Annotated in this window: 56 protein-coding genes and 2 tRNA genes (1 of these 58 cut by a window edge); 28 read left to right on the forward strand and 30 right to left on the reverse strand. The window is 61.0% G+C overall.

Annotated features, from left to right (window positions below; translation table 11 throughout):
• The 8 genes in view from moaC to LCM24_RS12705 are tightly spaced (at most 59 nt apart) and all read right to left on the reverse strand, a layout consistent with a single transcriptional unit that may run on beyond the window.
• Positions 1-186, reverse strand: the 5' end (the start) of a protein-coding gene (moaC, locus tag LCM24_RS12670) for a cyclic pyranopterin monophosphate synthase MoaC (protein WP_224804836.1). 288 nt of this gene lie to the left of the window's left edge; only the first 186 of its 474 coding nucleotides appear in the window; its start codon is at positions 184-186; the stop codon falls past the left edge of the window.
• Positions 183-986: an indole-3-glycerol phosphate synthase TrpC gene (trpC, locus tag LCM24_RS12675; RefSeq protein ID WP_224804837.1), complete on the reverse strand. Its 804-nt coding sequence runs from the start codon at positions 984-986 to the stop codon at positions 183-185. Before trpC ends, moaC begins: the two co-directional genes overlap by 4 nt.
• Complete coding sequence (trpD, locus tag LCM24_RS12680; RefSeq protein ID WP_224804839.1) at positions 983-1,975, reverse strand: anthranilate phosphoribosyltransferase; 993 nt, start codon at positions 1,973-1,975, stop codon at positions 983-985. The genes trpC and trpD overlap by 4 nt, the downstream gene beginning before the upstream one ends.
• Entirely contained in the window at positions 1,972-2,586 is a 615-nt protein-coding gene (locus LCM24_RS12685; RefSeq protein WP_224804841.1) for an anthranilate synthase component II, read from the reverse strand. Before LCM24_RS12685 ends, trpD begins: the two co-directional genes overlap by 4 nt.
• Positions 2,587-2,645: 59 nt before the next feature.
• On the reverse strand, positions 2,646-3,608 hold the full coding sequence (gene pip, locus LCM24_RS12690) for a prolyl aminopeptidase (RefSeq protein ID WP_224804843.1): 963 nt from the start codon (positions 3,606-3,608) through the stop codon (positions 2,646-2,648).
• The gene (locus LCM24_RS12695; RefSeq protein ID WP_224804845.1) at positions 3,598-4,449 is read right to left on the reverse strand and encodes a phosphodiester glycosidase family protein; all 852 of its coding nucleotides are present in this window, start codon (positions 4,447-4,449) and stop codon (positions 3,598-3,600) included. Before LCM24_RS12695 ends, pip begins: the two co-directional genes overlap by 11 nt.
• Complete coding sequence (gene trpE / locus LCM24_RS12700; protein ID WP_224804846.1) at positions 4,446-5,960, reverse strand: anthranilate synthase component I; 1,515 nt, start codon at positions 5,958-5,960, stop codon at positions 4,446-4,448. The genes LCM24_RS12695 and trpE overlap by 4 nt, the downstream gene beginning before the upstream one ends.
• 8 nt (positions 5,961-5,968) lie before the next feature.
• The gene (locus LCM24_RS12705) at positions 5,969-7,906 is read right to left on the reverse strand and encodes a peptidylprolyl isomerase (protein WP_224804848.1); all 1,938 of its coding nucleotides are present in this window, start codon (positions 7,904-7,906) and stop codon (positions 5,969-5,971) included.
• Between the two features lie 214 nt (positions 7,907-8,120).
• On the opposite strand from LCM24_RS12705, the gene tpiA reads away from it, so the two are divergent.
• The 3 genes from tpiA (at position 8,121) to LCM24_RS12720 (ending at position 11,053) form a co-directional block, all read left to right on the forward strand.
• A complete protein-coding gene (gene tpiA / locus LCM24_RS12710; protein WP_090479257.1) occupies positions 8,121-8,882 on the forward strand; it encodes a triose-phosphate isomerase in 762 nt (253 codons plus the stop codon).
• Between the two features lie 76 nt (positions 8,883-8,958).
• Positions 8,959-9,318 (forward strand): preprotein translocase subunit SecG, encoded by a 360-nt coding sequence (gene secG / locus LCM24_RS12715; protein ID WP_090479255.1) that lies wholly within the window; start codon positions 8,959-8,961, stop codon positions 9,316-9,318.
• A gap of 100 nt (positions 9,319-9,418) precedes the next feature.
• Positions 9,419-11,053, forward strand: coding sequence for a CTP synthase (locus tag LCM24_RS12720; protein WP_090479252.1), 1,635 nt, complete (start codon positions 9,419-9,421; stop codon positions 11,051-11,053).
• A 330-nt stretch (positions 11,054-11,383) separates the two neighbouring features.
• Here the strand turns inward: LCM24_RS12720 and LCM24_RS12725 are convergent, their stop codons facing one another.
• Positions 11,384-11,851, reverse strand: coding sequence for an Hsp20 family protein (locus tag LCM24_RS12725; RefSeq protein WP_090479249.1), 468 nt, complete (start codon positions 11,849-11,851; stop codon positions 11,384-11,386).
• A gap of 170 nt (positions 11,852-12,021) precedes the next feature.
• Here LCM24_RS12725 and grxC point away from each other — a divergent pair, with 170 nt between their 5' ends.
• The 4 genes from grxC to LCM24_RS12745 all read left to right on the forward strand — a co-directional run bounded on the left by grxC (position 12,022) and on the right by LCM24_RS12745 (position 13,698).
• The gene (gene grxC / locus LCM24_RS12730; protein ID WP_090479245.1) at positions 12,022-12,288 is read left to right on the forward strand and encodes a glutaredoxin 3; all 267 of its coding nucleotides are present in this window, start codon (positions 12,022-12,024) and stop codon (positions 12,286-12,288) included.
• Complete coding sequence (locus LCM24_RS12735; protein ID WP_224804850.1) at positions 12,285-13,100, forward strand: carbon-nitrogen hydrolase family protein; 816 nt, start codon at positions 12,285-12,287, stop codon at positions 13,098-13,100. Before grxC ends, LCM24_RS12735 begins: the two co-directional genes overlap by 4 nt.
• A 6-nt stretch (positions 13,101-13,106) precedes the next feature.
• Complete coding sequence (locus LCM24_RS12740) at positions 13,107-13,583, forward strand: DUF1178 family protein (protein WP_224804852.1); 477 nt, start codon at positions 13,107-13,109, stop codon at positions 13,581-13,583.
• A gap of 38 nt (positions 13,584-13,621) precedes the next feature.
• Positions 13,622-13,698, forward strand: a tRNA-Arg gene (locus tag LCM24_RS12745).
• A 128-nt stretch (positions 13,699-13,826) separates the two neighbouring features.
• Here the strand turns inward: LCM24_RS12745 and LCM24_RS12750 are convergent.
• From LCM24_RS12750 to hppD, 5 genes are all read right to left on the reverse strand, one after another.
• Positions 13,827-14,984, reverse strand: coding sequence for an MFS transporter (locus LCM24_RS12750; RefSeq protein WP_224804854.1), 1,158 nt, complete (start codon positions 14,982-14,984; stop codon positions 13,827-13,829).
• 14 nt (positions 14,985-14,998) lie between these two features.
• On the reverse strand, positions 14,999-15,913 hold the full coding sequence (locus LCM24_RS12755) for a haloalkane dehalogenase (protein WP_224804856.1): 915 nt from the start codon (positions 15,911-15,913) through the stop codon (positions 14,999-15,001).
• Positions 15,914-15,974: 61 nt separating this feature from the next.
• Positions 15,975-16,853 (reverse strand): mechanosensitive ion channel family protein, encoded by an 879-nt coding sequence (locus LCM24_RS12760; protein WP_090479226.1) that lies wholly within the window; start codon positions 16,851-16,853, stop codon positions 15,975-15,977.
• Between the two features lie 84 nt (positions 16,854-16,937).
• The gene (locus LCM24_RS12765; protein WP_224804858.1) at positions 16,938-17,510 is read right to left on the reverse strand and encodes a VOC family protein; all 573 of its coding nucleotides are present in this window, start codon (positions 17,508-17,510) and stop codon (positions 16,938-16,940) included.
• Entirely contained in the window at positions 17,507-18,628 is a 1,122-nt protein-coding gene (hppD, locus tag LCM24_RS12770) for a 4-hydroxyphenylpyruvate dioxygenase (RefSeq protein WP_224804860.1), read from the reverse strand. The genes LCM24_RS12765 and hppD overlap by 4 nt, the downstream gene beginning before the upstream one ends.
• A 140-nt stretch (positions 18,629-18,768) precedes the next feature.
• Here hppD and LCM24_RS12775 point away from each other — a divergent pair, with 140 nt between their 5' ends.
• The 9 genes from LCM24_RS12775 (at position 18,769) to LCM24_RS12815 (ending at position 26,445) form a co-directional block, all read left to right on the forward strand.
• Positions 18,769-19,923 (forward strand): acyl-CoA dehydrogenase family protein, encoded by a 1,155-nt coding sequence (locus tag LCM24_RS12775; RefSeq protein WP_224804862.1) that lies wholly within the window; start codon positions 18,769-18,771, stop codon positions 19,921-19,923.
• Between the two features lie 54 nt (positions 19,924-19,977).
• Positions 19,978-20,292, forward strand: coding sequence for an FtsB family cell division protein (locus LCM24_RS12780; protein WP_221565715.1), 315 nt, complete (start codon positions 19,978-19,980; stop codon positions 20,290-20,292).
• Positions 20,293-20,418: 126 nt separating this feature from the next.
• The gene (pdhA, locus tag LCM24_RS12785) at positions 20,419-21,501 is read left to right on the forward strand and encodes a pyruvate dehydrogenase (acetyl-transferring) E1 component subunit alpha (protein ID WP_224804863.1); all 1,083 of its coding nucleotides are present in this window, start codon (positions 20,419-20,421) and stop codon (positions 21,499-21,501) included.
• A 3-nt stretch (positions 21,502-21,504) separates the two neighbouring features.
• Entirely contained in the window at positions 21,505-22,887 is a 1,383-nt protein-coding gene (locus LCM24_RS12790; RefSeq protein WP_224804865.1) for a pyruvate dehydrogenase complex E1 component subunit beta, read from the forward strand.
• A gap of 214 nt (positions 22,888-23,101) precedes the next feature.
• The gene (locus LCM24_RS12795; protein ID WP_224804867.1) at positions 23,102-24,343 is read left to right on the forward strand and encodes a pilus assembly protein TadG-related protein; all 1,242 of its coding nucleotides are present in this window, start codon (positions 23,102-23,104) and stop codon (positions 24,341-24,343) included.
• Positions 24,340-24,798 carry a TadE/TadG family type IV pilus assembly protein gene (locus tag LCM24_RS12800; protein WP_224804869.1) on the forward strand — a complete coding sequence of 153 codons (459 nt, stop codon included), beginning with the start codon at positions 24,340-24,342 and terminating at the stop codon, positions 24,796-24,798. Before LCM24_RS12795 ends, LCM24_RS12800 begins: the two co-directional genes overlap by 4 nt.
• Entirely contained in the window at positions 24,798-25,202 is a 405-nt protein-coding gene (locus LCM24_RS12805) for a TadE/TadG family type IV pilus assembly protein (protein WP_160594923.1), read from the forward strand. Before LCM24_RS12800 ends, LCM24_RS12805 begins: the two co-directional genes overlap by 1 nt.
• A gap of 166 nt (positions 25,203-25,368) precedes the next feature.
• Complete coding sequence (locus LCM24_RS12810; RefSeq protein WP_224804871.1) at positions 25,369-25,941, forward strand: hypothetical protein; 573 nt, start codon at positions 25,369-25,371, stop codon at positions 25,939-25,941.
• 33 nt (positions 25,942-25,974) lie between these two features.
• Positions 25,975-26,445, forward strand: a complete 471-nt coding sequence (locus tag LCM24_RS12815; protein ID WP_224804873.1) for an EF-hand domain-containing protein — start codon at positions 25,975-25,977, stop codon at positions 26,443-26,445.
• On the opposite strand, the gene trmFO is transcribed toward LCM24_RS12815, so the two are convergent.
• Positions 26,446-27,813: a methylenetetrahydrofolate--tRNA-(uracil(54)-C(5))-methyltransferase (FADH(2)-oxidizing) TrmFO gene (trmFO, locus tag LCM24_RS12820; RefSeq protein ID WP_224804875.1), complete on the reverse strand. Its 1,368-nt coding sequence runs from the start codon at positions 27,811-27,813 to the stop codon at positions 26,446-26,448.
• Positions 27,814-27,881: 68 nt separating this feature from the next.
• Here trmFO and LCM24_RS12825 point away from each other — a divergent pair, with 68 nt between their 5' ends.
• Positions 27,882-28,553 carry a lysoplasmalogenase gene (locus LCM24_RS12825; RefSeq protein ID WP_224804877.1) on the forward strand — a complete coding sequence of 224 codons (672 nt, stop codon included), beginning with the start codon at positions 27,882-27,884 and terminating at the stop codon, positions 28,551-28,553.
• On the opposite strand, the gene LCM24_RS12830 is transcribed toward LCM24_RS12825, so the two are convergent.
• Both LCM24_RS12830 and gyrA read right to left on the reverse strand, forming a co-directional pair.
• Complete coding sequence (locus LCM24_RS12830) at positions 28,550-29,392, reverse strand: TauD/TfdA dioxygenase family protein (RefSeq protein ID WP_224804879.1); 843 nt, start codon at positions 29,390-29,392, stop codon at positions 28,550-28,552. The genes LCM24_RS12825 and LCM24_RS12830 overlap by 4 nt on opposite strands.
• A complete protein-coding gene (gene gyrA, locus LCM24_RS12835; protein ID WP_224804881.1) occupies positions 29,389-32,223 on the reverse strand; it encodes a DNA gyrase subunit A in 2,835 nt (944 codons plus the stop codon). Before gyrA ends, LCM24_RS12830 begins: the two co-directional genes overlap by 4 nt.
• A gap of 302 nt (positions 32,224-32,525) precedes the next feature.
• On the opposite strand from gyrA, the gene LCM24_RS12840 reads away from it, so the two are divergent.
• Positions 32,526-33,818: a hypothetical protein gene (locus LCM24_RS12840; RefSeq protein ID WP_224804883.1), complete on the forward strand. Its 1,293-nt coding sequence runs from the start codon at positions 32,526-32,528 to the stop codon at positions 33,816-33,818.
• A 63-nt stretch (positions 33,819-33,881) separates the two neighbouring features.
• On the opposite strand, the gene LCM24_RS12845 is transcribed toward LCM24_RS12840, so the two are convergent.
• Positions 33,882-34,607, reverse strand: coding sequence for an NYN domain-containing protein (locus LCM24_RS12845; RefSeq protein WP_090479185.1), 726 nt, complete (start codon positions 34,605-34,607; stop codon positions 33,882-33,884).
• 35 nt (positions 34,608-34,642) lie between these two features.
• The gene (locus LCM24_RS12850; protein WP_224804885.1) at positions 34,643-35,281 is read right to left on the reverse strand and encodes a carbonic anhydrase; all 639 of its coding nucleotides are present in this window, start codon (positions 35,279-35,281) and stop codon (positions 34,643-34,645) included.
• 112 nt (positions 35,282-35,393) lie between these two features.
• On the opposite strand from LCM24_RS12850, the gene lipA reads away from it, so the two are divergent.
• The gene (gene lipA / locus LCM24_RS12855) at positions 35,394-36,347 is read left to right on the forward strand and encodes a lipoyl synthase (protein WP_224804887.1); all 954 of its coding nucleotides are present in this window, start codon (positions 35,394-35,396) and stop codon (positions 36,345-36,347) included.
• Complete coding sequence (locus LCM24_RS12860) at positions 36,347-36,802, forward strand: type II toxin-antitoxin system RatA family toxin (protein ID WP_090479179.1); 456 nt, start codon at positions 36,347-36,349, stop codon at positions 36,800-36,802. Before lipA ends, LCM24_RS12860 begins: the two co-directional genes overlap by 1 nt.
• Here the strand turns inward: LCM24_RS12860 and LCM24_RS12865 are convergent.
• Together LCM24_RS12865 and LCM24_RS12870 are read right to left on the reverse strand one after the other, a co-directional pair.
• Positions 36,799-37,302, reverse strand: a complete 504-nt coding sequence (locus LCM24_RS12865; RefSeq protein WP_224804889.1) for a CinA family protein — start codon at positions 37,300-37,302, stop codon at positions 36,799-36,801. The two genes, LCM24_RS12860 and LCM24_RS12865, sit on opposite strands and share 4 nt — an antisense overlap.
• 2 nt (positions 37,303-37,304) lie before the next feature.
• A complete protein-coding gene (locus tag LCM24_RS12870; RefSeq protein ID WP_224804891.1) occupies positions 37,305-38,456 on the reverse strand; it encodes a bifunctional 2-C-methyl-D-erythritol 4-phosphate cytidylyltransferase/2-C-methyl-D-erythritol 2,4-cyclodiphosphate synthase in 1,152 nt (383 codons plus the stop codon).
• Positions 38,457-38,535: 79 nt separating this feature from the next.
• On the opposite strand from LCM24_RS12870, the gene dusB reads away from it, so the two are divergent.
• The 7 genes from dusB (at position 38,536) to hflX (ending at position 47,741) form a co-directional block, all read left to right on the forward strand.
• Positions 38,536-39,555, forward strand: coding sequence for a tRNA dihydrouridine synthase DusB (dusB, locus tag LCM24_RS12875; RefSeq protein ID WP_224804893.1), 1,020 nt, complete (start codon positions 38,536-38,538; stop codon positions 39,553-39,555).
• Positions 39,552-40,613 (forward strand): two-component system sensor histidine kinase NtrB, encoded by a 1,062-nt coding sequence (locus LCM24_RS12880; protein WP_224804896.1) that lies wholly within the window; start codon positions 39,552-39,554, stop codon positions 40,611-40,613. The genes dusB and LCM24_RS12880 overlap by 4 nt, the downstream gene beginning before the upstream one ends.
• 3 nt (positions 40,614-40,616) lie before the next feature.
• The gene (ntrC, locus tag LCM24_RS12885; RefSeq protein ID WP_224804898.1) at positions 40,617-42,029 is read left to right on the forward strand and encodes a nitrogen regulation protein NR(I); all 1,413 of its coding nucleotides are present in this window, start codon (positions 40,617-40,619) and stop codon (positions 42,027-42,029) included.
• Between the two features lie 61 nt (positions 42,030-42,090).
• Positions 42,091-44,331 (forward strand): ATP-binding protein, encoded by a 2,241-nt coding sequence (locus LCM24_RS12890; RefSeq protein ID WP_090479167.1) that lies wholly within the window; start codon positions 42,091-42,093, stop codon positions 44,329-44,331.
• A 1-nt stretch (position 44,332) separates the two neighbouring features.
• Positions 44,333-45,715: a sigma-54-dependent transcriptional regulator gene (locus LCM24_RS12895; protein WP_224804900.1), complete on the forward strand. Its 1,383-nt coding sequence runs from the start codon at positions 44,333-44,335 to the stop codon at positions 45,713-45,715.
• A gap of 170 nt (positions 45,716-45,885) precedes the next feature.
• Entirely contained in the window at positions 45,886-46,422 is a 537-nt protein-coding gene (gene hfq / locus LCM24_RS12900) for an RNA chaperone Hfq (protein WP_224804902.1), read from the forward strand.
• 17 nt (positions 46,423-46,439) lie between these two features.
• Entirely contained in the window at positions 46,440-47,741 is a 1,302-nt protein-coding gene (gene hflX, locus LCM24_RS12905) for a GTPase HflX (protein ID WP_224804904.1), read from the forward strand.
• On the opposite strand, the gene mazG is transcribed toward hflX, so the two are convergent.
• The 9 genes from mazG to LCM24_RS12950 form a co-directional block, all read right to left on the reverse strand.
• Positions 47,742-48,497: a nucleoside triphosphate pyrophosphohydrolase gene (gene mazG / locus LCM24_RS12910; protein WP_224804906.1), complete on the reverse strand. Its 756-nt coding sequence runs from the start codon at positions 48,495-48,497 to the stop codon at positions 47,742-47,744. It abuts the gene before it with no gap.
• A 118-nt stretch (positions 48,498-48,615) separates the two neighbouring features.
• Complete coding sequence (locus LCM24_RS12915) at positions 48,616-48,792, reverse strand: hypothetical protein (protein WP_160594946.1); 177 nt, start codon at positions 48,790-48,792, stop codon at positions 48,616-48,618.
• Positions 48,789-49,556 carry an MBL fold metallo-hydrolase gene (locus LCM24_RS12920; RefSeq protein WP_224804908.1) on the reverse strand — a complete coding sequence of 256 codons (768 nt, stop codon included), beginning with the start codon at positions 49,554-49,556 and terminating at the stop codon, positions 48,789-48,791. The genes LCM24_RS12915 and LCM24_RS12920 overlap by 4 nt, the downstream gene beginning before the upstream one ends.
• Entirely contained in the window at positions 49,553-50,329 is a 777-nt protein-coding gene (locus LCM24_RS12925; RefSeq protein ID WP_224804910.1) for a TatD family hydrolase, read from the reverse strand. Before LCM24_RS12925 ends, LCM24_RS12920 begins: the two co-directional genes overlap by 4 nt.
• Positions 50,329-51,891 (reverse strand): methionine--tRNA ligase, encoded by a 1,563-nt coding sequence (metG, locus tag LCM24_RS12930; protein WP_224804912.1) that lies wholly within the window; start codon positions 51,889-51,891, stop codon positions 50,329-50,331. Before metG ends, LCM24_RS12925 begins: the two co-directional genes overlap by 1 nt.
• Positions 51,884-52,834, reverse strand: a complete 951-nt coding sequence (locus LCM24_RS12935) for a DNA polymerase III subunit (protein WP_224804914.1) — start codon at positions 52,832-52,834, stop codon at positions 51,884-51,886. Before LCM24_RS12935 ends, metG begins: the two co-directional genes overlap by 8 nt.
• Entirely contained in the window at positions 52,831-53,472 is a 642-nt protein-coding gene (tmk, locus tag LCM24_RS12940) for a dTMP kinase (protein ID WP_224804916.1), read from the reverse strand. The genes LCM24_RS12935 and tmk overlap by 4 nt, the downstream gene beginning before the upstream one ends.
• The gene (locus LCM24_RS12945) at positions 53,469-54,641 is read right to left on the reverse strand and encodes a D-alanyl-D-alanine carboxypeptidase family protein (RefSeq protein WP_318247373.1); all 1,173 of its coding nucleotides are present in this window, start codon (positions 54,639-54,641) and stop codon (positions 53,469-53,471) included. The genes tmk and LCM24_RS12945 overlap by 4 nt, the downstream gene beginning before the upstream one ends.
• 118 nt (positions 54,642-54,759) lie before the next feature.
• Entirely contained in the window at positions 54,760-55,779 is a 1,020-nt protein-coding gene (locus LCM24_RS12950) for a lytic murein transglycosylase (protein WP_224804918.1), read from the reverse strand.
• Positions 55,780-55,899: 120 nt separating this feature from the next.
• On the opposite strand from LCM24_RS12950, the gene LCM24_RS12955 reads away from it, so the two are divergent.
• Positions 55,900-55,989, forward strand: a tRNA-Ser gene (locus LCM24_RS12955).
• The last annotated feature ends 298 nt before the right edge of the window (positions 55,990-56,287 follow it).

A 56,287-nucleotide genomic window follows, 5' to 3' on the forward strand; every position in this document is an offset into this window, starting at 1 on the left:
ACCCGCAATGCGGGCGGCGGCGATTGCGTCACCCTTGGGCAGATCGCCTTGCGTGATCGCGGCAAGGACTTCGGTCGTCATGACGATGCGGCCTTCGGCCGTCGCAGAGCGCCGTGTCACCTGCTTGTCCGATACGTCGACCATGTGTGCCGCGCCGTCTTCGTCGAGATGGGTCAGCTTGCTCATGCCTTCGCGGCTTGTTCGCCATGTAACAGGCGCCGCGTTGCCAATTCCACATCGGCTTGCCTCATGAGGCTTTCTCCAACGAGGAAGCTCTTCACGCCCGCTTCGGCGAGACGCAGGCAGTCGTCATGCGTGAAAATGCCGCTTTCACCGACAAGCAAGGCGTCCTGAGGCGCCAGTGACGCTAGCCGCTCGGTGGTCGCGAGATCGGTCTCGAAGGTCTTTAAGTTGCGGTTGTTCACGCCGAGCAGGCGCGACTGGAGGCGAGCGGCGCGGGCGAGCTCTTCCTCGTCATGTACTTCAACCAGAACATCCATGCCGCGCTCGATTGCCGCAGCTTCGATTTCCGCCATCTCGCCGTCTTCCAGCGCGGCCACGATGATGAGGATGGCGTCCGCTCCGAGTGCGCGGGCCTCGGCGACTTGCCACGGGTCGACCATGAAATCCTTGCGCAGCACAGGCAGGTCGCAGGCTGCGCGCGCTTCGATCAGGTAGTCTTCGTGGCCCTGGAAATAGGGCGCATCGGTAAGGACCGACAGGCAGCTTGCCCCGCCGGCGGCGTATGCACGGGCGTGATCCGCAGGAGAAAAATCGGCACGTATCAGGCCCTTGGACGGAGAAGCTTTCTTGATCTCCGCGATCAGGCCGAAGCCGGTTTGCTGCGCCGTTGCGAGAGCTTTCACGAACCCGCGCGGTTCGCTGCGCTCGCCTGCACGCGTGTCCAACTCGTCGAGCGAGGCGGCCCTGCGGCGATCCGCCACCTCCTGTCGCTTGGTCGCGCAGATTTCGTCGAGCTTGTTCATTGGGCGAGCTCGATCCAGTCGGTCAGCAGCTTGCGCGCACGACCGCTGTCGATGGCCTCGGCCGCCATTTCGGCAGCTTCGGTCCAATCGTCCGATTTTCCCGCCACGATCAATGTTGCGGCGGCATTGAAGAGAACCGCGTCGCGATAAGCTCCGGGGGTCCCGAACAGAAGCGCTTCCAGGGCTTTCGCATTATGCAGCGGATCGCCTCCACGGATGGCTTCGACCGGGGCATGGGCGAGGTTGGCCTGAACTGCGACGACGCGGCGCATTTCGAAATCGTGATCGCGCACATCGGCAAGCTCGTTACCGCCGGCCAGCGAGAGTTCGTCGAGGCCTTCGTCGCCGGATACGATAAAGCTGCGCTCCGTTCCGAGAGTGGCCTTGGCGCGCGCATAGATCGGGACATAGGCTGGACGGGCGATGCCGATAAGCTGGCGCTTCACGCCCGCTGGGTTGGACAGCGGCCCCATCAGGTTGAAGATCGTGCGTACGCCCAGCTTCTGGCGGATGGGCTGGATGCGCCCCATGGCCGGGTGGTGGTTCTTCGCGAACAGGAAACAGATGCCGAGTTTCTCAAGCGTCTTCTCGGCGGTGCGGCCGACAGCATCCATGTCGAGGCCGAGCGCTTCCAGCGTATCGGCTGCGCCGGACTTGGAACTGGCCGCACGATTGCCATGCTTGGCGACCGGAACGCCGCAGGACGCGACGACCAGGCTGACTGCAGTCGAAACATTCAGCGTGTGGTGCCCGTCACCGCCGGTGCCGCAGCAATCGACAGTGCCTTCGGGCGCTTCGATCGGGATCAGGCGGGCACGCAACGCAAGGGCCGCGCCCGCAATTTCCTCCGCCGTCTCGCTGCGCGCGGACATATCTACGAGGAAGCGGGCGATCTCATCGTCGCTGGTTTCGCCATCGAGGATCCAGCCGAAAACCTCTTCGGACTGTGCCGCATCGAGATGGGTGTCTGCAGAGGGGAGCTGTTTCATGCCGGAACCTTGGCGGGGATACCGCAAATCTTGAGGAAGTTCGCGAGCAAGGCGTGGCCGTGCTCTGTAGCAATGCTTTCAGGGTGGAACTGGACGCCGTGAATGGGCAGCTCGCGGTGGCGGAAGCCCATGACGCTGATCCCGTCGAGGCCCGGGGTTTCGCTATGCGCATTCGCTAGCAGGGTGTCGGGAATGTCTTCGACCACGAGCGAGTGATAACGGGTCGCGAGGAAGGGCGAGGGCAAACCTTCGAACACGCCTGTGGCGTCGTGCGTTACCGGGCTGGTCTTGCCATGCATCAAGCCGCCGCGAACGACCTTGCCGCCGAAATGCTGACCGATGGCCTGATGCCCGAGGCACACTCCGAGGAGCGGTTTTCCCGCATCGGCCGCAGCAGCGACGAGATCGAGGCTCACACCCGCCTCGTTCGGGGTGCAGGGGCCGGGCGAGATCAGGAAACCGGCAGCGCCGCTATCCAGCGCTTGAGAAGCAGTGATGGCATCATTGCGAACGACTTCGACCTCGGCCCCCAGCTCCATAAGGTAATGGACGAGATTGAAGGTGAAGCTGTCGTAATTGTCGACGACGAGGATAGAGCGGTTTTCGGTCATTCGGCTCGTCAATGGCTGGGCAAGCGACGGGTTTCAAGCAAGCTTTGCGTCGTGCGGCGTCAGCCCTGCTTGCCGGCCAGCTCGTCGGTCGCGCGCACGAGCCCGTCGATGATGCCCGGCTCGCTGGCGCTGTGACCGGCATCGTGGACAATGTGCAGCTTGGCTTCGGGCCACGCTTTCTTCAGTGCCCAGGCGCTGGTCGGCGGGGTGCAGATGTCGTGACGCCCTTGCACGATGATACCTGGTATCCCGGCAATCTTGCCGAGATCGCGCAGCAGCTGCGCTTCTTCGAGGTAGAAGTCATTGAGGAAGTAGCGCGCACAGATACGGGCGAAGGGCAGCGCCTTGGACGCATCGGCAAAGCTTTCCAGCAGGTCTTCGTTGGGAAGCAATGTTGCGACCTGTCCTTCCCAGATCGACCATGCCTTCGCCGCCGTGAGACGGGTTTCTTCGTCTTCGCTGGTCAGGCGCGCGTAATAGGCTTTGACCAGGTCTCCACGATCATCCTCGGGGATAATGGAGATGAAATCGTCCCAGGCTTCCGCCATGATCTGGCTCGCGCCGTAACTGTACAGCCAGCTCTTTTCCTGCGCACGGGCAAGGAAGACACCGCGCAGGACAAGTTCGCTGACCCGCTCGGGATATTTCTGCGCATAGGCGAGCGCGAGCGTAGAACCCCAGCTGCCGCCGAATGCCTGCCATTTCTCGTGGCCGCACATTTCACGCAGGCGCTCGATGTCCTCCACGATCCGCCAGGTGTCGTTGTTCTCGATCTCGGCGAAGGGAAGTGACTTTCCGCAGCCGCGCTGGTCGAACAGCAGGACGTCGTAGAGTTCCGGGTCCCACTGGCGCCGATGGTCGGGACTCATCCCGCCACCCGGTCCACCATGGAGGAATACCGCGGGCTTTGCCCCCGGTGTGCCTACGCGCTCATAATAGAGCGAATGGCCTTCGCCCACGTCGAGCATGCCGGTCTCATAGGGCTCGATCTCGGGATAGAGCGTCCGCAGATCATTCGTCATCGGAAGTATCCTTTCTCTCGACCACGACGATCGGGCCGATCGGCGCGCCGGTATCGAGCCGATCCGTCGCGGGGTTCCACAGGGCCGACACGTTTCCGTCCAGGAACAGCGCGTTGGTTGCGTTGAGTTCGTCCCTGAAGAAGCGGGCCAGCTTCCCGAACGACAGCGGGGCGTTGGAAATCACGAAGTGCGCGCGCCCCCGTTCGTCGACGCCGACGCCATTGCGAACGTAGCGCGACGGACCGTTCTGGGTAATTTCGGGATGGATCTTGCCATCGATGACCAGCATCGGCCCGGATTGGGTGCCGAATTCGGGGCGGTCGGACACATTGGCGAGAAAATCCTCGGTCGTGCGGATTTCCCACTTGTCACCGCTACCGAAGAAGACCCCGTTCGGCTTCATGTGAAAGTTGCCTTCCCCGTCCGCCGTATTGAGGGTCTTGAGACGCTGCGAATTGACGACGAAGTAGCCGATCGGCCTGCCGTCATCGCCAAACATTCCCGCATTCATCGCGAAGGCGAGTCCGTCGGCTCCTCGAGACCGGGAGTAGGCTGTCAGGCTGCGATAAGGCTCCCCACCGTCAGGCCCAAGGGTCATGGCAATCCGGTGACGCGAGGGCACCGCAAGGCAATGCGTAAGTGAGGTGTCTTCGAAGATGATCGAACGGCACGCGCTCTCGACTTCCGATGCAACGGAAGGCGCTTCGGACGGAGAGGCAGTCGCAGCGGGCGATGCTCCGGGCTGACCATCGATACGGGTGCGCGTTACCGGCTCGCCCGCCGGCGGCGGTTCGCAAGAGGAGAGGATTAGGGCTGGAAGTGCGACCAGAAGATATTTCATTGACCGTAACCGGGTTCCTTGGCGAGGCTGATGGCATCGCGTGCTGCTGCAAATAGCGCACCTGCCTTGGCTTCGCATTCTCGTTGTTCGTAGCGGGGATCGCTGTCTGCCACTATTCCCGCGCCAGCCTGGACGTGCATGGTCCCGTCCTGAATGACTGCTGTCCTCAGGACGATACAGCTGTCGAGCGTGCCGTCGGGTGCGAAGTAGCCGACACCGCCGGCATAGGCGCCGCGCTTGGCAGGTTCGAGTTCTGCGATGATTTCGCAGGCACGCACCTTGGGCGCGCCGCTGACCGTTCCGGCGGGAAATCCTGCAAACATGGCGTCGAGCGCGTCGAACTTGCTGTCAAGCTTTCCGGTCACGTTACTGACTATGTGCATGACATGGCTGTAACGCTCGACCGTATAGCTGTCAGTCACCGTCACAGTCCCGCTCTCCGCAACGCGGCCCACATCGTTGCGGCCCAGATCGAGCAGCATAAGGTGTTCGGCCAGTTCTTTCGGATCGGCAAGGAGCGAGGCCTCGGCCTCCCGGTCGAGCGCGGTTGTTGCGCCCCTTGGCCTCGTGCCGGCGATCGGCCGGATCGTAACCTCGTCATCGCGCACGCGTACAAGGATTTCGGGACTTGACCCGACGATCGCGAAGCCCGGCATGTCCAGGAAATAGAGGAACGGCGAAGGGTTCACCCGCCGCAGCGAACGATAAAGTGCAATCGGCGGCAGAGGGAAAGGCGCGGTGAATCGCTGTGACAATACGACCTGGAAGATATCGCCTGCCGCGATGTATTCCTTGGCACGCACAACCATCGCTTCATAATCGTCCGCTGCAATCGTTGACTGCGGTTCGATATCGGGAAGGGCGGATGTATTCTCGCGAAGATGGGTGACGGGCGCACCGAGGCGCGCAAGAGCCGTGTCGATGCGGTCCGCAGCACGGGAGACGAGATCGTCCTCGCCGGTCTGCTCGGGCCACAGGGGCGCGATGCAATAAAGTTGGTCCGATAGATTATCGAAAACAAGGATGAGCGTCGGACGGACGAATAGCATATCCGGCACTTCGAGCGGTGCGGACTTGGGCTGCGGAAGCTTTTCGACGAGACCGATCGTCTCGTAACCGAAGTAGCCGACCAGGCAGGCGAGCGCTGGTGGCAGCTCTCCGGGAACGTCGAAGCGGCATTCGGCCAGCAGGCTGCGTAGCGCATCCAGGGTCGACGCGTCACAATCGTCGAACCTGTTCCGGTCCCGCTTCCAGTCGCGATTGATCGCTGCCTTCGCGCCCTCGGCCCGGAAAACGAGATCGGGGTCGAGGCCGAGCAGGCTGTAGCGCCCGCGGACTTCTCCGCCTTCCACGGATTCAAGGAGGAAGTCGCCGCGACCGTCTTCCATCAGGTTTAGCGCCGCACCGACCGGCGTCACCGTATCGGCAACGACCTTGCGCCAAACCAGCGAGGGTCGCCCGGCCTCGAGTTCAGCGCGAGCGTTTTCGACCCCCTCGAGATGCGTGGCCAAGACCGGCCTCAGTTCGTTTCGCCGAGCAATTGACGGCGCACGGCCGCGATTGCATCGGGATTGCGCTCGACACCGACTTCTGCGCGCATGGCGGCGATCATCTGTTCCGAAAGCTCTGCCGCCCAACCCTGCGAGATCTGGCCTTTAGCCTGCGCGATAAGCGGGTCATTCTCCTCCAGCTCGCCGAGCGAGATGTCATCGAGCGCGACGATATACCAGCCCTGATCCTGGCTGCCTTGCAGCTTCTTCGTGGTGCCCTCTGCCATCGAGAAGAAGAGTGCCAACGGCGCGGGTACACTCGCATTACGCATCTGCGCGATTTCCTGGCGGGTGATGTTGACACCATCCGGATTGGGAAGTGCAACGTCTTCGGCGGAAAGGGCCGCTGCCAGAGTGGCACCATCCTCGATCCGCTTGAGGACGCGGTCTGCCGCAGCACGCGCCCCTTCGTTGCCGCGCACACGGCGCCATTCGGCGATCACATTGTCGCGAATTTCTGCCAGAGGTGCGGTTGCCGAAGGCGTGATCGTGGCAACTTCGTAGACGATGAAATTCTGGCCGTCTGGAAGTGCGGCGATTTCGGGTTCGCCTTCATCGATCTGGAACGCGAAATCGAGAGTCGGAAGCAGTGCTTCAGGCGCGCGCTGCTGCGTTCCGTAAACGAAGCCGGACGCCGTCAGTGCGGGGGTGGACTGGATTTCAAGGTCCAGTTCCTCTGCCACAGCCGTCAGCGAGGCTCCGTCCGCAAGGCGATCCTCGATCGTGGTCGCAAGCTCGGCGATACCGCGCTGACGATTGCGTTCGCGAAGGACGTCCGCGATTTCGCCGCGAACGGAAGCAAGGCTTTTTGCTGGTTCCTGGTTCACGTCGTCCACGCGGGCGATATGCCAGCCGAGTGGGCTGCGCGCAGGGGCGGTCAGACCGCCTTCGGAAGCCGAGAAATACGCGTCCGCCACTGCTGCACTCGCCTGCTCACGGACGGTTTCGCGCTCCTGGTTCTCAAGCTGTGCAGTGCGGAACCCCGCCTCGGCAGCAGCGGCGGCAAAGCTCTGACCCGAGGATACGCGCTGTGCGATCGCCTCTGCTCCCTGCCGGGTGGAGACGATCAGCTGGGTGAAGCTGCGCGTTTCACGGGCGGCGTAGTCTTCCGCATTCTCGCGGAAATACTCCTGAATCTGGGTATCGCTAGGCTCGATGGTCTCGCCAAGCGCATCTGCGCCGAAGCTCGCATAGCGAAGACTGCGACGTTCCGGGCGGACGAACCGCTGGCCGTTTTCGGCATAGAATTCACGAAGCTGCGCGTCGGTCGGGTTGCCGGTCGGCGCAAATGCGGCGGCGGGAATGGCCGCTACGAACCCGCGGCGGCGTTCCTTGAACGTGCGCGCATAGGTTTCGGCGATCGAATCCGGCACGATCGTTCCGTAGGTCGCCGGAATGACCGACTGGCGGAAGAACAGCGACGTGCGGACCTGCTGGCGCAATTGCGCATCGGTCAGGCTCTGCGCGCTGAGAAACGCCTGGTAGGCGCTTTCTTCGAAATTCCCGCTCGGGCCGCGTGCACCCGGGATCTGCCTGATCTCGCTGTTGACCAGGTTTCGCCCTGCACGCAGGCCGTTTTCTTCACCCCATGCGATAAGCACATAGCGGTCGATGAGGCCGCCAAGAACATTGTCGAGGCCGTCGCCTGCCAGCAGGGTCTGGATGGTCGCATCCGGATTTTCCTCTCGCACGCGGCGCAGCGCTTCGCTTGCCGCGTCATTGAGTGCCGCCGTGGAGACTTTCTCGTCACCGACAACTGCAACCCGATCACCGCCTGCAACGCCGCCAAAAGCGCCCGTGCTGGAGACGTCCATACTGGCGAAGGCGAAGCCGATCAGGCCAAGAAAGGCGAGGGCGATGGCGAGGCCGACCTTCGTCTTAAAGAAATTCCGGAAAAAAGTGAGCATGACTTGCGGGAATGCCTCTTCGATGCTTTGGAGCGCGCCGCACCCGACTGGGGCACGAAGCGATACCGTTTCGAGCACGGCGCTTTATCCGCCATGCGACCTCCCCGCAACAGGTGCTGTCCGCTTTTGACGCAATTACAAGCCCGGTCTGGCGATTGCGCGCGCGCTCTCTATATAGCGCCAGCCAGATCTGATGACGTGACAGGAAATTTACATGGCCGATCGGCCCTATATTGTTGGCAATTGGAAAATGAACGGCACGCGTGCCATGCTCAGCGAAGCACGCGCGATCGACCGCGCTGCCCAGCGTTACATGAAGGCGGAAGTCGCCGTCGCACCCCCGTATACTCTAATCCATGCCGTACATCGCGAAGCGGAACAGATCGGCGTGGGCGCCCAGGATTGCCATCCCGGAGCTGAAGGCGCGCACACCGGCGATATCTCCGCCACCATGCTGGCCGATGCCGGTGCGAAATTCGTGATCCTCGGGCACAGCGAACGGCGCGGTGCCCACGGCGAATCGAACGATCTTATCAATGCGAAGATCGAAAGCGCCCTGGATGCAGGTCTGCGGATCATCCTGTGCTGCGGTGAGAGCCTCGAGCTTCGCGATTCGGGCAAGGCTGAAGAATTCGTTCTCGGCCAGCTGCGTGCGAGCCTGCCGAAAATCGAAGATGCTGCAGAACGCGTAACCGTCGCTTACGAACCCATCTGGGCGATCGGCACCGGGCGCACTGCCACCCTGGAAGACATCGCTTCGATGCATGCGGCAATCCGCAAACTGCTGGACGAGACCTATGGGCCGGAGCAGTCGGCAGAGGTCCGCATCCTCTACGGCGGTTCGGTCAATCCCGACAATGCGCGCGACATCCTGTCGACACCGGAAGTCGGCGGCGCCCTTGTCGGTGGGGCAAGCCTTTCGGCCGAAAGTTTCCTTGGCATCGTGGTCGCCGCATCTGAGGCAGAGGACGCCTAAGTCGCAAACCTTGCCGTTTCACGTGCGCACGCCTAGATGCTGCGCGTCAAATTCAATTCGATCGAGATAGATACCCATGTTTCTCTTCCTCACTGTCGTTCAGGCGATCGTCGCGGCAGCGCTCGTTGGCGTAATCCTCATGCAGCGCAGCGAAGGCGGCGGATTGGGTATCGGCGGCAGCCCGTCGGGCATGCTTAGCGCGCGTGGTGCGGCGGACTTCCTTACCCGTTCGACCAAGTGGCTGGCGGTGGCATTCGTCGTACTGTCCATCGCACTGGCCGCCATGGCTGTCGAAGGCGTCGGCGTGGACGGCGTGGAATCGACTCTCGATCGCTCGGTCACACCTGCCGAGACCGTTGATCCGCTGGGCGGCCCGGGCGCGGCACCGGCACCGGACGCTGCACCTGCAGAGCCGGTCGACCCGCTGGCCGACTAAGCCAAAACAACCTATTTCGCTGGCGTCTGTGGACGGCGCGCATTTCTGCGCGTCTTTATCCTTGCGCCGACTCACTCCCCACGCTTAAGGCCCAACTCCCATGGCGCGGTATATTTTCATCACCGGCGGCGTGGTCTCCTCGCTCGGCAAAGGTCTCATGGCTGCGAGCCTCGCAGCGCTTCTCCAGGCGCGCGGGTACAAGGTCCGCATCCGCAAATTCGATCCCTATCTCAATGTCGATCCGGGCACGATGAGCCCGTATCAGCATGGCGAAGTCTATGTGACGGACGACGGGGCCGAGACCGATCTCGATCTCGGTCACTACGAACGCTTCACCGGCGTTTCGGCTCACCAGGGCGATAACATTACCTCGGGCCGGGTGTACCAGCAAATCATCGCCAAGGAACGCCGCGGCGATTACCTCGGCGCGACGGTGCAGGTGGTCCCTCACGTGACCGACGCGATCAAGGAGTTCGCGCTGGCGGGGCAGGACGATCACGACTTCATCCTTTGCGAAATCGGCGGCACGGTCGGGGACATCGAGAGCCTTCCGTTCATGGAAGCGATCCGCCAGTTGCGAAACGAGCTGGAGCCGATGCAATCGCTCAGCGTCCATGTGACGCTGGTTCCCTACATCGCAGCTGCAGGCGAGTTGAAGACGAAGCCTACGCAGCACTCGGTCCGCGAACTCGCCAGCCTCGGTATCAAGCCCGATGTGCTGCTCTGTCGGGCAGAGCATCCTATTCCCGACGGCGAACGCCAGAAGATCGCGAACTTCTGCAACGTACGCAAGGAAGCGGTCATTCCCGCTCTCGACGCGCCGTCGATCTATTCGGTCCCGCTTCAGTATCATGGGGAAGGTCTCGACACGGAAGTCCTGCGCGGCTTCGGCATTACCGATGCACCCGAACCGGACCTGTCCCGCTGGTACGATGTGGTGGACCGTCACTCCAATCCGGAAGGCGAAGTCACGATCGGCGTCGTCGGCAAGTATGTCGGTCTGCAAGACGCCTACAAGTCGCTGAACGAGGCGCTGGTCCATGGTGGGATGGCGCACCGCGTCAAGGTCAACATCAAGTGGATCGACGCCGAGGTGTTCGAACAGGGCGACAGCGATATCGCAGCCCAGCTCGAGCCGATGCACGGTATCCTAGTGCCGGGCGGATTCGGGGAGCGCGGTAGCGAAGGCAAGATTGCAGCCGTACGCTTCGCACGCGAACGCAAGGTTCCGTTCCTGGGCATTTGCCTCGGCATGCAGATGGCCTGCATCGAAGGCGCGCGTTCCGCCGGGTTCGAGAAGGCCAGCTCGACCGAGTTCGGCAGCACGGAAGAACCGGTGGTCGGTATCATTACCGAATGGATGACGCAGGAAGGCCTGGAAAAGCGCGAAGCGGGCGGGGACCTTGGCGGAACCATGCGCCTCGGCGCCTATGACGCGAAACTTGCTGCCAACAGCCACGTTTCGGCGATCTATGGCGGGAAGAACGAAATTTCCGAGCGGCATCGCCATCGCTACGAGGTCAACGGTGCCTATATCGAACCGCTCGAAAAGCAGGGCCTGATATTCTCGGGCATGTCACCAGACGGGTTGCTTCCTGAAATCGTCGAGCGTCCTGACCATCCGTGGTTCGTCGGCGTACAATTCCATCCCGAATTGAAGTCGAAACCCTTTGATCCTCATCCACTTTTTGCCGGATTTATCGGTGCGGCACTGGATCAGGAACGCCTCGTTTAAAAAAAATTTGCGGCCACCATGTGAGCGTAAACACTTGTTTTCTCACACGCCGTTTTTCTACAAATTGTATGGGCACGACACTAAGGCTCCCTCTCTGCCGAGAGGGGGTCTTTATCTTTTGTTGCATTTGATGCAGACCCTACTGAGTACAGAGGTCGCAGACCCTTGAATTTACAGACTAACGCTGCGCCAGCAAGCGGTGGGCTTGCCTCGAGTTCGGTTGTCTTCTGCGACCCGGACAGCCGAATTAGGGGCTCGGCGGCGCTAGACGTCGCGGGGGCGGCACCTTCGGGAGCCGCCCCCTTTCAGTTCAGACGTTAATTCGAAAGATCAGGCAGCAGCGCTGTCGTCGTCATCCTTGACGATTTCGAGCGGCTTCTGCCCGCCGATCGCGATCTTCTTGGGCTTCATCGCCTCCGGGACTTCGCGAACGAGATCGATGACAAGCATGCCGTCCTTTAGATCGGCATTTTCAACGCGCACGTAATCCGCGAGATCGAAACGGCGTTCAAAGCCGCGGTTCGCGATGCCGACGTGCAGCATGTCGCCTTCGGGCTGATCGTCGCGCTTGCGTCCGTGGATGGTCAGCAGGTTCTGTTGCGCGGTGATATCGAGGTCTTCGGGACGAAAGCCCGCGACTGCCAGCGTGATGCGATATTCGTCATCGTCGCGGCGCTCGATATTAAAGGGGGGATAATTATCGCCACCGGCATTGCGAGCCTGGCGTTCCATCAGGTCGAACAGGCGGTCGAAACCGACGGTGGAACGGCGATAGGGTGTGGTATCAAAACGGTTCATCGAAACAAATCCTCTGTTGAGCAATTTGACAGTATGAGGAGCCCGAAACCGGCGCTCCGATATCGCTGCCACGTGCAACGACACAACCAAGATAGTCAGCGACCAAACGCTTTCAAGCCGCCCGCCTGTCAGCTAAGTCGTTCTTCCACACGAACCCCGAAGGACACCCGATGAGCCACCCCAAGATCGACATTTACACCAAGTTCGGCTGTGGCTTCTGTTATCGCGCGAAAAGCCTGCTCGATAGCAAGGGTGCCGAATACGCGGAACACGACATCACGATGGGCGGCCCCAAGCGCGACGAGATGCTCGAGCGCGCGCCCAACGCGCGAACGGTGCCGCAGATCTTCATCGGCGAAACCTACGTCGGCGGATCGGATGAACTTGCCGCGCTCGAGCGGGCGGGCAAGCTGGACGCGCTGCTGGCTGCAGAATGACCCGGGTCGCCCTGTTCCAGTCGACTACTGGTATTGACCCGTCGCGCAATGCTGCGGCGTTGGTCGAGGCGATTGGTTCGGCAACCGGGGGCGGGGCACAGATGCTTTTCACTCCCGAAATGTCGGGGCTGCTCGATCGCGATCGCAAGCGGGCTGCGGGCAATATCGTGCACGAGAGCAGCGATCCGGTCCTCGCCGCTGTCAAGAACGAGGCAGCGAAGCGCGGGCTTTGGGTCCATCTTGGTTCGCTTGCAGTCGACGCGGGCGAGGGCAAGTGGGCCAACCGCAGCTTCGTGATCAATGAGACCGGCGACATCGCGGCGCGTTACGACAAGATGCACATGTTCGATGTCGATCTGGACAGTGGGGAGAGTTGGCGGGAATCGAATGCCTACCAGCCTGGCGACAAGGTCGTCACCGTCGATTGTCCGGTGGGTAAGCTGGGCCTCACCATCTGCTACGATCTTCGCTTCCCCGCACTTTACGAGGCGCTCGGCCGCCTTGGATGCGACGCCATCGCTACTCCTGCAGCGTTCACGGTTCCCACCGGGAAAGCACATTGGCATGTGATGCAGCGCGCACGCGCCATCGAAGCCAGCGCTTTCGTCATCGCCGCGGCACAGTCGGGCAAGCATGAGGACGGTCGCGAGACTTACGGGCACAGCCTCGTGGTGGATCCCTGGGGCGAAGTCATTCTGGACATGGGTGAGGGCAGCGGTGAACTCGGCTTTGCGGAGATCGATCGCAGCCGCATAGAAACCGTGCGTGCACAGGTGCCGAGCCTTGCCAATCGGCGAGAAATCGCCATTTAGGCGCCCATGATCGTATTCGACCTTCATTGCGACAAAGGCCACCGCTTCGAGGGATGGTTCGGGTCTTCTGCCGATTACGACCAGCAGAGGGAACGTGGCCTCCTCGATTGTCCGGAGTGCGGATCGTCCGTGGTGGGCAAAGCCCCCATGGCCCCTGCCGTTCCTGCCAAGGGCAATGCCTCGCAAGCGGCAAAGCCGGTGGAAGAGCCGAAAGCCGAGGCGCAGCTTTCAAACGCACCCATGCCGCCGGAGGTGAAGAAGGCGCTCGAGACGCTGGCGAAAGCGCAGGCCAAAGCACTGGAGAAAAGCACCTGGGTCGGAGACAAGTTCGCCGAGAAAGCGCGCTCCCAGCATTATGGCGAGATCGACGAGACACCCATCCACGGCAAGGCAACGCGTGAAGAGGCGGAAGACCTGGCTTCGGAAGGCATTGCGGTGGCGCCGATCCTTTTCCCGATCGCCCCTCCCGACGAACTCAACTGATTGCCACGAAAAACTCAGGCGCTATACGAAGCGCCGGGGCGCCCGTAGCTCAGTCGGATAGAGCACCAGATTCCTAATCTGGGGGCCACAGGTTCGAATCCTGTCGGGCGCACCAACAAAGGCGGTCCAGCAGGGCCGCCTTTGTTGGTTCGGCGCATCAGGAACGGAAGTCGTTCGGAATCGGAGCGAAGCGGAGATGGCGTAGCTGCGAAGCAGCGGAGCAATCCTGTCGGGCGCACCATTTCAGCGATTTTTCCTGAACGAATACGCTGCCAGTGCGGTCAACACTGCGGAGGAAATGACGAGCGCGAGGCACACGCCGCCCCAGCCGAAGGTGTCATAGATTGCGGTGGCTGTGATGCTGCCGATCCCGCCTCCAACGAACATCAGGACGATGTAGATCGTGGTGAGCCTCGTCCGCAGGTCCGTGGCCAGCGAAAGGAAGGTCATGCGGCCGGTGACGTCGATCCCCGGGCCGACCAGGTTCACCAGTACCAGCGGCACGATCAGCCCCCAGAGCGAACCGCTAAGCGGATAGAACAGGGCGATGCCTATCAACTGGATGCCTGCGAATACCAGTCTTGCCATGCGCGCTCCAATCACGTCCGCCCAGCGGCCCAGCCGGGGCGTCGAAAAAATGGAGACGGCAGCAATCGCGGCGAGATAGCCCACCGTGTCGGTGCCGTATCCCACCTCCGGAGAGGTGAGATAAAGCGCGAGAGCCAACCACAGCGCAATGAATTGCGCGAAATTCAGCGCCTGGATGGCACCGGATAGAACCACGTCGCGATGCTGCCGAGCGAGCGGGAATACCGAACCCACAAGCGACCAGTACCTGGCCTTGCCTCGCTCGCGTTCTCCGCCCTCCATCAGCCAGGGAAGGGCGATCGTAACGCTGATCATCAGGCCCGTCGCGATCCAGTATACCAGCCGCCAGCCATAGTGCTCTGCTATCCAGCCGGCGCCGACGCGCGCGATGAGAATGCCAAGGATGACACCTGCCGTCAGCAAGGCAGTAACCTGGCCCAGTCGCTGAGGAGCGACGCGCTTGGATGCGTAAGCGGGGAGGAGGTAGGGAGCGATGGTAAAGAAGCCGAGAGCGGTGGAACCGGCAAGGAACTGGCCGAAACTGCCCGCCACGGTCATGACCCCAAGGCTGACGGTCTGACCCACCGTAAACGCAATCGTCAGGCGTCTGTTCGAGTACCTGTCGCCCAAGGGGAGCAGGAGCAGGATGCCGACCGCCAGCGCGAGTTGGTTCAGCGCGGGCACCAGCCCGATCCTTCCCTCGCTGACCCCGAAATGGTCGGCAACCTCGCCGATGATCGGGTGGATGTAATAGGCGTTGGCCGTCACCACCGCCGCGGCGATGGCGAGAAAGTATTCTTGCGAGCGCGTCATCAGCGCAGGCGAGGTCACCCCAGATGGCCCGCTTTACGAGCCATTGCGATCAATCCGGCCGCCAGCTCTTCAGGCTGGTCCTCCTGGCAGAAATGGCCGCAAGTCGGGAGCGTCCGGTGATCCAGCCCTTTGGCGCCTGCAATGCGTTCGATAAGAAACTTTTCGCTGCCCTTGGTGATGGGATCGTCTTCGCCGAATAGCGTGAGGAACGGCCCTTGAAATGCCGCGAGCGCCGGCCAGGCTCGCTTGTTGTCTTCCACTCCCGGCATCCCGTCTTCTACCGGCACCAGGCTTGGAAAAGCGCGCGCCGCGGCCTTGGACGGTTCATCGGGAAAGGGGGCATCATAAGCGGCCATTTCGGCTGCGGTGCGCTCCGTCGCAGTTGCGCGGTCAAGCAAGGCGCCGATGCGGAATTCGGGAGATGACCGGGCGAATTCCCGCCATGCGAGAAATGCAGCGGAAGGCGTGCCACCAGCGGGAAGGAAGGTATTGCTCGCCACGACGCAGGTGAAGAGGTCTGGATCATGGGCGAGCATCCGCAAGCCCAGCAAACCGCCCCAGTCTTGCACGAACATGGCAGCCGGGCGCGGTTCTACGGCGGCTCTCCATTGCTTCAGCCAATCGACGTGCCGCTCGTAAGTAAAGAATTCTGGATCGTCGGGCTTGTCGCTCTTCCCGAAGCCGATCAGGTCCGGAGCGAGTACGCGAAAGCCTGCATCGACAAGGATAGGGATCATCTTGCGATACAGAAAAGACCAGCTCGGCTCTCCGTGGAACAGCAGAACGGGCGGAGCCGATTTATCGCCTTCGTCGACGTAATGCTGACGCGCGGTGTACCCTTCTGCGAGGTCTATATCGATCCAGTTCTCGGCGAATGGATAGTCGGGAATGTCGGCAAAGCGATCTGCTGGCGTGCGAAGGATTTTCATCGGGCTCTCCCATCACCGGCAAGAACAAAACGCGTTCTCGATCGGTTTCTGTTCGCAACCCTTAGGGCGTCGGCTTGCCGCTGTCACCAAGCTGGCTGACCGGCACCGTCTCCTTGAACGTGTGCGTCACATAGGGGAACGGGATTTCGATACCCGCATCGTCCAGCGCTGCCTTGATCGCGCGTACCACCTTGTCCTTGCTTTCCCAGCCGGAGCGCGGCGTCGACCCGGCCCACCAACGCACCAGAAAATCGACCGAGCTGGAATTGAATTCCTGCGCGAAGATGTCGACGCCCTTGCTGGCCAGCACGTCCTCCACATCTTCCACAGCGCGGCGGATCACGTCCGCGGCATGATCGAGATTGGTATCGTAGGACACGCCGATCACAACATCGTGGCGGCGCTGGTCCTCATCGGTGAAGATTTCCACCGGGTTCTTGAACAGGATGGAGTTGGGAACGACCGTGAGTTCACCCGACAACTTGCGGACGTGGGTCTCGCGTAGCGTGATATGCTCAACCTTGCCGGTGATGCCCTCGCACTCGATGATATCGCCGATCCGCATTTTCTCGCGCAACATGATGAGAACGCCAGCGAGGAAATTTTCGAAGATGTCCTGGAAGGCGAAACCGATGGCGACAGCGCCGATACCTAGGCCGGCGAGCAAGCTGGCCGGCGTGAGGCTGGGGATGACGACGACTGCGGCAATGAACAGACCTACCAGCCAGATGCCGAGTCGCACCAGTGTGTCGATGAGGTTCTTCAGGCTGGCGCGGATTTCCGTGCGACCTACGATCGCATCCGAAATCTTCACGGCGAAGCGCGCGACGATCCATGTCACGAGCAAGATAATCAGCGCGATTGCGAAGCTGGGCAGCGCCTCTACAAGGCCAGTGCCCATTTCCTGCAGCTGGTCGCGCAGCGTTGCGATATAATTCACTCGAAGAACTCCCTTTCGGAGGCAACGTCATGCCTCCGGCAGGGTTCCGGAATTGCAAACTATTAGGGTTTGCCAGCCTTAGCCTTAATTGTTGCCGTGTTCCTTGCGCGCGATTTCGTGCAGCCAATCGGCGTGGCGAGGGGCCTTCTTGGTCTCGCTCCACTCCTCCAGCATCATCGGGGCAACGCGCTTGAGTTCGGCGTATTGCTCGTCGGTGCCGATATCCGCAGCCAATTCGACCCGGTGGCCGTTGGGATCGAAGAAATAGATCGATTTGAAAATGCCGTGATGGGTGGGGCCGAGCACATCGATGCCGAGGCTTTCGATGTGGTCCTTGGCTGCCAGCAGCTCGTCTTCCGATGCGACCCGAAAGGCCAGGTGCTGCACCCACGCCGGAGTGTTCTCGTCGCGGCCCATGTCTTTCTGGTTGGGCAGTTCGAAGAAGGCGAGGATGTTTCCGTTACCCGCGTCGAGGAACACATGCATGTAGGGATCATACGCTCCGGTCGAAGGCACATGATCCTCGGCGAAGGCAGTGGTGTAATCCATGCCAAGCACCTTGCCGTACCACTCGACGGTCTCTTTTGCGTCCTTGCAGCGATAGGCGGCGTGGTGGACGCCGCCCAGCTTTACGGGATGACCGGCTACCTCGTTCATTCGGCAGGCTCCGCTTCGACGGTCTGCGCGTCCTCGACGCTTAGCACGCCGCGCTTGATCTGGTCGCGCTCCATGCTTTCGAACAGGGCCTTGAAATTGCCTTCGCCGAAGCCGTCGTCGCCCTTGCGCTGGATGAACTCGAAGAAGACCGGACCGACCTGTGCTTCAGCAAAGATCTGGAGCAGGAGGCGCGGAGTGCCGCCCTCGGTGGTCCCGTCCATCAGGATGCCGCGCATCTTGAGGTCTTCGACCTTTTCACCGTGGCCGGGCAGGCGCTCTTCGAGCATTTCGTAATAGGTTTCGGGCGGGGCCGTCATGAAGGGAACACCGAATTCCTTCAGCTTGTCCCAAGCCTTGACGAGATCGTCGCAGATAAGTGCGATGTGCTGGATGCCTTCGCCGTTGAATTCGCGCAGGAACTCCTCGATCTGTCCCTTGCCGCCTTCGCCTTCTTCGTTGAGCGGGATGCGGATCTTGCCGTCAGGTGCGGTCAGCGCCTTGGAGGTCAGGCCGGTATATTCGCCCTTGATGTCGAAGAAGCGGATTTCGCGGAAGTTGAAGAGCGTTTCGTAGTAATCCGCCCAGTACATCATGCGGCCGTTGTAGACGTTATGCGTGAGGTGATCGATCACATCGAAACCGGCGCCTTCCGGGTGCTTTTCGACACCGGGCAGATATTCGAAGTCGATGTCGTAGATCGACAGGCCTTCGCCGTCTTCGCTAGCATAGCGGTCGATCAGGTAGACGATCGCGCCGCCAATACCGCGGATTGCGGGGATGCGCAGTTCCATCGGACCGGGTTCGTTCGCGACCGGTTCAGCACCGCGTTCAATCAGTTCGTCATAGGCTTTCTTCGCATCGCGGACGCGGAAACCCATGCCGCAGGCAGACGGGCCGTGTTCGCGGGCGAAGAACCACGCGGCACTCTTTGGCTCGTAGTTGAGGATCAGGTTGATCTGGCCCTGGCGCCACAGCTGCACGTCCTTGGAACGGTGGTTCGCCACATGCGAGAAGCCCATTGCTTCGAAAACCGGCTCGATCACGCCTTTTTCGGGGGCGCAGAATTCGACGAATTCGAAGCCGTCGAGGCCAATGGGGTTTTCGAAAAGATCGGGCATCTGAATCCTCTATTATCTGAATTAGTTTCAATAGAAACCAAATACGAGGACGCACCCCGAATGTCAAGAAACCAACGGAGCGCAAGATGGCCTGTTCCGACGGATTGCCTTCGGGACGGGACGAGTCCATGTGTCGATCGATGGCAAAAGAAGACCTAGATGAAATTCGCCGCGCCGTGAGCGCAGTCTGCTCCGATTTCCCTGGTGAATACTGGAGAGAGAAAGACCGCGAGCGCGCCTATCCGGCTGAATTCGTCGATGCGATCACGCGGGCTGGTTTTCTCGCGGCGCTCATCCCGGAAGAATATGGCGGCAGTGGTCTCAAACTCGATTCCGCGGCGGTCATCATGGAGGAAATCCAGGCATCCGGCTGCAACGGTGCTGCCGCCCATGCCCAGATGTACGTGATGAATACGCTGCTTCGTTACGGGAGCGAAGAGCAGAAACGCAGCTATCTTCCGGGCATCGCCAATGGTGACCTGCGCTTGCAGGCCTTCGGCGTTTCCGAACCGACAAGCGGCACCGACACGCTTTCCCTGCGCACCTTCGCCAAGCGGGAAGGCGACGAATATGTGATCAACGGCCAGAAGATCTGGACGAGCCGCGCCGAGCATTCCGACCTTATGGTCCTGCTGGCGCGTACGACACCGCGTGACGAGGTGGCCAAGAAGACGGAAGGCCTCTCCCTCTTCCTCGTCGACATGCGTGAGGTGGTGGGGAACGGCATGACCATCAAGCCGATCCGCACGATGATGAACCATTCTACGACGGAGGTTTTCTTCGACGACATGCGTATCCCGGCGTCGGCGCTGATCGGCGAGGAAGGGAAAGGGTTCCGCTATATCCTGTCGGGCATGAACGCCGAGCGGATCCTGATCGCAGCCGAATGCATCGGTGATGCGAAATGGTTCATCGAAAAGGCGAGCGACTACGCCAAGGAGCGCCAGGTATTCTCGCGACCAATCGGGCAGAACCAGGGCGTGCAGTTCCCCATCGCGCGCTGCTATGCCCAGATGCGTGCCGCCGAACTGATGGTCCACCATGCCGCCGAGGTTTACGACGAAGGCGGCAATGCTGGGGCCGAGGCCAACATGGCCAAGATGCTCGCGAGCGAAGCCAGCTGGGCGGCTGCCGACATGTGCGTGCAGACGCTCGGCGGGTTCGGATTTGCCGAGGAATACGATGTCGAACGCAAATTCCGCGAAGCTCGTTTGTACACGGTCGCGCCGATCAGCACGAACCTGATCCTCAGCTATCTCGCAGAGCATGTCCTCGGACTGCCGCGTTCTTACTGACGGGGCTGCAAATAGCCCTTGCGCGTAAAGGTTAACTGTGATTCTGTGTCCCTGATGAGAGGCAAGGTCAGACTCAACACACGGCAAAGGCAGAAAGCGTCGCACACCGCGGCGCTTGCGGCGTTGCTGGTAATGGGCGGGATTGCCGTCGCCGGACCGTCCGGCCTGTTGGCGTGGAGCGAGAACCTGCGCCTCCTCGACCAGCGGGAAGCACAGCTGGCCGCCTTGCAAAAAGAACGCGCCGCGCTCCAGAACAAGGTCGCTCTGCTGCATCCCGATCACGCCGATCCGGACATGGTAGGCGAACTGCTCCGCAGCCAGCTCAACGTCGTCCATCCGGACGAAGTGGTTATCAAGCTCGACGACTGAGCCGGGCGCCAAGCCCTCAATTCCGTAAGGTTTTCGTATGCGCGCAGCTTGGGCGTTGCACGGCACGGGCCGCTATGCCTATAGGCTGAGCCATATTCCTCCCCGGAAGATAAAGGATGCTGTAGTTTGGCAAAGGCCCCGAAGAGCAAGGCAGCCGCAAAGGCCCCCAAGAGTCCCGCTGAAGATACGGATTTCGTCCTGCATTCCCTGCAGGAAGAACTGGAGAAGAAGCAGCGCTTCGATGCCAGCACCGATCAGATGATGCACTTCTACGAACAGATGCTGCTGATCCGTCGGTTCGAAGAGCGCGCGGGCCAGCTCTACGGCCTCGGTCTTATCGGCGGTTTCTGCCACCTCTACATCGGCCAGGAAGCCGTCGCCATCGGCCTGCAATCCGCGCTCGACGGGGACAAGGACAGCGTGATCACCGGCTACCGCGATCACGGCCACATGCTCGCTTACGGGATCGATCCCAAGGTCATTATGGCCGAGTTGACCGGTCGCGAAGCCGGCATCTCAAAGGGCAAGGGCGGGTCGATGCACATGTTCTCGACCGAGCATAAGTTCTACGGCGGTCACGGCATCGTCGGCGCGCAGGTCGCGCTTGGCGGAGGCTTGGCGCTTGCGCACCAGTACAACGAAGACGGCGGCCTCTGCCTTGCCTATTTCGGTGACGGGGCGGCGAACCAGGGCCAGGTCTACGAGACGTTCAACATGGCCGCGCTGTGGAAGCTGCCGATCGTATTCGTCATCGAGAACAACCAGTACGCCATGGGCACCGCGGTCAGCCGCAGCTCTGCAGAAACCGAGTTCTACCGCCGCGGCACTGCGTTCCGCATTCCGGGGATGAAGGTCAACGGCATGGATGTCCTCGAGGTCCGCCAGGCGGCCGAGATCGCGTTCAAGCACGTGCGCGACGGCAAGGGCCCGGTCCTTATGGAATGCGAAACCTATCGCTATCGCGGCCACTCCATGTCGGATCCGGCGAAATACCGCACGCGCGAGGAAGTGCAGGACATGAAGGATCACAAGGACCCGATCGAAGGCCTGAAGAAGGTCCTGCTGGAAAACGGCGCGAAAGAGGAAGACTTGAAAGCCATCGACAAGGACATTCGCAAGGTCGTCAGCGAGGCTGCCGACTTTGCCGAGAATTCGCCCGAGCCGGAGGCTTCCGAACTCTACACCGATGTCCTGGTGGAGGAGTATTGAGCAATGGCTATCGAACTTAAGATGCCCGCGCTGTCTCCCACCATGGAAGAAGGCACGCTCGCCAAATGGCTCAAGTCGGAAGGTGATGCCATCGAGATCGGCGACATCATCGCCGAGATCGAAACCGACAAGGCGACGATGGAATTCGAAGCGGTCGATGAAGGCACGCTGGGCAAGATCCTGGTCGAGGAAGGCACCGAAGGCGTGAAGGTCGGGACGGTCATCGCCATGCTGGCTGGCGAGGGCGAAGACGCCTCCGATCTCGACGCTCCGGAAGTCGCCGAAGTTGATGACGTGCCGGGCGAGGGCAAGGACGTCGGCCAGGATGTATCGGAAGCCGAGATCACCAAGCCTGCCCGCAAGGCGGACGTGAAGGATCCCGAAGTTCCGCACGGCACCAACTTGGCCAAGGTTACCGTACGCGAAGCATTGCGCGATGCCATGGCCGAGGAAATGCGCCGTGACGAGCGCGTCTTCGTGATGGGCGAGGAAGTCGCGCAGTACCAGGGTGCCTACAAGGTCACCCAGGGACTGCTCGACGAATTTGGGCCCAAGCGAGTTATCGATACTCCGATCACGGAATATGGCTTTGCCGGCATCGGTGCCGGTGCCGCGATGGGCGGACTGCGCCCTGTGGTCGAGTTCATGACCTTCAACTTCGCGATGCAGGCCATCGACCACATCATCAACTCGGCAGCCAAGACCAACTACATGTCAGGCGGACAGATGCGCTGCCCGGTCGTATTCCGCGGCCCCAACGGCGCGGCAAGCCGCGTCGGCGCGCAGCACAGTCAGAACTACGGTCCCTGGTACGCAAGCGTGCCCGGCCTGATCGTGATCGCACCGTTTGACAGCTCGGATGCAAAGGGCCTGCTCAAGGCGGCTATCCGCTGTGAAGACCCGGTCGTCTTCCTCGAGAACGAACTCGTTTATGGCCGCACTTTCGAACTGCCTGAACTGGACGACCATGTACTGCCGATCGGCAAGGCCAGGATCATGCGCGAAGGCAGCGATGTGACCATCGTGTCCTATTCGATCGCCGTCGGCCTCGCGCTGGAAGCGGCTGAGGAACTGGCTGGTGAAGGCATCGACGCAGAAGTCATCGATCTTCGCACCTTGCGCCCGCTCGACAAGGAGGCTGTGCTGAAGAGCCTTGCCAAGACCAATCGCGTCGTCATTGCCGAAGAGGGTTGGCCGACCTGCTCGATCGCTTCGGAGATCACGGCGATCTGCATGGAGGAAGGCTTCGATCATCTCGATGCACCGGTCACGCGCGTTTGCAACGAAGACGTGCCGCTCCCCTATGCCGCCAATCTGGAAAAGATGGCGCTGATCGACAGCGCGCGCATCGTCGAAGCGGCGAAGATGGTCTGTTACCGGGACTAAGGCGGACCTGCACCACCTGCCGGGCTGATTCGCTTTTGCCGCCAGGCTCTGTGACGCGTTAACCTCTCTTCCAAGGTGAGTGACTCGCTGCGTTCTCCGTGTTCCGGAGAGACGCGACCTGTCATTTTAACCTGTCTTTAGGGCTGATGTTTTACCTCGCCGACATCCGGGGACCCTATGAGGGAACCTCGACAAGTTGGATATGGGGTACGCAATGCTTCGCAAAGCGGTGCAGTTTCTAAAGCAGGTTCGCGACGATGCGCGTGGCAATGTGCTCGTGCTCGTGGCCGCTTCGCTTGTTCCCATGGTCGGCACCATGGGGCTTGCCGTCGACGCAGCCCAGTGGATCAGCTGGCGCCGCGATCTCCACAGCGCCGCCGACGCGGGCGCGATGGCTGGCGCGCTTGCCATGAAGAATGGCGAAGACGTGAAGACCGTCGTCACCAAGGTGCTGGGCGAAAACTACCAGCACATCTACACTATCGACGCGATCGAAACGCCGCCCACTGCCGGTGACTTCGCAGGCGACAACAGCATGGTCCGCGTCGTGCTCAGCACTTCGCGCGAATTGCCGTTCTCCAGCCTGTTCCTGGCGAACGCCCCGACGATCAGCGTCGAGGCCGTTGCGCAGTCGAGCTCGGAAGTCCCGAACTGCATGATCGCGCTCGATACGAGCGGCACAGGACTGACGATATCCGGATCGGCGAGTGTGGACATGAACTGCGGTCTGGCATCGAACTCGAACTTCGACGCGACAACGTCGGATCATATCCGCGCAGGCGCGCTGTCCGCAGTAGGCTCAGTGAACGCTGGGGGTTCGATCACGACCGACACGGCAGTCCACAACGGTATTTCGCCTGTTAAGGATCCGTTTGATGGAATTATTTTTGATCCCTCGATTTCATCGTGCAACCCAGAACAGCGAATAAAGAATACGACCATACTGGGACCAGGATGCTATGAAGGGATCACGATCAACGCCAAGCAATCCCTGACGCTTTTACCCGGCACATATTATATCGGAAGCGGCGGCCTGACGGTGAACGGACAAGCCACTCTCGAAGGCAATGGCGTCACGATCGTGTTTACGAGTACCTCGATTCCGTTCAACGACAAGAAGGTTGGGACGTTCACCGGAAACGGTACTGCAGAAATCAAACTGAGTGCTCCGGACACCGGTCCTTACGAGGGTGTCGTCATCCATCAGGATAGCCGTACGCCCCCGGGAACGTCGATGTTCATTACGGGTGACAACGGCTCGATTTTCGACGGTTCGATCTACGCGCCGTCGACTACGGTGGGCTTCAGCGGAAACTCCGGCATGAATACGGACTGCCTGCAGATCGTTAGTCAGTTCATCACCTTCACCGGCAACACCAAGGTTGTGAACCGCTGCCGCGCCGGTCGCGGTGTGGCCTCCTTCTTCGGCGATGATGTCCTGAGGTTGCGCAAATGATCTCCAGCATTTCGAAACTCGCCCGCAGCACGCGCGGAAATGCGACTATCGAGGTCGCCTTGGTCATGCCGCTTGTGCTGGCTATGGCTCTCGGCGGCATCGATTTTGCCATGGGCTATCGCCACAAGATCGAAATGCAGCAAACTGCCCAACTTGGCGCGGAATATGTGATGGGCACCCTTGAGGATGTTCCGCCTGATCCGATCGTAGCAAAGGCAATTAGTGACGCAACGGGCATGCCCGGTGGCGCAATCAAGGTTCAGACCCGGATCGAGTGCGATGGAAACAAGCAGACCATCGGCGCTCCGTTTTGCGTCAATCCCACAGCCGTCGAAACGAAATACATGACGATCACGGTCACCGAGGATTGGGAACCGATGCTCAACATCAAGGGCATCGCGGATTACGCCACCAAGCAGACGCATGTCGGCTCGGTTACGATAAGGACGAAATGATGCTGAAAAGGATCAAGACCTTCCTGCGCGACAACCGCGGAACTGCCGCCGTCGAGTTCGCACTCGTACTGCCGCTGACCGTGACGATGCTACTCGGCACGCTCAACATGAGCATCTACCTGTTCTTCCAGAACTCGCTTTCCTCGGCGCTCGACGAGGCATCGAGGGCGGTTTCCGTCTGGCCGGTGCCGTCCGATGCCGAATTGCAGACCGAATTCACCGATCACCTGCTCAGCGCACAGCAGTTCGGGAATGCCCAGCTCGCCATCACGCATGGTACGGATGTGTCCGGCAGGGACTATGTCGATCTGGAAGCGACCGGCGGTATCTACGTGAACCTCGTCTTCGTCGACCTGGGCACCATTCCGGTTCGCCTGACGAAGCGGTCGTACCCGCAGCTCTGACGACCATCGAGCACAGTGGGTAAGGGCGCGTCTTGCGCCCGACCTACATGTTCGTCATGGCGAGGGCATGGTCGATACAGCCCAAACGCGCCAACAGGAGCTTGCGGAGGAAGTTCAGCTAGCCCTTGCTTATGCACGCCCGGCTGACAGACTCCTATTGAGGTCCATGTTCGAACTGGACCGACGGCTCGCGGGCGTTGTGGCCACAAGCAGCGAGACCGTTATCGGCCAGATGCGGCTTGCCTGGTGGAGGGATCTTCTCGCCAAGCCGGAGGGCGAAAGGCCCTTGGGCGAACCCTTGGTCACGAGCATTAGTGATGCCTGGGGCGAGCAAGCGGCAGCGCTCACAGAGCTTGTCGATGGCTGGGAAGCGCTACTGGTTGCAGAAGCCCTCGACCCCGAGGCCCTGGATCAGTTCTGTAAAGGACGTGCCAGTGCATGGAGTGCGGCTGTTCGCGGACTAGGCTTTGCCGAAGCCGAGCAACAGAAAGCGCGCCGTGCCGGCTATCGATGGGCGTTGGCAGATCTGGCTGCGCATCTATCCGACGAGCACGAACGCAGACTGGTCCTCAGCCATGCGGACACAATTCCGGGACATCGGGCGATGCAGCGCCGCGCGCGCCCACTGGCGATCCTGTCAGGACTTGCCAAACGCTCGCTAGTTCTGGGAGGCAAGCCTCTGCTCGAGGGGCGGGGGGCAGCACTACTGGCCTTGCGCATAGGGATTTCCGGACGCTAGACAGTGACTTAACGCAAATCTGGGGGCGCAGGGATGAAGCATGCAATTACCGGGGCCTTGGTTACGCTCGCCGCGATGGGCCTGGGACTTTTCTGGTATCAGGGCAGGGCAGAAGTAGAAGAAGCCGCGCCCCCGCCAGACCTTTCCTCGCTCCTGATCGAAGATGCCTCACCCGAGGGACTGCCGATTGCCGATGCAGCCGACATGATCGGCCCAACCCCGCCGGAAGCCAGCGAATTGACCAAGGAACAGCAACGCTTCTTCCGCTACGACCGGGACCGGGACTGGCGCATTTCGCGCACGGAGATGCTGTCCACCCGCAGTGCCGCGTTCAGGAAATTGGACAAGGACGGCAATAACCTGCTGACCTTCGAGGAATGGGCCGTAACTACGGTCGACAAGTTCGAGGGTGCCGACGCCAATGGCGACAACGAGCTGACCCCGGGCGAGTTTGCCACAACGCGGCCGAAACCCAAGAAACGGAAGGCGCGCTGCGCCTGCTGATCAGGCAGGCACAGCGTCCAGGCTGGCGATCCATTCGCCCATCTCGGCCTTGGCACGTGAGGTATAGGCTTCCTTGCGCTGCTTCTTCTTCACATCGTGTAGCGGCGGGAAGAGCCCGAAATTGACGTTCATGGGCTGGAACGTGTCGGCTTCAGCATCGCCGGTAATGTGGCTGAGCAACGCCCCGAAGGCGGTGGTACGCGGAGGCGCGGTCCATTCCGCACCGTTGAGTTCGGCCGCTGCCATCATGCCGGCCATCAGGCCGACGGCCGAACTTTCGACATAGCCTTCGCAGCCGGTGATCTGGCCAGCGAAGCGAATATGTTCGGCTCCGCGCAGGCGCAGCTGTCGGTCAAGCACCAGCGGCGAATTGATGAAGGTGTTGCGATGCAGGCCGCCAAGACGCGCAAATTCGGCATTTTCCAGCCCCGGAATGGTGCGGAACAGTTCCACCTGCGCTCCGTATTTCAGCTTCGTCTGGAAGCCGACCATGTTCCATAGCGTGCCGAGCTTGTTGTCCTGGCGCAGCTGCACCACCGCATAGGGCCAGCGCCCCTGCGGATGTTCTTCCGTGGTGTCATAAGGATTGTCCAACCCGACACCCTTCATCGGCCCGTAGCGCAGCGTTTCCACACCACGCGCGGCCATGACCTCGATCGGCATACAGCCATCGAAATAAGGCGTGTCGGCTTCCCACTCGCGGAACTCTGTTTTCTCGCCGTCCATCAGGCCCTGGTGAAACGCGAGATACTGTTCCTTCGTCATCGGGCAATTGATGTAATCGCCATCCGCGTTAGAGGCCTCGGTCCGCTTGTTCCAGCGGCTCTGGATCCAGCATTTCGACATATCGATGCTGTCCCGGTGGACGATGGGCGCGATGGCATCAAAGAACGCAAGACGGTCCTGCCCGGTCGCTCCGACGATGCTCTCGGCTAGCGATTGCGCGGTGAGGGGGCCTGTCGCGACGATGGTCGAGCCGGCAGCGGGGAGGGCATCGACGCGTTCGCGTACCACGGTGACATTCGGGTGTTCGTCGAGCGTGCGCTGCACTTCTGCCGAGAAGACGTCACGGTCGACCGCCATGGCGCTTCCCGCAGGAACCCGCGCGACTTCGCCCGCACGCATGACGATGCTGTCGAGCCTGCGCATCTCGTCGTGCAGCAGGCCGACCGCGTTCTTGTCACTGTCGTCCGAACGAAAGCTGTTGGAGCAGACGAGTTCTGCCAGCCCGTCGGTCTGGTGGGCAGCGGTCATGTCCCCGCTGCCGCGCATTTCGGACAGGCGCACCTTGAAACCGCGCCGCGCCAATTGCCATGCCGCCTCGCTGCCCGCGAGACCACCGCCGATAATCTGGATGTCGTGTGTCATTGCGATGCGCACCTAGTGCTTGCACATGCCCTCTATCAAGGCTTACCGACCGGCTAAGAGGGAAATCCATGCCAAAACGCGCCTTATCCGAACATCGTCCATACTTGCTTGCGAGCCTGATCGCGGCAATCAGCTTTTACTTCGTGGAAGATGATCCCATCGGCGGCATTTGGTTGATGGGGTGGAAAGCCGCAGGCGTTGGCTTCCTCGCGATTTATGCGGCGCATCGGGGGAAGGGCTTCGACGCATGGCTTATCGCAGCCGTAATGGCCTTCGGAGCGATGGGTGATGCAATGATTATGGTCAGCTTCCTGATCGGAGGCGGGCTCTTCGCCATCGGCCACCTGATCGCAGTTTGGCTATATCTTCGGCATCGGCGCGCGGCGACAACCGGAAGCCAAAAAGCGACAGGGTTAGCCTTGTTGATCTTGACCTCGATCCTTGCCGCACTAATCACCTATCCACTTCCAAATTGGCAACTTGCGGCAGGTTACAGTTTCCTTGTCGGGGCCATGGCGGCGGCAGCCTGGACCAGTAATTTCCCGCGCTACCGAGTGGGTGCGGGCGCGGTGTTGTTCGTCGTCTCCGATTTGATCATCTTCAGTCGGGAAGCGGGCAGGGTACCCTATGAGGTCGCGGAATGGCTCATCTGGCCGCTATATTACGGCGGGCAATTCCTGATCGCGACCGGTGTGGTTCAGACCTTGCGGCATCCGGAGCTTAGGGCCGCAAAAGCCTAAGGCTGCCACGCCGCGATGGTCGTGCGGTGCAATTCGCGCCGCTGTCCCTCGTAACCGCCGGTTGCCTTGTGCAGCACGGCACGATTGTCCCACATGACAAGCATTTCGGGCTCCCACTTGTGACGATAGACGAATTCGTCGCGCGACTGCCACTCGGCAAGTTCGGCCAAGAGGGTAATCGCTTCTGCCTGCTCCATTCCCTCGATGCCGATGATGTATCCCAGCGTTGAGTAGAGGCACTCCTGACCCGTTTCCGGGTGTTGCTGGACCAGAGGATGCGTCCTGGTTTCTCGCGCGCTCTCATTGGGGCGGATCGCCATCGATCGGCCCAGATCCCTCTCCCCGTATGTTCCCTCGGGAGCATAGGCGAGTTGGGCACTGTGAATGGCCGTCAGGTCTCTCAGGAAATCCTTCCGGTCATCGGAAAGCGCCTCGAAGGCGGCTTGCTGGTCCGCGAACAGGGTGTCGCCGCCGGTCGATGGTATGTCGACGGCAAGGAGACACGTCCCAGCAGGCGGATGTTCGAGAAAACTCCAGTCGCTATGCCAGTTTTCCGCGAATAACGGACTGGTTTCATCTGCCTCGCGCAGGATCGCGGCGATGTTCTTGCGGCCCTCGATGGGATCGAAGAAGGGGTCTTCTCCGAATCCGCCCATGGCGATGGTGAACCGTTCCAGATCGTCGTCGCCCATGGTCTGGCCGGGAAAAGCCAGCACCTTGTGCTCGAGCCAAAGCTCGCGAATCCGTTGTATGTCTGTTGCGGAAAGTTCGCGGGACAAGTCGACGCCGGTTACCCTGGCGCCGAACGGCCCTTCGCTTCTTTCCGCAGTGATCGTCACCCGCCGGGCTCGCCTTCGATATTCTTGTCGGAATGGGCAGTGGTGTAAGGTTCGGTCGTCTTCGCGGCATTGTCCGCGATTTCTTCCGCGATAGCCTCTTCCGCCTCGTTCTCCGGTTCTTCCGTTTCGTCGATCAAAGCCGCACCGACGATCTTCTCGCCCTTGGCGACATCGAAGATGCGGACACCCGAAGACCCGCGACCGGAGATGGAGAAGCCCTTGTGATCTTCGAACCCGTTGGGGATCTCGTGACGGAAATCGATTGGCAGGCGGATCAGCTTGGCCTGGTCGGTAACAAGCATAAGCTGTGCGCCGTGCCTGACGGGGAAGCTGCCGACTACGGGGCCGTTACGCTCCGGATTGCTGTCGGGCGTCCCAATGTTCGTCAGACCCTGACCACCGCGCCCGATGGTGCGATATTCGTAAGCCGAGGTGATCTTGCCATAGCCGTTGGCGGTGAGGGTGAGGATGAACTCCTCCTCCTCTTCCATCGAGGCGACGGTATCGGCATCGAGCGTATGGACCGCGTCGTTGTTCTTCCAATGGGCGGCGCGAAGATAGGCCTCGCGGGTTTCCATGTCGGCGGTAAGCGGATCGAGAACCGCCATCGAAACGACCTTGGCGTCGTTCTTCAGCGTCATGCCGCGCACGCCGATGCCCGTCCGGCTCTTCGTTTCGCGCGCATCGGTGGCGGCAAAGCGGATTGCCTTACCGGAATCCGATGCGAGGAAGACTTCCTGGTTTTCGTTCAGCAGTTCGACCCCGATCAGGCGATCCCCGCTGCCTTCCACGAAGCCCATCGCATACTTGCCGTTGCTCGGTACGTTGGTGAAAGCATCCATCGAGTTACGGCGGACCATGCCCTGTTCCGTCGCAAAGACAATGTTGAGCTTGGACCATTCGGCTTCATTCTCGGGCAGGGCGAGCACGTTGGTCACCCGCTCCTCGTCGCCGAGCGGCAGGAGGTTGACCATTGGCCGACCCTTGGTCTGGGGGCTGCCTTCGGGCAGTTTCCAGACCTTCATGCGATAAACGCGACCCGTATTCGTGAAGAAAAGCACAGGGTTATGCGTCGAAGTGACGAACATTTCGACGACTGCATCCTCGTCCTTCGTCGCCATTCCGGAGCGGCCCTTGCCACCGCGTGCCTGCGCACGGAAAGCTTCGAGAGGTGTACGCTTGATGTACCCGCCATGCGTGACCGTGACGACCATCTCCTCGCGCTCGATGAGATCCTCGTCCTCGATGCCGTCCCATGCAGGTGCGATCTCGGTGACGCGAGGCGTGGCGTAGGTCGCGCGGATCTCGTCCAGTTCTTCGCGCATGACGCCATAAAGCTTCACGCGGTCGGCAAGGATCGAAAGATACTCTTCGATGGCGATCGAGAGTTCCTTGAGCTCGTCACCGATCTCGTCGCGGCCGAGCGCAGTCAGGCGGTGGAGCCTCAGGTCGAGGATCGCCTTCACCTGCCGTTCGGACAGGCGATAGGTTCCGCCGTCCTGTTCGTCGGTCGGTTCGATCGCTTCGACCAGCGCGATATACTGGCCGATGTCGCCGATCGGCCATTCCTTCGCCAGCAGCTTGCCGCGTGCTTCCGCCGGGTTGGAGGAGCCGCGGATCATCGCGACCACTTCGTCGAGGTTGGAAACCGCGACCACCAGGCCGAGCAAAATGTGGGCCCGTTCACGCGCCTTGTTCAGCTCGAACTTGGTGCGGCGTGTGATGACTTCTTCACGGAAGGTGATGAAAGCCTGGATGAATTCACGCAGCGTAAGGACTTCCGGTCGTCCGCCGCGAATGGCGAGCATATTGGCCGGGAAGCTGGCTTGTGCCGGCGTGTAGCGCCAGATCTGGTTGAGCACGACTTCGGGCGAAGCATCACGCTTGAGATCCACGACCACGCGCACGCCTTCGCGGCTCGATTCGTCGCGGATGTCCGAGATGCCTTCGATCCGCTTGTCCTTTGCGGCCTCTGCGATCTTTTCGACGAGGGCGTTCTTCCCGACCTGGTAAGGAATGGCGGTGAGGACGATCGACTGGCGATCCTTCGCCTTGGTTTCCACCTCGTGGCGGGCCCGCATCAGGATCGAACCGCGACCCGTGGTGTAGGCAGCACGTGCGCCGCTCTTGCCGAGGATCAGCGGGGCGGTCGGAAAGTCGGGGCCCGGGATGATCTCGAACAGTTCTTCGCTCGTGATGGCCGGGTTGTCGATATAGGCGAGGCAGCCGTCGATCACTTCGCCGAGGTTGTGCGGCGGGATATTGGTCGCCATGCCGACCGCGATACCGCCGGCGCCATTGACCAGCAGGTTCGGGAAGCGGGCGGGGAGCACGGTCGGCTCCTGCCGCGAACCGTCGTAGTTGTCGGTGAAATCGACCGTATCCTTGTCGAGATCGTCGAGCAGGGAATTGGCGACACGCGCCAGCCTTGCCTCGGTGTAACGCATGGACGCAGGCGGATCCGGGTCCATCGAACCGAAGTTGCCTTGGCCATCGACCAAGGGAACCCTCAGCGACCAATCCTGCGTCATGCGGGCCAGCGCATCGTAGATCGCAGCGTCGCCGTGCGGGTGATAGTTACCCATCACGTCACCGACGATCTTCGCGCTCTTGCGATAGGGCCTGCCGGCGACGAAGCCGCCTTCCTGGCTGGCGAAGAGGATACGGCGATGGACCGGTTTCAGCCCGTCCCGAACGTCGGGCAGGGCGCGGCTGACGATGACGCTCATCGCGTAATCGAGATAGCTGGTCTTCATCTCATCAACGATGTCGATGCGGGTGTATTCGGAGCCCGGAGCCGGGTTTTCCATCAATTCGGTTTCGTCAGACAAAACGCTGTGTTTCCATGATCTGCGATCGAGGGATCAGTTCAAGCCGCCACCTTAGGGGAAGCGGCGGAATCATGCCAATTTCGAAGGGGAAAACGGGGCCGGAATCGGCGCTTTTTCCACATATGTCTTGAGGCCTCTCGCATCGGTTTGCTGAATGGCCGGTCAGGGCGTCATTCAATGTCCATTCAGCGCGAAATCCCTACAAGATTTGCAATGAGAGCGTTAAAAGGCCAATTGCCGCACCGTTGAGTGAATTCGGCGCCCCCGCGCTCATTCCCCCTATCCACTCTTGGGAGTTACATATGATTTTCACCCGTCTTTCCAAGGCTTCGAGCACGTCGTCTGCGCTCGCCCTTGCTCTTGTCCTCGGTGCCACCGGAACAGCCGCGACGGTTGCTCTGGAGCAGCCCGCCTTCGCCCAGAAAAAGAAGAAGAAGGATGAGAAGGCCGACGCGAAGAAGTATTCCGACGGCTTTATCGCAGTCTATCAGCCGATCGCCGCGCAGGTAAACGGCGATGCGCCCGACTGGAATGCGATTGCGGCACAGCGTCCGGCAGTGGTAGCCGCTGTAGAAACCGATGACGACCGCATGATCGCGGGCAACCTCATCTACAGCATGGGCAGCAACCTCGAGAACCGCGAACTCCAGCTCGAAGGCGTCGAGCTGATGCTCGCAAGCGGCAAGGTCGCGCCCGAATCCCTCGGCCAGTACAACCTGCTCGCGGGCCAGCTCGCCTACAATTTCGACCAGTATCCCAAGGCGCGTACCTACCTGATGAAGGCGGTCGAGCTTGGTGCGATCGAAAGTCAGCCCGAAGGCCTGATCGCGGAATCCTATTTCAGCGAAGAAAACTACAAGGCGGGCCTCGACTATCTGGCCTCCGCCATCGCCGCGCGTGAAGCCGCCGGCGAGCCGGTCAACGAGCAGTGGGTCCGTCGCGGCCTGCAGATGTCCTACAACAACCAGATGAAGGCCGAGCTGAATGACTTCGCTCAGCTTTTCATCAAGCATTTCCCGACCCAGCAGAACTGGGGCGAGGTCGTTGCAATCACCGCCTATGGTGGCGGTTGGCAGAACCCGGAAATCCTCGACCTCATGCGCCTGGCGCGTGATGCCGACGCCCTGCGCGATGAACGCATGTACGCCGACTACATCGACAGCGCCGATTATCGCCGTCTCCCCGGTGAAGTCGCTGCCGTGATCAACGAAGGCTACACCAAGGGTACGCTGAAGCGCACCGATACCTATGTCTCGGAAATCTTCGGTATGGCTACCGATCGTGCCAAGACCGACCGCGCCGATCTTTCGGGTATCCTGACCGGTGCGCGCGGAGCTTCCGACCTTCGCACCGTTATGACCGGCGCCGACCTCGCGCTCAGCTATGGCGATTATGCAGCTGCTGAAACGCTTTACACGAAGGCCCTGGGCCTTGGCGGCGTCAATTCCGATCTCGCTCACACGCGTCTCGGTATCGCGCAGCTGGAGCAGGGCAAGAGTGCGGAAGCTATTGAGAGCTTCAACGCCGTTGCAGGCCAGCGTGCTGCGATTGCCAAGCTGTGGGCGATCTATGCCGAACAGCAGGGCGGCATGTAAGATTGCAATCTTCTGATTGAGGAGCGGCGCGGATCCCACACGGGGTTCGCGCCGTTTTCCTATCTAGCGCAGACGCTTGACCCAGACCGTGTTGTCGCGGCGTTCTACCTTGAATTGCTCGATAGCCTCGAACAGGTCCGACAGTCGCTTGAAACCGTAGTTACGCACATCGAAGCTGGACCGGTTGCCCGCGATCTGGCCGACCTCTCCCATTTGGGCGAAACCCTCGTCGTCTCGGCGGGCGGCTTTCCATGCCGTGCCGAGCAGTTCGACCAGCTCTTCATCGATGCTGCCCTTGCTCTTCTTACCGTTCTGCTTGGGAGCATCCGCCTCGTCCGAAGCGCCTTTGATGAGGGCGTCGATATCGATGAAGCGGGTGCAGGCGCTCTTGAAGGCATCCGGGGTCTTGTTCTTGCTCCCGAAGCCGTAGACGAGCAGTCCGTCCTGCCTGAGGCGGGTCGCGAGCGGCGTGAAATCGCTATCGGAACTCATGATCCCGAAGCCGTCGACCTTCCCTTGATAAAGGAGGTCTATCGCATCGATCGTCATTGCCATGTCGGTGGCATTCTTGCCCGCTGTCATATCGAATTGCTGGTAGGGCAGGATGCCGTATTTGTGGCTGAGCGGACCCCAATTTGCCAGGTTCGGCTTGGTGAAATTGCCATAAGCCCGCTTGATGTTGACCTGCCCCAGTTCTGCCATGACAGTCAGGACCGGATCGATCCCCTTGGGCGAAGTATTGTCCGCATCGATCAGCAGCGCGATGTTTTGCAGCGGTTTTTCAGGCATGAAAGCTCAATCGGTTCCGAATGGGGAGGGGCGGCTTACTCCGCTGCGGTGAATTCGCCAGTGTCGGGATCCAGCAAGCGCAGGATGCCATCGGAAATGGCGAAATGCGCGCCTCTCAGCGAGAGCGCGCCGCTGTTTACCTTCTCGTCGACATAGGGGAAGGTCATGAGGTTTTGCAGGCTGATCTTCACTGCGGCCAGCTCCATGGCGAGTTCCGCCTCGCGGCCGGTCGTACCAAGCTTGTCGGCAATCGGGCCGCGAACATCATCGAGCATATCGACCCAGTGCGCCACGAAGCCGCCTTCGCCGATTTCATTGCCGTGCAGGTCTTGCGTGAGGGCGGCCTGGCAGCCCCCGCACAAGCCGTGGCCCATCACGACGATTTCTTTCACCTTGAGGAACTGGACGGCGAACTCGACTGCCGCAGAAACGCCGTGTCGGCCCGGCGTGGTTTCGAACGGCGGAACCAGCGCTGCGACATTGCGCAAAACGAAAATTTCGCCGGGCGCAACGTCGAGAATTTGGGCAGGATCGACCCTGCTGTCGGAACAGGAAATCACCATCACCTGCGGGGATTGCCCTTCGGCCAACTGCGCCCAGCGTTCGCGCTGCTCCTGCCAGTCGGAGCTGCGGAAATGGCGGTAGCCGTCGAGCATCTGGTCGAAAGTCTTCATGGCTGGCGTAGCTGCCTTCAAATCGAACCGGAGGCAAGAGCACGAATCGCTTGCCGGATAAGACATACCCAAGGTTGCGGGATACCCTCTTCGCGACTAGATGGGCGGCGCAATGAACGACCTTTCCTCCGCTCCCGCCCCCGAAGACGAACGCCCGCGCAAGCAGCGCAAGCCGGACTGGATCCGGGTGAAGGCACCCGTAAGCAAGGGCTATCAGGAAACGCGCAAGCTGATGCGGGACCTGAAGCTCAACACCGTGTGCGAAGAAGCGGCCTGTCCCAATATCGGCGAATGCTGGGACAAGAAGCACGCAACGGTCATGATCCTTGGCGATGTGTGCACGAGGGCATGCGCGTTCTGCAACGTCAAGACCGGCATGCCGCGCCTCGTCGATCCGATGGAGCCGGAGAATGTCGCGATTGCAGCAGGCCAGATGGGTTTGCAGCACATCGTGATCACCAGCGTCGACCGCGACGATCTTCCCGATGGCGGTGCCGGTCAGTTCGTGAAGGTGATCAAGGCCCTGCGCCGCGAGACGCCCGACACCACGATCGAAATCCTCACGCCCGATTTCCGTGGCAAGATGCGCGCGGCGGTAGAGGCAATCTGCGAAGCGGGTCCCGACGTCTACAACCACAATCTGGAAACCGTGCCGCGTCTCTACCCGACGATCCGGCCTGGCGCGCGCTACTATGCCTCACTTCGGTTGCTGGAGGAGGTGAAGTCGCACGATCCGATGATCTTCACCAAGTCCGGCATCATGCTCGGCCTCGGCGAACAGCGTCTCGAAGTGCACCAGGTGATGGACGACATGCGTAGCGCCGACGTCGATTTCATCACCATGGGCCAGTACCTCCAGCCAACGCCGCGCCACGCCAAGGTGGAAGATTTCGTCACGCCGAAGGCATTCGCAGCATATGGCTCGATTGCGCGTGCGAAGGGCTTCCTGCAGGTCGCCTCGAGCCCGCTGACGCGCTCGAGCTATCACGCGGGCGACGATTTTGCGCAGATGCGGGCGGCGCGCGAGGCCAAGCTTGCGAAGGAGCAGGCGAGGGCGTCCGCCTGATGCCAGGCATCTCGGAGACCCGGCGGCTACCCTATAGCTGCGAGCAGATGTTCGACCTTGTTGCGGACGTCGGCAGCTATTCCAAATTCCTGCCCTGGGTCGTCGCGACGCGGGTGCGCAGCGATAGCGAGACCGAAATGGTCGCCGACATGCTGGTCGGGTTCAAGGCTATCCGCGAAAAGTTCACCTCCCGCGTGGTGAAGAGCCGACCCGATTTCATCGAGGTTTTCTACGTCGACGGTCCGCTCAAGGATCTCGACAACAAGTGGACGTTCCGCTGCCTGCCCGATGGCGGTTGCGAAATCGATTTCTGCGTCGATTTCAGTTTCCGCAATTCAGTCTTCGAAGCGTTGGCAGGCCAGTATTTCGACCGCGCATTCCGCAAGATGGTCGAAGCCTTCGAAAAGCGCGCCGACGATCTTTACGGCCGCGAAAATGCCGCAGCTAACCTTTAGGGCAGCAGCAGGTCCAGCGCGCAGAGTGTTGCTTCCTTGCGGATGTCGGCACGCGATGCCGGCTCGAAGCGTTTCAACTCGCCTTCCGGTTCACCCTCATCGCCGCGCACGACCTTAGCAAAGACCACCGTTCCAACCGGTTTGAGCTGCGTTCCCCCGCCGGGACCCGCCACGCCGCTGATGGCCACGGCGACATCCGCATTGCTGCGTGCAAGCGCGCCTTTCGCCATGGCCCAGGCACAGGCGATCGAGACAGCTCCGAAGGTTTCGATGATGTCGAGCGATACGTCGAGCATCTCCATCTTCGATTCGTTGGAATAGGTCACGAACCCGCGGTCGAGCACTGCCGAAGAGCCGGGGATTTCGGTCAATGCGCCCGCGACAAGCCCGCCCGTGCAGCTTTCCGCCAGAACGACCTTGCGTCCGATAGCCGAATTCTCCTCGATCACGCGCTTCGCAAGATCGTCGATTTCCTGGGGGAGTAGGGTGTGGAGCGTCATGCTCACCTCTTGAAATAGTTGCGGATCACCGTGGCGATAGCCTGCGCCGCGATACCTTCGCCGCGGCCCGTGAACCCGAGCCTTTCGGTGGTGGTCGCCTTCACCGATATGCTGTCGATGTCAACGCCAGCGAGTTCTGCAATCCGCGCCCGCATTGCTTCGCGATGGGGGCCAATCTTGGGTTCCTCGCAGATAAGAGTGAGATCGATATTGCCGACCCGGTATCCAGCCTCGCCCACCAGTTTGACAGCGTGGAGCAGGAACTTGTCGCTGCTGGCACCCTTCCATTGCGGATCGCTCGGCGGAAAATGGTCGCCGATGTCGCCGCGGGCAACCGCGCCTAGGAGCGCATCGACAACAGTATGGAGAGCGACGTCGGCATCGCTATGGCCGGACAGGCCCTTGTCGTGCTCGATCCGAATGCCGCCGAGCCACAATTCCTCGCCAGCGACAAGGCGATGCACGTCGAAGCCCATTCCAGTCCTTACGTCCGGGGTCTGGCTCACGAAATCCTCCGCAAATGTCAGTTTCTTCAGGCGCTCGTCACCGTCCACCAGCGCCACTTCGCCGCCGTGTGCGCGCAGGACCTGCGCATCGTCGCCGGCATCTTGTCCGCCGGTCCACGCCTTATGCGCATCGCGGATCGCGGCGAAGCGAAAGGCCTGCGGTGTCTGGACGCGCCGCAAGACGTCCCGGTCTGCAGCCCCGCTCATTACGCCATCGGTGTCGATCGCGAGGCTATCGACGACGGGCAGGGTCGGTATTGCACCTTGGTGTCGATCCAGCGCCGTTAGCAAATCGGCGATCACGGCACGGGGCACGTCGGGACGCGCAGCATCGTGGATCAGGACGAATTCGGCCGCGTCGATAGTGCTTAGCGCTTTCGCCACCGACTCCTGCCGCGTAGCGCCTCCCTCTACCAGGCAAACATCCAGTCCCACCAAGGCCTCACGAGCGAGTTCTTCGCCGCCCGGCGGGATAGCGACGATCACCCGACTGGCACCCGCGCCAATCAGGGCCTCGACCGAGTGCCGCACTAAGGACTTCCCGCGCCAGATAGCGAACTGTTTCGGAAGCGGCTGGCCGGCGCGCACGCCCTTGCCGGCAGCGACGACGATCGCGGCGAAGGTGGGGAGGGGAGGATGGTCTGCCATCGCCTTGCCCGCTAGCCGCTTGCCGTTTTCGCTGCAACGCACTATGTGCCTGCCCAATAATTAGGCACACGCGGAAATCATGAGCGCCCACCCCAAACCGCCCGTAGCACCCACGCCGATCGACATCGGCAATGTCCGGATCGACACGCCTGTCATTCTGGCACCGATGACGGGTGTCACCGACCTGCCCTTCCGCAAGATGGTGCGGCGCTATGGCTCGGGCCTCAACGTGACCGAAATGATCGCGAGCGAGGCAGCCATCCGCGAAACCCGCCAGTCCGTCCAGAAGGCCGCGTGGGACCCAACGGAAGAGCCCGTCTCGATGCAGCTTGTCGGCTGCGACCCGTCCAGCATGGCCGAAGCGGCCAAGCTGCAGGAAGGAAACGGCGCCGAGATCATCGACATCAATTTCGGCTGTCCGGTCCGCAAGGTCGTCGGGCAGCTCGCCGGATCGGCTCTGATGCGCGAAGTCGGCCTTGCGACAAAGCTGATGGAAGCGACGGTCAAGGCGGTGAACGTGCCGGTGACCGTGAAGATGCGGATGGGTTGGGACCATGCCGACCTCAACGCCCCCGAACTGGCGCACATTGCCGAAGATCTCGGTGTGAAGATGGTCACCGTCCACGGCCGCACGCGCAACCAGATGTACAAGGGAAGCGCAGACTGGGCCTTCGTTCGCAAGGTCAAGGAAGCGGTTTCCATCCCGGTAATCGTGAACGGCGATATCTGCACCGTCGACGATGCCGCCAAGGCACTCGACCAGTCGGGGGCCGACGGCCTGATGATCGGCCGCGGCGCCTATGGTAAGCCCTGGCTGCTTTCGCAGGTCATGCATTGGTGGCGCACCGGAGACGTTCTCGAAAGCCCGACCTTCGACGAACAGTATGAAGTGGTGGTCGAGCATTACCGCGATATGCTGGAATTGTACGGCGAAGACGTCGGCGTGAAGATCGCACGCAAACACCTCGGCTGGTACACCAAGGGGATGCACGGCTCCGCAGAGTTCCGCAATCGCGTGAATTTCATCGACCAAGCCCCTGTTGTCCTTGATGAACTTGAGCGGTTCTATGAACCGTTCCTCAAGCGGCGAGCAGCGTGAGCGAAGCGCCCTCGGCGTCGGTACAGCTTGCGGGAATGGTCTTTGCCGTCCTGCTGGTCGATCCGGAAGGGCTTGTGCACGAAGCCAACCCCCCTGCGGAAGAATTGCTAGGCAGGAGCGCGCGGCGGATCATCGGCTGCAGGCTTCTCGACCTGATGAGCATTGCTCCCGAGCGAGTGGAAAAGTCGCTCCTCGAGACCGACACGCAGCTGATCGCGCGCGGCCTGACGGTCAGCGCAGCGGGTCGTGACCATCTCGTCAATCTGAGTTGTTCGCCTTTGCATGCCCATCCGGGTTGGCGTGTCATCACCGTTTCCGAAGCGGGGCAGGGTGGCAACGAGAACGAGGATGAAGACCGCACCGAGCTTCGTGCGCCTGCGGTATTGGCACACGAGATCAAGAACCCGCTTTCGGCAATACGCGGCGCAAGCCAGCTCCTGGCCAAACGGGCGAGCGAGCGGGACAAGCCCCTGGCGACCATGATCGAGGGCGAGGTTGCCCGTATCGCCGAACTGATCGACCGCATGCAGCAACTGGGAAGCTCCAATCCTGTAGAGACCGAACCTTGCAATTTGCACGAAGCCATTCGCGGTGCGATGGCCACGGTAAGGGCAGGGCGGAAGAACGCCTGCGAGCTGGTGGAGGAATTCGACCCCTCGCTTCCGCAGGTCCAGGCGGATCGCGGCGCTCTGGAACAAGTGCTCATCAACCTCCTCGCGAATGCCTGCGATGCGAGTGTCGGCGTCGAAGATGCCCGTGTCGTGGTGCGTACCCGCTTCGTTAGCGGGCTGGTCTTTTCCGCCATCAGGCTGGGCAAGCCGGTTCGCCTGCCGGTGGAAATCACCGTCACCGACATGGGCAGGGGCGTGCCGCCGGAATTGCGCGATCAGATCTTCGAGCCCTTCGTGTCGGGAAAATCGCAGGGGCAGGGCCTTGGCCTCGCCCTCGTCCGCAAGCTGTTGCGCGATATGGGCGGCAGGGTCGCCCATGAACGCGACGAACGCGCCGGCCTGACCCATTTTCGCATAAACCTGCCTGTTGCGCAGAAGGAAGGCTGATCCATGACGAACCGCGTCCTCCTCGTCGAAGACGATCGCGCGATCGCAACCGTCATTACCGAGGCTCTCAGGGATGAAGGCTTCGACGTCACGGCGTGCAGCAGTGTCAGCAAGCGTGACGCCTTGCTCGCAGATTACGGGTTTGACGTCATGTTGACTGACGTCATGCTGGAAGACGGCGATGGCCTGGCGTCGATCGCCAATGTCCACGAAGCCGCTCCGAACATGCCGGTCATCGTTCTTTCCGCGCAGAACACGCTGGATACGGCGGTGAGGGCGAGCGACAGTCACGCCTTCGAATACTTCCCCAAACCCTTCGACCTCGACGAACTCACCCATGCCGTTCGCCAGGCCACAAAGCGATCTGCTGAAAGTGCTGAGAGCATCGATGGGGAACGCGAAGGCTCTCTACCTCTCATTGGGCGCAGCAAGGCCATGCAGGACGTCTATCGGATGATCACGCGGGTGCTGCGCAACGATCTCTCGGTGCTTGTCACAGGTGAAAGCGGCACCGGCAAGGAATTGGTGGCAGAGGCAATCCACGAACTCGGATCGCGGCGCACCGGCCCGTTCATCGCCGTCAACATGGCCGCCATCCCGCACGACCTCCTAGAAAGCGAATTGTTCGGGCACGAACGCGGGGCATTCACCGGTGCGGTGTCCCAGCAGATCGGCAAGTTCGAACAGGCGAACGGCGGCACGCTGTTCCTCGATGAAATCGGTGACATGCCCGCCGAGGCACAGACGCGCCTGTTGAGGGCGCTCCAGTCAGGCAAAATTCGCCGCGTCGGCGGGCGCCAGGAGATCGGTGTCGACGTCAGGATCATCGCAGCGACAAACAAGGATCTCGGCCCGATGATTGAGAACGGATCCTTCCGCGAGGATCTCTACTATCGCCTCAACGTGGTCCCTATCCATCTGCCGCCATTGCGCGAACGCCGCGAAGATGTCGGCGCCTTGGTCAAGCACTTCCTCGGACAGGCGGTTGCAGAAGGGCTGCCCAACCACCGCATTTCCGATGCCGCCATCAAGCGTTTGGAAGCGCAGCGATGGAAGGGCAACGTGCGCGAATTGCGTAACGTGGTCTTCCGCCTCGCGTTGACTGCACGCGAAGACGTTATCGATGCGGATACGGTGGACGACGCTCTGCCGGCCACTCAGGAAATGGCAATCGGCAGCGAAACGCCCTTCGAGATCGCATTGCAGGCCTGGCTGTCAGGAAGCTCCAGCGCGCCCGGCGTCCTTTATCACACTGCGCTCGCCGCGTTTGAGAAGCCGCTATTCGAACATGCCCTGCGCGAAACCGAAGGAAACCAGCTGCGTGCTGCGCAGCTTTTGGGGATAAACCGCAACACCCTTCGGAAACGGTTAAGCGACCTAGAAATAGAGCCTGAGCGCTACGTCCGACGACGTTGATGTTCATTTCGTCGTTTTTGACCTTGCATATTTGCAACAGAGGTGTCGTAAACAGGCCACGATGGCGACTTTAGCCGGTTCTACGCAGAAGCGCACTCCGCGCTGGTGGCGACGTTTTGTCGTCGCGTCCCGGCGCGCCAACCTGTTCTCCCTGGTCGAAATCATGGCGGTGGCGATCTTTGCCATCATGGTTGCCACTACGTGGGCTGCATTCACGAGGGCGCCTCCGACGGGCGAGCTCCTGCCGAGCCGTCAGGTCGCGGTGTTGCTTATCGGGACGCTTATCCCCGCAATGGCCCTGCTGGTCCTTGCGGGACGCCGGCTTGCCTTGCGCAGGGCTGCGGGAAGCACTGCGCGCTTGCATGTGCGGCTCGTGTTTTTCTTCTCGATGATTGCCGCCGTACCGACGCTGCTGGTGTCTGCATTCGCTGCGGTGTTGTTCCAGTCGGGCGTCGATTTCTGGTTCTCCGACAACTCGCGCGGGCTGATGGAGAACGCGAACCAGCTGGCGGAAGTCTATTATGAGGACAACCAGCTCGATCTCGGGCAGGAAACCATCTCCATGGCGATGGACATGCGCTCGATCCTGCAGCAAGTTTCGATTACCGATCCGGATTTCCAGCTGGCTTACCGTTACCAGGCGGAACCGCGTGACGTCATCGAGAGCGCGATCATGCAGGCCATGCCCGACGGGACCTCGCGCGTTGCCGTGGTCTACGGCATCAACCAGGCAAGCGATCCTGTAAGTTTCACCGAAGAAAGCCTGCGGGCGCTTCGTGGAGGCGAGCCGGTGGCGATCAAGGGCAGCCCCGAACGCATCGAGGCCATAGCGCCCATTGACCGGACCGCCGGTATCTATCTCTACACCGCGCGTAACGCCGAAGCGGCCAGCTTCCGCAGTTGGGAAAGCGCACGTTCTATCTCGACGGCCTATGAAGAACTGACCAAGCGGGCGAGGGCGCTGCAGCTGCGCTTCAACCTCGCGCTGTTCTTCGTCAGCCTCGCCCTTGTCGGACTGGCGGTCTGGTTTGCCCTGCGTTTCGCCGATCGGCAGGTCGAGCCGCTGACCGACCTGGTGGCGGCGGCGCGCAAGGTCGGCGCAGGCAACTTTGCACTTCGTGTCGAAGGCCGCACGGGAGCCGACGAAATCGGACTGCTGAACCGCGCCTTCAACCGCATGACCGCGCAGATCGAGAAGCAGACTGATGCGCTTGTCGGCGCGAACGAGGAACTGGAGGACCGCCGCAGCTTCATCGAGGCGGTGCTGGAATCGGTGAGTGCCGGGGTCATCACCATCGACGGCAAGCGCCGCGTCCTCCTGATGAACGCCCCGGCCCAGAACATGTTGCTCGAAGGCGGGGAGGGCAGCGAGCACCCCGAAACGCTCGACGCCATGGTCCCGCAGATCGCGGTCCTCGTCGAGGCGGGCCTCGATCGCGGCGTGGTCAGCCATTCGCGCCATGGCGAATTGATGACGCTGGCTGTGCGCCTCGTTCCGGAAGGCGACGGGCATGTCATCACCTTCGAAGACATCACACGCCAGCTTCTCGACCAGCGCCAAGCAGCCTGGTCGGATGTCGCGCGCAGGATTGCGCACGAAATCAAGAACCCGCTGACCCCGATCCAGCTGGCGACCGAGCGGCTCAAGCGCCGCTATCGCAAGCAGATCGAGCAGGATGGCGAGCTGTTCGACGAATTGACCAATACGATTGTCCGGCAGGTCGGCGAATTGCGCACAATGGTGGACGAGTTCTCGTCCTTTGCGCGGCTTCCGAAACCGGTTTTCCGGCAGGAAGACATTCTCGATCTCGTGCGGCAGTCGATGTTCCTCCAGGAGGTGGCTAACCCCCAGGTCAATTACGGACTGACGACTGAGATCGACGGCCCCCTGATGGTCGAAGCGGATCGCCACCAGCTGGGTCAGGCCGTCACGAATATTCTCAAGAATGCCGCCGAGGCGATCGAGGCCCGCGCCGCGAACGCGGAACCTGACTATCGAGGCCGCATCGGCGTCGAAGTGGCAGAAGATGCCAAGTTCATCGTGATTGCGATCAGCGACAACGGGATCGGCTTGCCGCAGGACCGGGAACGGATCGTCGAACCCTATGTGACAACCCGAGAGAAGGGCACCGGGCTCGGCCTCGCGATCGTCAACAAGATCGTCGAAGAGCACGGCGGCGAAATGAACTTCTCTTCGATCGAAGAAGGCGGAACGCGGGTCACCCTCAAGATTGCGCGGGATCCGCACCGCGGCCCTGGCATGGGCGAAGAGCGTCCGAATACCGAGAAAGCAGGAAGATAAGATGGCACTCGACATCCTCATCGTCGACGACGAACGCGATATTCGGGAGCTCGTGGCCGGCGTCTTGAGCGACGAAGGCTACGAATGTCGCACCGCGGCCGACAGCACTTCGGCACTTGCCGCGGTCGATGAAAAGCGGCCCAGCCTGGTCCTGCTCGACGTCTGGCTTCACGGCAGCCAGATGGACGGCCTCGAAGTGCTCGATGCCATCAAGGTCCGCGAGCCGGAATTGCCGGTCATCATCTTCTCCGGTCACGGCAATATCGATACTGCTGTATCTGCCGTCAGTCGCGGCGCAATGGACTTCATCGAAAAGCCTTTCGAGGCGGAACGCCTGCTTCACCTGGTAGAACGGGCGACCGAAACGGAGCGTCTCCGGCGCGAAAATTCCCGACTTCGGGAGGGCATGGGCGAGGGCGGCGAGTTCACAGGCAATTCCGCCGCCATCAATGCAGTCCGCGCGACGCTGAAGAGAGTGGCGAACACTGGCAGTCGCGTCCTGATCAGCGGTCCTGCGGGCTCCGGCAAGGAAGTCGCCGCCCGATTGTTGCACAGCTGGTCCACCCGTGCCGACAAACCGTTTATCGTTGTCAATTCTGCCCGGATTACCCCGGAACGTTTCGAAGAAGAGCTCTTCGGGGAAGAAGCCGAAGGTAAGCTAGTGCGTCCCGGCCTCTTGGAAACTGCCGACGGCGGTACGCTCTACCTCGATGAGGTGGCAGACATGCCGCTTTCAACGCAGGCGCGGATCCTGCGGGTCCTCACCGACCAGAGCTTCGTGCGCGTCGGCGGAACGCGCCAGATCGGGGTCGATGTGAGGGTCGTCTCTTCCACCGCCCGCGACCTGGAAGCGGAAATGGCCGAAAAACGCTTCCGCGAAGATCTCTTTTACCGGCTCAACGTGGTCCCCGTCGAAGTCCCGTCCCTGTCGGAAAGGCGGGACGACATACCGTCATTGGCGGAACACTTCTTTGCACGCTACGCGATCGAGCAAGGCATCCGCCCTCCGGAAATCAGCGAGGAAGCGATGGCGGCGCTCCAGGCATACGACTGGCCCGGCAACGTGCGCCAACTTCGCAATGTCGTAGAGCGCACCATCATCCTCACTCCGCGCGAGAACCTCGACACTGTCGAAGCCGACATGCTTTCGGAAGAAGTGACGGGCGGGAAGCTGGGTGACAGCGGCGGCATGGCACAGCTGATGGGAGCCCCCTTGCGGGAAGCGCGCGAAAGCTTCGAACGCGAGTACCTTGCCATCCAGATCCGCCGGTTCTCCGGCAACATCTCGAAAACCGCGAGCTTCATCGGGATGGAGCGATCGGCATTGCACCGGAAACTCAAGCTCCTCGGCATGGCCGAGCGCCGAAACAACGAACGCAAATAGGCCCGGCCACAACCTGCCCTTTTGCGACAGTAGAATAATCCTGTTGCCCAAGAAGCGCGGAAACGTCACATTGCCCCTGGTTGCGGGACTCGTTGCCCGAACCCCGGACGCCGCAAGAGCGTCCAGATTGCGTCTGCCGATGCAGGCGCCAAAAAGAAGGAGCGATGATTATGGCCGGCGAACGCACCCTATCTGCGCGACCACGCGCAGCCCAGGAACAGCAAGGCAAGGGCAAGGCCCCGAGCTTGCAGGACGCATTTCTCAACCTGCTGCGCAAGAACAAGGCCCCGGTAACGGTATTTCTCGTCAAGGGCGTGAAGCTGCAGGGCATTGTCACCTGGTTCGACAATTTCTCGATCCTGTTGCGGCGCGACGGACAGTCGCAGCTCGTCTACAAGCACGCGGTCAGCACGATCATGCCGGGACAACCGGTGGATGCCGAACAGTTCGCCAGCCAGGGATCGGGCGCAAAGCAGCGGTTGTTGCAGGACGTCTTTCTTAGCCGGGTTAGCGAGGCAGAGGCGCAAGTGACGATGTTCCTCGTGAACGGCGTCATGCTCCAGGGCAAGATCGCCGCCTACGACCTTTTTTGCATGATGCTGGAACGCGATGGCTATGTGCAGCTTGCATACAAGCACGCCGTATCCACTATCCAACCTGCTACCCCGGTCGATCTGTCCGAGGATTGGGACGAGGACGAACACTGAGCTTCGATGACGACCTGATGGGCGAAGTCTCGCGCGGTGCGCGAGCCCTCGTCGTGTGCCCCGACATCAGGGGTATGGCCTATGACCTCGATGCGGAAAGCCGTCTCGAGGAAGCGGAAGGCCTTGCCCTTGCGATCGGCATAGTGGTGGCTGACAGCTTCGTGCTGCCTGTCCGCGACGTGAAACCGAACCTCCTGTTCGGGTCGGGGCAGGTGGAAAACATCCGCATTGCTTGCGAACAGAACGAAGCGGAACTGGTCGTCGTCGACGGTGCGCTCAGCCCGATCCAGCAGCGCAATCTCGAAGACAAGCTGGCGCGAAAGGTCATCGACCGGACGGGACTGATCCTCGAAATCTTCGGCGAACGTGCGGCCACAGCCGAAGGGCGCCTGCAGGTCGAACTCGCCCATCTTGATTACCAGCAAAGCCGCCTGGTGCGCAGCTGGACCCACCTTGAGCGCCAGCGTGGTGGCTTCGGCTTCCTGGGCGGTCCTGGTGAAACGCAGATCGAAGCCGACAGGCGTATGATCCGCCAGCGCATGGGACGCCTGCGCAAGGAACTGGAACAGGTTCGCAAGACGCGCGGCCTTCACCGCGAACGGCGCGAGCGTGCCCCTTGGCCTGTCGTAGCACTTGTCGGCTACACCAATGCGGGAAAATCGACGCTCTTCAACCGGCTGACCGGCGCCGAGGTCATGGCCGAAGACCTGCTGTTCGCAACCCTGGACCCGACGATGCGGGCGATCGCGCTCCCGGGGGTCGAGAAGGCCATATTGTCCGACACGGTCGGCTTCATTTCCGACCTGCCCACACAGCTCGTGGCGGCATTCAGGGCAACATTGGAAGAAGTGACCGCGGCGGATCTGATCTGCCATGTGCGCGATATGTCCAACCCTTCGGCGGACGCACAAAAAGCACAAGTTCTCAACGTTTTGCGCGATCTTGATGTGATCAGCTCGGAGGACGGAACCGAAGCGATCCCGATCCTGGAAGTGTGGAACAAATGGGATCTGCTCGACAAAGAGACAGCCGAAGAACTCGGCGGGCTGGCGCAAGCTTCCGATGACGTGGTCGCCTTATCGGCGCTGAGCGGGGAAGGGGTGCCCCAATTCCTCGAGCGGGTGGGGGAAATCCTGACGTCCCAGGCCACGGTACGCCAGTTCGAATTACCGGCCAGCGACGGACGCCGGATCGCCTGGCTTCATGCTCACGGCGACATTTTGGAGGAAGAGGCGCTGGAGGAGGGGGCCAAGGGGCCCACGAGGCGCTTCACGGTCAGGCTCAATCCCAAGGAATTGGGCCAGTTCGAAAGCCTCTGATCAGGACTTTTCGGCGCGCTTGACCGCCTGCCACAGCTCCTCCTGCGCCTCGAGAGAACGTGTGTCGAAATCGCCGCCGGCTAGGTCTTCCATCGCCCGGAAACGCCGTTCGAACTTGGCATTTGCGGCACGCAAGGCCTGTTCCGCATCGATGCCGTAAGCGCGTACGAGATTAACAGCGGCGAATAGCAAATCGCCGGCTTCCTCTTCGCGCTCTTCGGGCGATGCATCGCCTAGCTCCTCGATTTCCTCGAGTACCTTTGCGCGCGGACCTTCGGCGTCAGGCCAGTCAAAGCCGTGACGAGCGGCACGCTTTTGAAGTTTTTGCGAGCGCATCAGCGCCGGCAGTGCCTTTGCGACACCGTCCATGGCGCTGTCCGATCCTGCCTCACTGCGTTCCGCAGCCTTGAGATCTTCCCATCGGGTCTCTTCCATGACGCCGCCTTCGTCACCGAAGATGTGGGGGTGACGACGCTCCATCTTGTCAGAGATCGACTCGACGACCGCTCCGAAATCGAAATGATGTTCCTCTGAGGCCATCTGAGCGTGAAAGACGACCTGGAAAAGAAGGTCACCAAGTTCGCCTTTGAGATCCTTATAGTCTTTGCGCTCGATCGCATCGGCAACCTCATAGGCTTCCTCGATCGTGTATGGTGCGATGGTTTCGAAGCTTTGGGCCGTATCCCATTCGCAGCCGCGTTCCGGGTCACGCAGACGTTTCATGATCGTCAGGAGGCGGTCTATATTCTGGGTCATATTGTCTACCGGAGTGGGGATAAGCTCTACATGGAGATGCTGCTGCGACGGACGCCTATCTTGGTGTGATAATATATATTATGTTAAATGACGACCGAGGCGACGCGTCATCGAGGTCTCAGTCCATCCCCGTTAGCCAGCTCACCAGGATGTAAGCTCCGAGGATAATTCCAACCCAGATCGCGGCAATTTTGACCATCTTGCTCCCGGTCATGCCGTCGCGGCGCATTCCGGTCAGGTATGCGATTGCCAATGCGCCCATCAATGCAGCCCACACCCAGCCACCGCCGCTCATAATCCGATCTCCAATCCGTCATAGCCGACTATAAAGCCTCTCGGCACCTCAGCCTCGAGCGCCGCATAGTCCATGCTCTTGTCTAGATGCGTCAACACCGCACGCTTCGCCTTGCAGCGCCGTGCAAAATCTATGGCCATCTCCAGATGTGCATGAGTTGGATGCGGACGCCTTCGAAGGCAATCGACCACAAGGAGATCAGTGCCCTTGAAGCACGAAACCATTTCCTTCGTAATCTCGCTGAAGTCTGTCGCATAACCGATTGATTTACCGTCGGCTTCGAACCGAAATCCGGTGCTGGTCACCGGCCCGTGCGGCATCTCGACATACTTGAAATCGAAGCCTGCAACCAAGCGAACCTGGCCAACTTCCTGCAAATCCATCAGCGTCGGATAGCCAAACTGTCCCTCGAACACGTAATCGAACCGCTTGCGCAGACGGTCGCAGGTAACCTTGCTTGCGTATCCCGGAAGAGGATTGGTGCGATCGTATCGCATTACCCTGAGATCATCGATCCCATGGCAGTGATCCGCATGGTCATGCGTCCAGAAGACAGCGTCGACCTTGGCTACGTTGTTTGCCAAGAGCTGCGCTCGCAAGTCGGTCGACGTATCGATCAGCACGCGTTTGCCCGCGTCGTTCTCGACGATGATCGAGACCCGCGTGCGGCGATTGCGCGGGTTCCCGGGGTCGCATTCACCCCAGTCGTTCCCGATGCGAGGCACGCCGGTCGACGTACCGGAGCCAAGCATCAAGAGCTTCATGCGGCCGCCTTGGAAAACAGACTGTAGAAGTTTTCAGTCGTGTAGGTGCCAAGTTCCTCGAGCGTTTCACCGCGCAATTCGGCGATGAAACTTGCCGTATCCCGCACAAACCCCGGCTCGCACGGTTTCCCGCGATGCGGTACCGGTGCGAGAAACGGGCTATCCGTTTCGACAAGCAGGCGCCCGGACGGAATTGCCTTCGCAACCTCCTGCAAATCCTTGGCATTCTTGAAGGTCACGATGCCGGATATGGAGATGGAGAGACCGAGCTTCAGGACCGCCTCGCCGAACGCGGCCGATGCCGTGAAGCAGTGGATGAGCGCAGGGAAGGCCCCCTTCTCCATCTCGTCGGTGAGGATGGAGAGCGTATCGTCTTCCGCGTCGCGCGTGTGGATGATGACCGGCAAACCTGTCTTGCGCGCAACATCGATATGAATGCGGAAAAGTCGCTGCTGCTCTTCGCGATCCGAATGATCGTAATAGTAGTCGAGACCGGTTTCACCCAGCCCGATGACCTTCGGGTGGCTGGCCGCCTGGAGCAATTCCTCGCGCGTCAGATCTGGATGGTCATCGGCATTGTGCGGATGTATGCCGACGCTGGCCCACACATCGCTTTGCGCGGCTGCGGTGCCGATGACCTGATCCCACTCGTCCCGCTTGGTGGAAATGTTGAGGAAGCCCCCTACCCCGGCGTGCCGGGCACGATCGAGCACGTCCGCCTGATTTTCGACAAGGCCTTCGTATTCGAGGTGGCAATGGCTGTCGACGAGCATCAGGACGCCGTTTCCGTTTCGGGCAGTTCGAGCCGCGGGAATGCGGGTACCGGCTTCTCGATCGTGTGCCCCGAGGCGATCAGGGCCGGGAACCAGCCCTCGTCTGCGAGATCGCCGTAGGTTCGCCGGTCTGCCGCGACGCCAAGCTGGTCGAGGACGGCGCCGGCTTTGGTCGGGACCACGGGCTGGATTGCGATTGCAAGGTCGCGAATTGCAATGAAGAGGGTCTGCAGGACCGCCTGCATCCGGTCCGGATCGGATTTCTTCAATCCCCAGGGCGCCTGCTCGTCAACATAGGCGTTGCAGGCGAAAACTGCCTTCAGCCAGGCTTCGATCCCGACACTGAAATTCAGTGCCTCGAATTCCTTGGGGAGGACCTCGCGACACGCATTCTGGACAGTACCCAGCAAAGCCTTGTCATCGCCATTGGGTTCGAACTTGGACAGCTTCCCGTCCATGTTCTTGTGGATCATCGAAAGGGTACGCTGCGCGAGGTTGCCGAAGCTGTTCGCCAGCTCCGCATTCACCTTGTTTACAAGCGCTTCTGCAGAATAGCTGCCGTCCTTACCGAAGACGACTTCGGCCATCAGGAAGTAGCGCAGGGAATCCACGCCGAACAGGTCGACCAGCTCGTTCGGGTCGGTGACATTACCTGCGGATTTCGATTCCTTGACGCCTCGGTTGAGCAGGAAGCCGTGGCCGAAAACGTGCTGCGGCACGGGGATGTCGGCGCTCATCAGGAAGGCGGGCCAGTAGATCGTGTGGAAACGCACGATGTCCTTGCCGATCAGGTGAAGGCTGGCGGGCCAGTATTTGTCCCAGGCCTCGCCACCATCGGGATATCCGACACCCGTGATGTAATTGGTCAGCGCGTCGACCCACACGTACATCACGTGATTGTCGTGGCCCGGTACCTTAACACCCCAATCGAAACTGGTGCGACTGACGGAAAGGTCCTTGAGGCCGCCCTCCACGAAAGCGATCATCTCGTTGCGGCGGCTTGCGGGCTCCAGGAAACCCGGGGTTTTCAGCAGTTCGAGCAGCGGCTCGGCGTATTTCGACAGCCGGAAAAACCAGGTCTCTTCTTCGGTCCACTCAACCGGAGTGCCTTGGGGAGATAGTTTTTCGCCCCCCTCCCCTTCGACGAGTTCCTTCTCGTCGTAGTAGGCTTCGTCGCGAACAGAATACCAACCTTCGTAGCGGTCTAGATAGAGATCGCCCTTGGCCTCCATCGCCTGCCAGATAGCGCGGCTAGCCTTATGGTGATCCTCGTCGGTCGTCCGGATAAAGCGGTCGTAGGTGATATCGAGACGGTCGAACAAGTCCTTGAACGCGCCGGACATTTCATCGGCCAGCTCGCGCGGGGTCTTGCCCATATCGCGTGCTTTCTGCGCCATTTTGAGGCCGTGCTCATCGGTCCCGGTCTGGAACCGCACGTCTCGACCCATCAGGCGCTGGAAGCGAGCGATGACGTCTGCAGCGATCGTCTCGTAGGCGTGGCCGATATGCGGCTTGCCATTGGGGTAGTGGATCGCGGTGGTAATGTAGAAAGGATCAGCCATTGCGGCGCTCGCTAGCCGCCCCGGCAGCGGCGAGCAAGGTGCCGATTTCCATCGCGAGCAATCCAAGGTCGAAATTGTAGGTCGGCTGCTCGCCGGTCAGGCGCACGAGTTCGCTATGCGTCTCCACTAGCTTGCGGGGATCGGCACCGGCATGATCCACCCTTTCCGCGAGTATCGCGCGAGCGAGATCGAGTATGGCCTGCAGCCTCGGGATGTCCTGCTTGGCCCCGATGACGCCAGCCAGTTCACCGCGAAGCGCAAAATCCCTGTCGCCCTTCTCGATGATTGTCCGCATCAGGCGCGCAGCCGACCCGAGATCGCGTTCGACGAAGGACAGCGCGGCGCCGGGAGAACCGGCAGCGGCGTCGATGGAGGCATCTCTCGTGGCGATGTCGGCATCCGGAGCGAGCTCCCGAAGCAACGCGTCCATCTGTTCCTTTGAAAGGGTGGGAAAGCGGACGGTCCGGCAGCGAGAGCGGATGGTTGGCAAGAGACGTGCGGGACTATGCGCGACGAGCAGGAAGAACGTTCCTTCGGGCGGCTCTTCGAGACTTTTCAAAAGAGCGTTCGATGCGCCTGTCTCCATGTCGTCGGCCGGATCGATGATGACGGCCCTACGGTTCCCCATGGTGGGACGTGTCGTCAGGCGCCTCTGGATTTCCCGAACCTGCTCCACCTTGATGCCGCGTGCGAGATCATAGGGCTTGCCGTCGTCGCGCTTCTTTGCCTCTTCCTTGTTCTTCGGACCGTAGGTGAGGGTGAGGATGTCGGGATGGTCCCCGAAACCTGGATCCACACCGACAAGCTCTCTCGCGGCAGCTTGGGCAAAACTGGCCTTGCCCAGCCCCTTTTTACCCGCCAGCAGCCAGGCGTGATGCATCCGCGCGCCGCCCAATGCCGATCGCCATTCGGCCCAGGCATCATCGTGACCGACGAGGCTCAAGGGCGCGCCTCCGGCAACATCGGAGAGAGGGCGGCAAGAACGCGCTGATGCACCTCCTCCACGGTTCCCTCTCCGTCGATAATCCGGAAGCGGTCGGGCTCTTCGGACGCGAATGCTTCGAAGGCGGAATTCACAGCAAGGTGGTAGCTGTCATCGCGACCGCCGATGGCATCCGTCTCGTCGCCGTCTCGCGCGCGCAGGCGCTCTTGAACGTGATCCGCCGAAGCACTGAGAACGATCGTAGCATCCGGCAGGAGACCGTGACTTCCGATCGCATGGAGCTGGCGCACGGCAGCGTCACCCAGCTGCCCTGCCCTGCCCTGATATGCCCGGCTCGAATCCAGGTAGCGATCGCAAATGACCCACGACCCTTCTTGGATAGCCGGCCTGATCAGGCGTGCGACATGGTCCGAACGCGCGGCTGCGAACAACAGGGCTTCTGCTTCCGCTTCCCAGCCTTCGCCCGGCGGGTGGAGGAGCAGCTGACGAATGGCCTCCGCCCCCGGTGTTCCGCCCGGTTCGCGCGTGAGGACCGCATTCAAGCCACGACCTTCGAGGAAGCTAGCCAGCAGGCGCGCCTGGGTCGATTTGCCCATGCCTTCGCCACCCTCGAATGAAATGAAGCGTCCCTTGGTCATCGCAGCCATCCGCGAAACCCGTTTGCCACCCGGTCAAGGAAGCCCGCTTCACCCACATCCGCTGCGGCGTGCAGTGGTATACGATATTCCGGCAGGCCTTCCGCCCGGACCAGAAGTTCGGCGACTTGCTCGTTTTCCGCAATGGGAGCGCGGAGCGGGCCGCGATAACTGATGGTCATCTCGATCCTGGGATCGGCGCCGCCAGGGAGACTGACGTACACTCCTACCGGTGCGACGAGATTCACTGTACCGGCGCCGCCACCTTGGACCTGCGCTTCTCCGACGATTGCACCTCTTGGCAGCAACTGCTTTTGCTCGAACTCGCGAAAACCCCACTCGAGTAGCTCTCGCGAAGCGCGGTCTCGCACGGAGGAGCCAGGACTACCTGCTACCACCATGACAAGGCGCCGTCCGTTTCGCTCCGCCGAACCGAGAAATCCGTAGCCCGCCTGGTTGGTGAAGCCTGTCTTGATCCCGTCCGCACCGCGCACACGGCCCGAGATAGGATCGTGGTTGGGCTGCGTAATATCGTTGTAGGTATATTCGGTTCGCCCGACGTAATGCCGGTACTTAGAGGGATGCCTGCCGATCATCGATGCGGCGAGTGTTCCCAGATCGCGCGCGGTCGTGAACGTCTTGCCATTGTCCATCCAGCCATTCGGTGTCCCGAAGTGACTGTCGCGCATACCGATTTCACGCGCCTTCGCGTTCATTTCGGACACCCACGCATCTATCGAACCTGCTGCCCCATGAGCCAAGGCCGCTGCGCCGTCGTTTGCAGAAACCGTAGTGACCCCATGAATAAGGTCGTCGACCGTGACGCGGGCGCGATTAGGGAGAAACATGGTGGAACCGACGTTATTCCACTCATGCCAGATTTCCGGGTCGACTGTGAAGACCTGGCGGGGCACCAGACGCCCTTCCTCGATCCATTCGAAAGCGAGGAAGGTCGTCATGACCTTGGTAATAGACGCCGGCATGAATCGCCTGTCAGCTTCCCGCGATAACAGGACCTGCCCGCTGGTAAGGTCCAGCAAATAGGCGATCGGCGCATCCTCTGTCGCCGGAGGCCGGGCGCTCTCCACCTGGGCGGAAAGCGGTTGGGCTGCAAGAATGCAGGCGGTCGCATATGCGATCAAGCGGGTCGGTATCGGCAAACGTTTCCACACCGGCTGCCCGGCGTTCCCAATGACTGTTCGAACTCGGCTACAGGTATAGCCAGCCCCGCTGCGATTGGCGAGTTGCTCTCCGACCTTTCCACCGGACTAATCCGGCCGAGAAATTCCGTCAGCGAGCGATCTCGTCTGCCAGCAGGCCAACGCTCATAGCGTAGTAATTGGAGCAGTTATATTCGAGGATCACGCGATAGTTCGAGGTGAGAAGCCAGGCAGGTGTGCCCGGACCGTCAGGCTGGAACAACGAGACCATGGTACCAGGTGCCAGCGGAATCTGCGGCTGAACACCAAGCTCTCTCCATTCCTCGACGGTCTTGTACTGGCTGTGGCGTTCATGAACACGCGAGCAGACAGGCGCTTCAAGCTTCGTGCGGTAGCGGTCGACGTCGAAACCAGACGGGACGTAGGCACTCACTCCCCATGGCTGACCGGTCCGCCAGCCCGCATCGCGGAAATAATTGGCGATCGACGCCAGCGCATCGGCGCGGCTGTTCATTATGTCGGCGCGCCCGTCGCCGTTTCCGTCCGCGGCCAGGCGAAGGTAGACGCTGGGGAGAAATTGCGGATTGCCGAACGCACCGGCCCAGCTTCCCTTGAGCTCGCTGCGGGAATAGCCCTTGTCGGCGACCTTCATCAGCGCGACGAATTCACCCGCGAACAATTCACGTCGGCGCCCTTCCCAGGCAAGAGTTGCCAGGGCCTGTGACAGGTCGAACCCGCCCTTTACCGCTCCATACGCAGTTTCGTGCCCCCAGATTGCGACCAGGATTTCGCCGGGAACTCCGAACCTGCGCTCCAGAGCCACAAGCTCGGAGCGGGCGTTGGCATAGTTGCGCCGCCCCCCGGAAATCCGTGCATCGTCGACATGGGTCGCGATGTATGGCGCAAGCGGCGGATAGCCCGAACGTGTGGGAGAACCCGGCTGCGACCGATCGAGCTGAATTACCCGCGTATTGGGCTCGAGCCCTGCAGTCATTCGCTGCAAGGTCGCTTCGCTCACTCCTTCAGCCCTCGCCTGCGCGATCAGCAGCTGCAGGTACGCGTCGAAAGACATGTCCTGCGCCGCAGCAGGCGAAGTTGCTGAGGCAAGTAAGGTGGCGAACAAAAACGAGAAAATCGGGCGTCGGGTCATTGGCATAGCTTTGCAGTAGGACTGTGAACGTGAGATGTCATCCGTAACCCTACTATGCAAAACCATTGTCAGTTCCGGGATGACAAAGACACTTCGCAACGCTAGCGGGGATGGCGCGGCGGACAGGTGGCAGAGCGGTTGAATGCACCGGTCTTGAAAACCGGCAAGGGTGCAAGCCCTTCGTGGGTTCGAATCCCACCCTGTCCGCCAATTTCGGTCGAGACCATCAGGATCGCTCGCGTAATAATATTACGCAAACCCTTTTCAATATTCCTGTAGATTTCCGCCAAAATACGATTGACTTTGCAAGCGAGTTGACTCGTCCACCCGAAGAGTTAACTTCTTGTTAACCCTTTTGGCAGGCGAGTCGTTTTCGATCCTGCACAATCAGGGATCAAATAGAATCCATGGGCCGCCTTGCGATGCAGACTTCGGACTAATGTCCGGATGCGTCGAAGGCATCTATTTCGCCTTCCTCTCGTCTGTTTTGCAAGACGCGCACCATCAA

The sequence above is a fragment of the Qipengyuania aquimaris genome (assembly GCF_020171965.1).
In the GTDB taxonomy this organism is placed as follows: domain Bacteria; phylum Pseudomonadota; class Alphaproteobacteria; order Sphingomonadales; family Sphingomonadaceae; genus Qipengyuania; species Qipengyuania aquimaris_A.

Excerpts from the sequence above, each read along its gene's own strand:
- trpC (WP_224804837.1), bottom strand. The coding sequence starts at position 986 with ATGAACAAGCTCGACGAAATCTGCGCGACCAAGCGACAGGAGGTGGCG.
- trpD (WP_224804839.1), bottom strand. The coding sequence starts at position 1,975 with ATGAAACAGCTCCCCTCTGCAGACACCCATCTCGATGCGGCACAGTCC.
- LCM24_RS12685 (WP_224804841.1), bottom strand. The coding sequence starts at position 2,586 with ATGACCGAAAACCGCTCTATCCTCGTCGTCGACAATTACGACAGCTTC.
- pip (WP_224804843.1), bottom strand. The coding sequence starts at position 3,608 with ATGACGAATGATCTGCGGACGCTCTATCCCGAGATCGAGCCCTATGAG.
- LCM24_RS12695 (WP_224804845.1), bottom strand. The coding sequence starts at position 4,449 with ATGAAATATCTTCTGGTCGCACTTCCAGCCCTAATCCTCTCCTCTTGC.
- LCM24_RS12705 (WP_224804848.1), bottom strand. The coding sequence starts at position 7,906 with ATGCTCACTTTTTTCCGGAATTTCTTTAAGACGAAGGTCGGCCTCGCC.
- tpiA (WP_090479257.1), top strand. The coding sequence starts at position 8,121 with ATGGCCGATCGGCCCTATATTGTTGGCAATTGGAAAATGAACGGCACG.
- secG (WP_090479255.1), top strand. The coding sequence starts at position 8,959 with ATGTTTCTCTTCCTCACTGTCGTTCAGGCGATCGTCGCGGCAGCGCTC.
- LCM24_RS12720 (WP_090479252.1), top strand. The coding sequence starts at position 9,419 with ATGGCGCGGTATATTTTCATCACCGGCGGCGTGGTCTCCTCGCTCGGC.
- LCM24_RS12725 (WP_090479249.1), bottom strand. The coding sequence starts at position 11,851 with ATGAACCGTTTTGATACCACACCCTATCGCCGTTCCACCGTCGGTTTC.
- grxC (WP_090479245.1), top strand. The coding sequence starts at position 12,022 with ATGAGCCACCCCAAGATCGACATTTACACCAAGTTCGGCTGTGGCTTC.
- LCM24_RS12735 (WP_224804850.1), top strand. The coding sequence starts at position 12,285 with ATGACCCGGGTCGCCCTGTTCCAGTCGACTACTGGTATTGACCCGTCG.
- LCM24_RS12740 (WP_224804852.1), top strand. The coding sequence starts at position 13,107 with ATGATCGTATTCGACCTTCATTGCGACAAAGGCCACCGCTTCGAGGGA.
- LCM24_RS12750 (WP_224804854.1), bottom strand. The coding sequence starts at position 14,984 with ATGACGCGCTCGCAAGAATACTTTCTCGCCATCGCCGCGGCGGTGGTG.
- LCM24_RS12755 (WP_224804856.1), bottom strand. The coding sequence starts at position 15,913 with ATGAAAATCCTTCGCACGCCAGCAGATCGCTTTGCCGACATTCCCGAC.
- LCM24_RS12765 (WP_224804858.1), bottom strand. The coding sequence starts at position 17,510 with ATGAACGAGGTAGCCGGTCATCCCGTAAAGCTGGGCGGCGTCCACCAC.
- hppD (WP_224804860.1), bottom strand. The coding sequence starts at position 18,628 with ATGCCCGATCTTTTCGAAAACCCCATTGGCCTCGACGGCTTCGAATTC.
- LCM24_RS12775 (WP_224804862.1), top strand. The coding sequence starts at position 18,769 with ATGGCAAAAGAAGACCTAGATGAAATTCGCCGCGCCGTGAGCGCAGTC.
- LCM24_RS12780 (WP_221565715.1), top strand. The coding sequence starts at position 19,978 with ATGAGAGGCAAGGTCAGACTCAACACACGGCAAAGGCAGAAAGCGTCG.
- LCM24_RS12790 (WP_224804865.1), top strand. The coding sequence starts at position 21,505 with ATGGCTATCGAACTTAAGATGCCCGCGCTGTCTCCCACCATGGAAGAA.
- LCM24_RS12795 (WP_224804867.1), top strand. The coding sequence starts at position 23,102 with ATGCTTCGCAAAGCGGTGCAGTTTCTAAAGCAGGTTCGCGACGATGCG.
- LCM24_RS12800 (WP_224804869.1), top strand. The coding sequence starts at position 24,340 with ATGATCTCCAGCATTTCGAAACTCGCCCGCAGCACGCGCGGAAATGCG.
- LCM24_RS12805 (WP_160594923.1), top strand. The coding sequence starts at position 24,798 with ATGCTGAAAAGGATCAAGACCTTCCTGCGCGACAACCGCGGAACTGCC.
- LCM24_RS12810 (WP_224804871.1), top strand. The coding sequence starts at position 25,369 with ATGTTCGAACTGGACCGACGGCTCGCGGGCGTTGTGGCCACAAGCAGC.
- LCM24_RS12815 (WP_224804873.1), top strand. The coding sequence starts at position 25,975 with ATGAAGCATGCAATTACCGGGGCCTTGGTTACGCTCGCCGCGATGGGC.
- trmFO (WP_224804875.1), bottom strand. The coding sequence starts at position 27,813 with ATGACACACGACATCCAGATTATCGGCGGTGGTCTCGCGGGCAGCGAG.
- LCM24_RS12825 (WP_224804877.1), top strand. The coding sequence starts at position 27,882 with ATGCCAAAACGCGCCTTATCCGAACATCGTCCATACTTGCTTGCGAGC.
- LCM24_RS12840 (WP_224804883.1), top strand. The coding sequence starts at position 32,526 with ATGATTTTCACCCGTCTTTCCAAGGCTTCGAGCACGTCGTCTGCGCTC.
- LCM24_RS12845 (WP_090479185.1), bottom strand. The coding sequence starts at position 34,607 with ATGCCTGAAAAACCGCTGCAAAACATCGCGCTGCTGATCGATGCGGAC.
- LCM24_RS12850 (WP_224804885.1), bottom strand. The coding sequence starts at position 35,281 with ATGAAGACTTTCGACCAGATGCTCGACGGCTACCGCCATTTCCGCAGC.
- lipA (WP_224804887.1), top strand. The coding sequence starts at position 35,394 with ATGAACGACCTTTCCTCCGCTCCCGCCCCCGAAGACGAACGCCCGCGC.
- LCM24_RS12860 (WP_090479179.1), top strand. The coding sequence starts at position 36,347 with ATGCCAGGCATCTCGGAGACCCGGCGGCTACCCTATAGCTGCGAGCAG.
- LCM24_RS12865 (WP_224804889.1), bottom strand. The coding sequence starts at position 37,302 with ATGACGCTCCACACCCTACTCCCCCAGGAAATCGACGATCTTGCGAAG.
- LCM24_RS12870 (WP_224804891.1), bottom strand. The coding sequence starts at position 38,456 with ATGGCAGACCATCCTCCCCTCCCCACCTTCGCCGCGATCGTCGTCGCT.
- dusB (WP_224804893.1), top strand. The coding sequence starts at position 38,536 with ATGAGCGCCCACCCCAAACCGCCCGTAGCACCCACGCCGATCGACATC.
- ntrC (WP_224804898.1), top strand. The coding sequence starts at position 40,617 with ATGACGAACCGCGTCCTCCTCGTCGAAGACGATCGCGCGATCGCAACC.
- LCM24_RS12890 (WP_090479167.1), top strand. The coding sequence starts at position 42,091 with ATGGCGACTTTAGCCGGTTCTACGCAGAAGCGCACTCCGCGCTGGTGG.
- LCM24_RS12895 (WP_224804900.1), top strand. The coding sequence starts at position 44,333 with ATGGCACTCGACATCCTCATCGTCGACGACGAACGCGATATTCGGGAG.
- hfq (WP_224804902.1), top strand. The coding sequence starts at position 45,886 with ATGGCCGGCGAACGCACCCTATCTGCGCGACCACGCGCAGCCCAGGAA.
- hflX (WP_224804904.1), top strand. The coding sequence starts at position 46,440 with ATGGGCGAAGTCTCGCGCGGTGCGCGAGCCCTCGTCGTGTGCCCCGAC.
- mazG (WP_224804906.1), bottom strand. The coding sequence starts at position 48,497 with ATGACCCAGAATATAGACCGCCTCCTGACGATCATGAAACGTCTGCGT.
- LCM24_RS12915 (WP_160594946.1), bottom strand. The coding sequence starts at position 48,792 with ATGAGCGGCGGTGGCTGGGTGTGGGCTGCATTGATGGGCGCATTGGCA.
- LCM24_RS12920 (WP_224804908.1), bottom strand. The coding sequence starts at position 49,556 with ATGAAGCTCTTGATGCTTGGCTCCGGTACGTCGACCGGCGTGCCTCGC.
- LCM24_RS12925 (WP_224804910.1), bottom strand. The coding sequence starts at position 50,329 with ATGCTCGTCGACAGCCATTGCCACCTCGAATACGAAGGCCTTGTCGAA.
- metG (WP_224804912.1), bottom strand. The coding sequence starts at position 51,891 with ATGGCTGATCCTTTCTACATTACCACCGCGATCCACTACCCCAATGGC.
- tmk (WP_224804916.1), bottom strand. The coding sequence starts at position 53,472 with ATGACCAAGGGACGCTTCATTTCATTCGAGGGTGGCGAAGGCATGGGC.
- LCM24_RS12950 (WP_224804918.1), bottom strand. The coding sequence starts at position 55,779 with ATGACCCGACGCCCGATTTTCTCGTTTTTGTTCGCCACCTTACTTGCC.